General features: G+C 52.8%; 75 protein-coding genes (1 of these 75 only partly in view). 64 read left to right on the top strand and 11 right to left on the bottom strand.

Going from position 1 to position 52,425, the window contains the following annotated elements; translation table 11 throughout:
• Positions 1–440: the 3' end of a toxic anion resistance protein gene (locus RTX30_RS10845; RefSeq protein ID WP_312689620.1), read on the top strand. It extends 685 nt beyond the left edge of the window; only the last 440 of its 1,125 coding nucleotides appear in the window; its start codon lies beyond the left edge, outside the window; the stop codon is at positions 438–440.
• Between the two features lie 13 nt (positions 441–453).
• Positions 454–1,434, top strand: coding sequence for a 5-bromo-4-chloroindolyl phosphate hydrolysis family protein (locus RTX30_RS10840; RefSeq protein WP_312689618.1), 981 nt, complete (start codon positions 454–456; stop codon positions 1,432–1,434).
• Positions 1,435–1,471: 37 nt separating this feature from the next.
• Here RTX30_RS10840 and RTX30_RS10835 read toward each other — a convergent pair whose 3' ends face one another.
• Entirely contained in the window at positions 1,472–2,194 is a 723-nt protein-coding gene (locus RTX30_RS10835; RefSeq protein ID WP_312689922.1) for an NUDIX domain-containing protein, read from the bottom strand.
• Positions 2,195–2,390: 196 nt separating this feature from the next.
• Here RTX30_RS10835 and prs point away from each other — a divergent pair, with 196 nt between their 5' ends.
• The 10 genes from prs to mdcH all read left to right on the top strand — a co-directional run bounded on the left by prs (position 2,391) and on the right by mdcH (position 12,123).
• Positions 2,391–3,251, top strand: coding sequence for a ribose-phosphate diphosphokinase (gene prs / locus RTX30_RS10830; RefSeq protein WP_312689616.1), 861 nt, complete (start codon positions 2,391–2,393; stop codon positions 3,249–3,251).
• Between the two features lie 13 nt (positions 3,252–3,264).
• Positions 3,265–4,755, top strand: coding sequence for a nicotinate phosphoribosyltransferase (locus RTX30_RS10825; protein WP_312689614.1), 1,491 nt, complete (start codon positions 3,265–3,267; stop codon positions 4,753–4,755).
• A 205-nt stretch (positions 4,756–4,960) separates the two neighbouring features.
• The gene (gene mdcA, locus RTX30_RS10820; RefSeq protein WP_312689611.1) at positions 4,961–6,616 is read left to right on the top strand and encodes a malonate decarboxylase subunit alpha; all 1,656 of its coding nucleotides are present in this window, start codon (positions 4,961–4,963) and stop codon (positions 6,614–6,616) included.
• Positions 6,616–7,473, top strand: a complete 858-nt coding sequence (locus tag RTX30_RS10815) for a triphosphoribosyl-dephospho-CoA synthase (RefSeq protein WP_312689609.1) — start codon at positions 6,616–6,618, stop codon at positions 7,471–7,473. The genes mdcA and RTX30_RS10815 overlap by 1 nt, the downstream gene beginning before the upstream one ends.
• Before the next feature lie 9 nt (positions 7,474–7,482).
• Positions 7,483–7,782: a malonate decarboxylase acyl carrier protein gene (gene mdcC, locus RTX30_RS10810; RefSeq protein ID WP_312689608.1), complete on the top strand. Its 300-nt coding sequence runs from the start codon at positions 7,483–7,485 to the stop codon at positions 7,780–7,782.
• The gene (locus tag RTX30_RS10805) at positions 7,775–8,611 is read left to right on the top strand and encodes a biotin-independent malonate decarboxylase subunit beta (RefSeq protein ID WP_312689607.1); all 837 of its coding nucleotides are present in this window, start codon (positions 7,775–7,777) and stop codon (positions 8,609–8,611) included. Before mdcC ends, RTX30_RS10805 begins: the two co-directional genes overlap by 8 nt.
• The gene (gene mdcE / locus RTX30_RS10800) at positions 8,608–9,408 is read left to right on the top strand and encodes a biotin-independent malonate decarboxylase subunit gamma (RefSeq protein ID WP_312689605.1); all 801 of its coding nucleotides are present in this window, start codon (positions 8,608–8,610) and stop codon (positions 9,406–9,408) included. The genes RTX30_RS10805 and mdcE overlap by 4 nt, the downstream gene beginning before the upstream one ends.
• A 239-nt stretch (positions 9,409–9,647) precedes the next feature.
• Positions 9,648–10,607, top strand: coding sequence for an AEC family transporter (locus tag RTX30_RS10795; RefSeq protein WP_312689603.1), 960 nt, complete (start codon positions 9,648–9,650; stop codon positions 10,605–10,607).
• A 2-nt stretch (positions 10,608–10,609) separates the two neighbouring features.
• Positions 10,610–11,227 carry a malonate decarboxylase holo-ACP synthase gene (locus RTX30_RS10790; RefSeq protein ID WP_312689601.1) on the top strand — a complete coding sequence of 206 codons (618 nt, stop codon included), beginning with the start codon at positions 10,610–10,612 and terminating at the stop codon, positions 11,225–11,227.
• Positions 11,227–12,123, top strand: a complete 897-nt coding sequence (mdcH, locus tag RTX30_RS10785) for a malonate decarboxylase subunit epsilon (protein ID WP_312689599.1) — start codon at positions 11,227–11,229, stop codon at positions 12,121–12,123. The genes RTX30_RS10790 and mdcH overlap by 1 nt, the downstream gene beginning before the upstream one ends.
• A 51-nt stretch (positions 12,124–12,174) precedes the next feature.
• Here the strand turns inward: mdcH and RTX30_RS10780 are convergent, their stop codons facing one another.
• Complete coding sequence (locus RTX30_RS10780; protein ID WP_312689920.1) at positions 12,175–13,110, bottom strand: LysR family transcriptional regulator; 936 nt, start codon at positions 13,108–13,110, stop codon at positions 12,175–12,177.
• Positions 13,111–13,140: 30 nt separating this feature from the next.
• On the bottom strand, positions 13,141–15,048 hold the full coding sequence (locus tag RTX30_RS10775; RefSeq protein ID WP_312689598.1) for an ABC transporter ATP-binding protein: 1,908 nt from the start codon (positions 15,046–15,048) through the stop codon (positions 13,141–13,143).
• Positions 15,049–15,228: 180 nt separating this feature from the next.
• Between RTX30_RS10775 and kefG the strand changes: the two genes are divergently transcribed.
• The 4 genes from kefG to slyD all read left to right on the top strand — a co-directional run bounded on the left by kefG (position 15,229) and on the right by slyD (position 18,472).
• Positions 15,229–15,780, top strand: a complete 552-nt coding sequence (gene kefG, locus RTX30_RS10770; RefSeq protein ID WP_312689597.1) for a glutathione-regulated potassium-efflux system ancillary protein KefG — start codon at positions 15,229–15,231, stop codon at positions 15,778–15,780.
• Positions 15,780–17,585, top strand: coding sequence for a glutathione-regulated potassium-efflux system protein KefB (gene kefB / locus RTX30_RS10765; protein WP_312689596.1), 1,806 nt, complete (start codon positions 15,780–15,782; stop codon positions 17,583–17,585). Before kefG ends, kefB begins: the two co-directional genes overlap by 1 nt.
• A 10-nt stretch (positions 17,586–17,595) precedes the next feature.
• Positions 17,596–17,796: a YheV family putative zinc ribbon protein gene (locus RTX30_RS10760; protein WP_312689595.1), complete on the top strand. Its 201-nt coding sequence runs from the start codon at positions 17,596–17,598 to the stop codon at positions 17,794–17,796.
• 94 nt (positions 17,797–17,890) lie between these two features.
• On the top strand, positions 17,891–18,472 hold the full coding sequence (gene slyD, locus RTX30_RS10755) for a peptidylprolyl isomerase (protein ID WP_312689593.1): 582 nt from the start codon (positions 17,891–17,893) through the stop codon (positions 18,470–18,472).
• A gap of 74 nt (positions 18,473–18,546) precedes the next feature.
• Here slyD and RTX30_RS10750 read toward each other — a convergent pair whose 3' ends face one another.
• Positions 18,547–18,765 (bottom strand): SlyX family protein, encoded by a 219-nt coding sequence (locus tag RTX30_RS10750; protein WP_312689591.1) that lies wholly within the window; start codon positions 18,763–18,765, stop codon positions 18,547–18,549.
• Between the two features lie 241 nt (positions 18,766–19,006).
• Here RTX30_RS10750 and fkpA point away from each other — a divergent pair, with 241 nt between their 5' ends.
• The 11 genes from fkpA (at position 19,007) to bfr (ending at position 27,235) form a co-directional block, all read left to right on the top strand.
• Positions 19,007–19,855, top strand: a complete 849-nt coding sequence (fkpA, locus tag RTX30_RS10745) for an FKBP-type peptidyl-prolyl cis-trans isomerase (RefSeq protein ID WP_312689589.1) — start codon at positions 19,007–19,009, stop codon at positions 19,853–19,855.
• A 159-nt stretch (positions 19,856–20,014) separates the two neighbouring features.
• Entirely contained in the window at positions 20,015–20,737 is a 723-nt protein-coding gene (locus RTX30_RS10740) for a transcriptional regulator (RefSeq protein WP_312689587.1), read from the top strand.
• On the top strand, positions 20,737–21,123 hold the full coding sequence (gene tusD / locus RTX30_RS10735; protein WP_312689585.1) for a sulfurtransferase complex subunit TusD: 387 nt from the start codon (positions 20,737–20,739) through the stop codon (positions 21,121–21,123). The genes RTX30_RS10740 and tusD overlap by 1 nt, the downstream gene beginning before the upstream one ends.
• Positions 21,123–21,482, top strand: coding sequence for a sulfurtransferase complex subunit TusC (tusC, locus tag RTX30_RS10730; protein ID WP_312689583.1), 360 nt, complete (start codon positions 21,123–21,125; stop codon positions 21,480–21,482). The genes tusD and tusC overlap by 1 nt, the downstream gene beginning before the upstream one ends.
• A gap of 7 nt (positions 21,483–21,489) precedes the next feature.
• Positions 21,490–21,777, top strand: coding sequence for a sulfurtransferase complex subunit TusB (gene tusB, locus RTX30_RS10725; protein WP_312689581.1), 288 nt, complete (start codon positions 21,490–21,492; stop codon positions 21,775–21,777).
• Between the two features lie 124 nt (positions 21,778–21,901).
• Positions 21,902–22,276, top strand: coding sequence for a 30S ribosomal protein S12 (gene rpsL / locus RTX30_RS10720; protein ID WP_003023654.1), 375 nt, complete (start codon positions 21,902–21,904; stop codon positions 22,274–22,276).
• A gap of 96 nt (positions 22,277–22,372) precedes the next feature.
• Positions 22,373–22,843, top strand: a complete 471-nt coding sequence (rpsG, locus tag RTX30_RS10715; protein WP_035894363.1) for a 30S ribosomal protein S7 — start codon at positions 22,373–22,375, stop codon at positions 22,841–22,843.
• A gap of 100 nt (positions 22,844–22,943) precedes the next feature.
• Positions 22,944–25,058, top strand: a complete 2,115-nt coding sequence (fusA, locus tag RTX30_RS10710) for an elongation factor G (protein WP_312689579.1) — start codon at positions 22,944–22,946, stop codon at positions 25,056–25,058.
• A 70-nt stretch (positions 25,059–25,128) separates the two neighbouring features.
• Positions 25,129–26,313, top strand: coding sequence for an elongation factor Tu (tuf, locus tag RTX30_RS10705; protein ID WP_312689577.1), 1,185 nt, complete (start codon positions 25,129–25,131; stop codon positions 26,311–26,313).
• 178 nt (positions 26,314–26,491) lie between these two features.
• Entirely contained in the window at positions 26,492–26,686 is a 195-nt protein-coding gene (bfd, locus tag RTX30_RS10700) for a bacterioferritin-associated ferredoxin (RefSeq protein ID WP_061706976.1), read from the top strand.
• Between the two features lie 72 nt (positions 26,687–26,758).
• Positions 26,759–27,235, top strand: a complete 477-nt coding sequence (gene bfr / locus RTX30_RS10695; protein WP_312689572.1) for a bacterioferritin — start codon at positions 26,759–26,761, stop codon at positions 27,233–27,235.
• On the opposite strand, the gene RTX30_RS10690 is transcribed toward bfr, so the two are convergent.
• Entirely contained in the window at positions 27,232–27,690 is a 459-nt protein-coding gene (locus tag RTX30_RS10690; protein ID WP_312689570.1) for an A24 family peptidase, read from the bottom strand. The genes bfr and RTX30_RS10690 overlap by 4 nt on opposite strands.
• 380 nt (positions 27,691–28,070) lie before the next feature.
• On the opposite strand from RTX30_RS10690, the gene rpsJ reads away from it, so the two are divergent.
• The 31 genes from rpsJ (at position 28,071) to RTX30_RS10535 (ending at position 42,909) form a co-directional block, all read left to right on the top strand.
• Positions 28,071–28,382 carry a 30S ribosomal protein S10 gene (gene rpsJ, locus RTX30_RS10685; RefSeq protein ID WP_001181005.1) on the top strand — a complete coding sequence of 104 codons (312 nt, stop codon included), beginning with the start codon at positions 28,071–28,073 and terminating at the stop codon, positions 28,380–28,382.
• Between the two features lie 32 nt (positions 28,383–28,414).
• Positions 28,415–29,044: a 50S ribosomal protein L3 gene (rplC, locus tag RTX30_RS10680; protein WP_017460069.1), complete on the top strand. Its 630-nt coding sequence runs from the start codon at positions 28,415–28,417 to the stop codon at positions 29,042–29,044.
• Between the two features lie 10 nt (positions 29,045–29,054).
• Positions 29,055–29,660 carry a 50S ribosomal protein L4 gene (gene rplD / locus RTX30_RS10675; RefSeq protein WP_007369811.1) on the top strand — a complete coding sequence of 202 codons (606 nt, stop codon included), beginning with the start codon at positions 29,055–29,057 and terminating at the stop codon, positions 29,658–29,660.
• Positions 29,657–29,959, top strand: a complete 303-nt coding sequence (gene rplW, locus RTX30_RS10670; protein WP_000617546.1) for a 50S ribosomal protein L23 — start codon at positions 29,657–29,659, stop codon at positions 29,957–29,959. The genes rplD and rplW overlap by 4 nt, the downstream gene beginning before the upstream one ends.
• 17 nt (positions 29,960–29,976) lie before the next feature.
• A complete protein-coding gene (rplB, locus tag RTX30_RS10665) occupies positions 29,977–30,798 on the top strand; it encodes a 50S ribosomal protein L2 (protein ID WP_002919786.1) in 822 nt (273 codons plus the stop codon).
• A 16-nt stretch (positions 30,799–30,814) separates the two neighbouring features.
• Entirely contained in the window at positions 30,815–31,093 is a 279-nt protein-coding gene (gene rpsS / locus RTX30_RS10660; protein WP_001138115.1) for a 30S ribosomal protein S19, read from the top strand.
• Positions 31,094–31,107: 14 nt separating this feature from the next.
• On the top strand, positions 31,108–31,440 hold the full coding sequence (gene rplV / locus RTX30_RS10655) for a 50S ribosomal protein L22 (RefSeq protein ID WP_007369813.1): 333 nt from the start codon (positions 31,108–31,110) through the stop codon (positions 31,438–31,440).
• Between the two features lie 17 nt (positions 31,441–31,457).
• On the top strand, positions 31,458–32,159 hold the full coding sequence (gene rpsC, locus RTX30_RS10650; RefSeq protein WP_004846598.1) for a 30S ribosomal protein S3: 702 nt from the start codon (positions 31,458–31,460) through the stop codon (positions 32,157–32,159).
• A 12-nt stretch (positions 32,160–32,171) separates the two neighbouring features.
• Positions 32,172–32,582 (top strand): 50S ribosomal protein L16, encoded by a 411-nt coding sequence (rplP, locus tag RTX30_RS10645; RefSeq protein WP_007369814.1) that lies wholly within the window; start codon positions 32,172–32,174, stop codon positions 32,580–32,582.
• Positions 32,582–32,773 (top strand): 50S ribosomal protein L29, encoded by a 192-nt coding sequence (rpmC, locus tag RTX30_RS10640; RefSeq protein WP_004388609.1) that lies wholly within the window; start codon positions 32,582–32,584, stop codon positions 32,771–32,773. The genes rplP and rpmC overlap by 1 nt, the downstream gene beginning before the upstream one ends.
• Positions 32,773–33,027, top strand: coding sequence for a 30S ribosomal protein S17 (rpsQ, locus tag RTX30_RS10635; protein ID WP_003031120.1), 255 nt, complete (start codon positions 32,773–32,775; stop codon positions 33,025–33,027). Before rpmC ends, rpsQ begins: the two co-directional genes overlap by 1 nt.
• A 165-nt stretch (positions 33,028–33,192) precedes the next feature.
• Complete coding sequence (gene rplN / locus RTX30_RS10630) at positions 33,193–33,564, top strand: 50S ribosomal protein L14 (RefSeq protein ID WP_004388611.1); 372 nt, start codon at positions 33,193–33,195, stop codon at positions 33,562–33,564.
• Between the two features lie 10 nt (positions 33,565–33,574).
• Positions 33,575–33,889, top strand: a complete 315-nt coding sequence (gene rplX / locus RTX30_RS10625; RefSeq protein ID WP_007369816.1) for a 50S ribosomal protein L24 — start codon at positions 33,575–33,577, stop codon at positions 33,887–33,889.
• Between the two features lie 14 nt (positions 33,890–33,903).
• Positions 33,904–34,443, top strand: coding sequence for a 50S ribosomal protein L5 (rplE, locus tag RTX30_RS10620; protein WP_001096200.1), 540 nt, complete (start codon positions 33,904–33,906; stop codon positions 34,441–34,443).
• 14 nt (positions 34,444–34,457) lie between these two features.
• Positions 34,458–34,763, top strand: coding sequence for a 30S ribosomal protein S14 (gene rpsN, locus RTX30_RS10615; protein WP_007369817.1), 306 nt, complete (start codon positions 34,458–34,460; stop codon positions 34,761–34,763).
• A gap of 33 nt (positions 34,764–34,796) precedes the next feature.
• The gene (gene rpsH, locus RTX30_RS10610) at positions 34,797–35,189 is read left to right on the top strand and encodes a 30S ribosomal protein S8 (protein WP_017460071.1); all 393 of its coding nucleotides are present in this window, start codon (positions 34,797–34,799) and stop codon (positions 35,187–35,189) included.
• A gap of 12 nt (positions 35,190–35,201) precedes the next feature.
• A complete protein-coding gene (gene rplF / locus RTX30_RS10605) occupies positions 35,202–35,735 on the top strand; it encodes a 50S ribosomal protein L6 (protein ID WP_312689545.1) in 534 nt (177 codons plus the stop codon).
• Between the two features lie 9 nt (positions 35,736–35,744).
• Positions 35,745–36,098 (top strand): 50S ribosomal protein L18, encoded by a 354-nt coding sequence (gene rplR, locus RTX30_RS10600; RefSeq protein ID WP_007369820.1) that lies wholly within the window; start codon positions 35,745–35,747, stop codon positions 36,096–36,098.
• A gap of 14 nt (positions 36,099–36,112) precedes the next feature.
• Positions 36,113–36,613: a 30S ribosomal protein S5 gene (gene rpsE, locus RTX30_RS10595; protein WP_007369821.1), complete on the top strand. Its 501-nt coding sequence runs from the start codon at positions 36,113–36,115 to the stop codon at positions 36,611–36,613.
• Positions 36,614–36,619: 6 nt separating this feature from the next.
• Positions 36,620–36,799 carry a 50S ribosomal protein L30 gene (gene rpmD / locus RTX30_RS10590; RefSeq protein WP_001140434.1) on the top strand — a complete coding sequence of 60 codons (180 nt, stop codon included), beginning with the start codon at positions 36,620–36,622 and terminating at the stop codon, positions 36,797–36,799.
• A gap of 3 nt (positions 36,800–36,802) precedes the next feature.
• Positions 36,803–37,237, top strand: a complete 435-nt coding sequence (rplO, locus tag RTX30_RS10585) for a 50S ribosomal protein L15 (protein ID WP_007369822.1) — start codon at positions 36,803–36,805, stop codon at positions 37,235–37,237.
• Between the two features lie 8 nt (positions 37,238–37,245).
• Positions 37,246–38,577: a preprotein translocase subunit SecY gene (gene secY, locus RTX30_RS10580; protein WP_007369823.1), complete on the top strand. Its 1,332-nt coding sequence runs from the start codon at positions 37,246–37,248 to the stop codon at positions 38,575–38,577.
• 30 nt (positions 38,578–38,607) lie between these two features.
• Positions 38,608–38,724 (top strand): 50S ribosomal protein L36, encoded by a 117-nt coding sequence (gene rpmJ, locus RTX30_RS10575; protein WP_000868187.1) that lies wholly within the window; start codon positions 38,608–38,610, stop codon positions 38,722–38,724.
• Positions 38,725–38,870: 146 nt separating this feature from the next.
• Complete coding sequence (rpsM, locus tag RTX30_RS10570) at positions 38,871–39,227, top strand: 30S ribosomal protein S13 (RefSeq protein ID WP_023479435.1); 357 nt, start codon at positions 38,871–38,873, stop codon at positions 39,225–39,227.
• Positions 39,228–39,243: 16 nt separating this feature from the next.
• Positions 39,244–39,633 carry a 30S ribosomal protein S11 gene (rpsK, locus tag RTX30_RS10565; RefSeq protein WP_002919257.1) on the top strand — a complete coding sequence of 130 codons (390 nt, stop codon included), beginning with the start codon at positions 39,244–39,246 and terminating at the stop codon, positions 39,631–39,633.
• A gap of 34 nt (positions 39,634–39,667) precedes the next feature.
• Positions 39,668–40,288 carry a 30S ribosomal protein S4 gene (gene rpsD, locus RTX30_RS10560; protein WP_003031138.1) on the top strand — a complete coding sequence of 207 codons (621 nt, stop codon included), beginning with the start codon at positions 39,668–39,670 and terminating at the stop codon, positions 40,286–40,288.
• Positions 40,289–40,313: 25 nt separating this feature from the next.
• Positions 40,314–41,303, top strand: a complete 990-nt coding sequence (locus RTX30_RS10555; RefSeq protein ID WP_034461761.1) for a DNA-directed RNA polymerase subunit alpha — start codon at positions 40,314–40,316, stop codon at positions 41,301–41,303.
• Positions 41,304–41,343: 40 nt separating this feature from the next.
• Complete coding sequence (gene rplQ / locus RTX30_RS10550; RefSeq protein ID WP_002919206.1) at positions 41,344–41,730, top strand: 50S ribosomal protein L17; 387 nt, start codon at positions 41,344–41,346, stop codon at positions 41,728–41,730.
• Between the two features lie 106 nt (positions 41,731–41,836).
• Positions 41,837–42,205 carry a DUF1992 domain-containing protein gene (locus tag RTX30_RS10545; protein WP_312689535.1) on the top strand — a complete coding sequence of 123 codons (369 nt, stop codon included), beginning with the start codon at positions 41,837–41,839 and terminating at the stop codon, positions 42,203–42,205.
• 2 nt (positions 42,206–42,207) lie between these two features.
• Complete coding sequence (zntR, locus tag RTX30_RS10540) at positions 42,208–42,639, top strand: Zn(2+)-responsive transcriptional regulator (protein ID WP_312689533.1); 432 nt, start codon at positions 42,208–42,210, stop codon at positions 42,637–42,639.
• A 57-nt stretch (positions 42,640–42,696) separates the two neighbouring features.
• Positions 42,697–42,909: a ribosome alternative rescue factor ArfA gene (locus tag RTX30_RS10535; RefSeq protein ID WP_312689531.1), complete on the top strand. Its 213-nt coding sequence runs from the start codon at positions 42,697–42,699 to the stop codon at positions 42,907–42,909.
• Here the strand turns inward: RTX30_RS10535 and mscL are convergent.
• The 5 genes from mscL to def all read right to left on the bottom strand — a co-directional run bounded on the left by mscL (position 42,906) and on the right by def (position 47,677).
• Positions 42,906–43,319, bottom strand: coding sequence for a large-conductance mechanosensitive channel protein MscL (gene mscL / locus RTX30_RS10530; protein WP_312689530.1), 414 nt, complete (start codon positions 43,317–43,319; stop codon positions 42,906–42,908). The genes RTX30_RS10535 and mscL overlap by 4 nt on opposite strands.
• A gap of 142 nt (positions 43,320–43,461) precedes the next feature.
• A complete protein-coding gene (gene trkA, locus RTX30_RS10525; protein ID WP_312689529.1) occupies positions 43,462–44,838 on the bottom strand; it encodes a Trk system potassium transporter TrkA in 1,377 nt (458 codons plus the stop codon).
• Positions 44,839–44,860: 22 nt separating this feature from the next.
• Entirely contained in the window at positions 44,861–46,150 is a 1,290-nt protein-coding gene (gene rsmB, locus RTX30_RS10520) for a 16S rRNA (cytosine(967)-C(5))-methyltransferase RsmB (protein WP_312689528.1), read from the bottom strand.
• Between the two features lie 48 nt (positions 46,151–46,198).
• A complete protein-coding gene (gene fmt / locus RTX30_RS10515) occupies positions 46,199–47,146 on the bottom strand; it encodes a methionyl-tRNA formyltransferase (RefSeq protein ID WP_312689527.1) in 948 nt (315 codons plus the stop codon).
• Between the two features lie 21 nt (positions 47,147–47,167).
• Complete coding sequence (gene def / locus RTX30_RS10510) at positions 47,168–47,677, bottom strand: peptide deformylase (RefSeq protein WP_312689525.1); 510 nt, start codon at positions 47,675–47,677, stop codon at positions 47,168–47,170.
• A 129-nt stretch (positions 47,678–47,806) separates the two neighbouring features.
• Between def and dprA the strand changes: the two genes are divergently transcribed.
• Genes dprA through RTX30_RS10480 form a run of 6 tightly spaced genes read left to right on the top strand, consistent with a single transcriptional unit; the run spans position 47,807 to position 51,599 of the window.
• On the top strand, positions 47,807–48,931 hold the full coding sequence (gene dprA, locus RTX30_RS10505) for a DNA-protecting protein DprA (RefSeq protein WP_312689523.1): 1,125 nt from the start codon (positions 47,807–47,809) through the stop codon (positions 48,929–48,931).
• Positions 48,903–49,376: a DUF494 family protein Smg gene (gene smg / locus RTX30_RS10500; protein WP_312689521.1), complete on the top strand. Its 474-nt coding sequence runs from the start codon at positions 48,903–48,905 to the stop codon at positions 49,374–49,376. Before dprA ends, smg begins: the two co-directional genes overlap by 29 nt.
• A gap of 26 nt (positions 49,377–49,402) precedes the next feature.
• A complete protein-coding gene (locus tag RTX30_RS10495) occupies positions 49,403–49,960 on the top strand; it encodes a topoisomerase DNA-binding C4 zinc finger domain-containing protein (protein WP_312689519.1) in 558 nt (185 codons plus the stop codon).
• Complete coding sequence (gene tsaC, locus RTX30_RS10490; protein ID WP_312689518.1) at positions 49,950–50,522, top strand: L-threonylcarbamoyladenylate synthase type 1 TsaC; 573 nt, start codon at positions 49,950–49,952, stop codon at positions 50,520–50,522. Before RTX30_RS10495 ends, tsaC begins: the two co-directional genes overlap by 11 nt.
• A gap of 4 nt (positions 50,523–50,526) precedes the next feature.
• Entirely contained in the window at positions 50,527–51,345 is an 819-nt protein-coding gene (gene aroE / locus RTX30_RS10485) for a shikimate dehydrogenase (protein WP_312689516.1), read from the top strand.
• A complete protein-coding gene (locus tag RTX30_RS10480) occupies positions 51,342–51,599 on the top strand; it encodes a DUF1488 domain-containing protein (protein WP_312689515.1) in 258 nt (85 codons plus the stop codon). The genes aroE and RTX30_RS10480 overlap by 4 nt, the downstream gene beginning before the upstream one ends.
• Here RTX30_RS10480 and RTX30_RS10475 read toward each other — a convergent pair.
• A complete protein-coding gene (locus RTX30_RS10475; protein ID WP_312689514.1) occupies positions 51,575–52,129 on the bottom strand; it encodes a gamma carbonic anhydrase family protein in 555 nt (184 codons plus the stop codon). The two genes, RTX30_RS10480 and RTX30_RS10475, sit on opposite strands and share 25 nt — an antisense overlap.
• Between the last annotated feature and the right edge of the window lie 296 nt (positions 52,130–52,425).

The raw sequence follows: 52,425 nt of genomic DNA, 5'->3' as shown, positions 1-52,425 counted from the left end.
CGATGCACTCCGCCCCGCAAATTCGCCTGATGCAGAGCAACAGCCAGTCACTGGCAGAAAAGATCCAAAGCAGCATTCTTTCCACCATTCCGGTGTGGAAAAGCCAGATAGCGCTGGCCATGTCACTGCAAACCCAGCGTCAGGCGGCAAAACTGCAAAAAGAGGTGGCGGATACCACCAATGATTTACTGCGCCGCAATGCGGAAATGTTGCAAACCGGCACGCTGGAAACGGCGCGTGAGGTGGAGCGGTCAGTGGTGGATATCGACACCCTGCGCGATGTGCAGTCGCGGTTGTTGAGTACCATTGAAGAGTCGGTGAAAATTGCTACTGACGCACGTCAACGCAGGGCTGAAGTAGAAAAAGAGCTACTCACAATGGAAAACGATCTGCGTATCCGTCTGGCCTCCATCGCCAGCGGAACGGCGGGACAGCAGTAAGCAGGAAGAGACCATGTCCGAGAGAATCACACACTGGCTGGATGCCTATTACAGCAACCGTTTGAACCGTATCTCCGCCCGGTTATTCACGTTTATCGCGGGCCTCTTATATTCCGCCTATTCAGCCCGTTTCGCTACGCAGGTGGATAGCGAATTGGGGAAAGATGTGGGGGGACTCGCAACCTGCTTCGCGGTGGTGAACTGGTTTGGTTTTATTCTGCTGGGCCGCACGCTGTTCTTTGATCGCATAGCGCTGGTTGTGGGGGCGTTGGCAGGCTTTTTCTGGTTTTTTGTGGGAGATGCCATTGCGCTGCCATTTTGGGCGGGAATGATGGCGATGCTCGTGCATCTCTATCGGGACTGGCGACGGCTTAGCACCATCCATGTGCTGTATCTGTTATTAATGATTCTGTCTGTATCGTTATACCGGCAGATCTATGATTACAGCGCGCACCCCGTCTACCTTGGATTCTTTGCGTTGCTCTTTGTCGGCTATCTCCTGTATGCATGGTCACTGAAGATGGCCGCACGTAAACATGACGCCCAGCTGGCGATTCTTGCTGCAGCCGAAAAAGCGCAACAAACGGCCGCCGAAGCGGATCAGTTGTTAGCGCAGCGTATTGCACGCCTGGAAAAAAAGAGAGGGCTGCCTGCTCCGCTGCTGGCTGAACTGGCTCAGATTACTGCGTCAGCGCGCCAGATCCTGCAATGCATGAGTACAGACAAAAGGGATGAAGTACCGGGGCGGCGCTTTTTAGACCGTTATCTGCCTGGCGTTGAAATGATTGTTACCCAGGGGCAGACCCTTTCGGAACAACTGCTTGACGCTCAACAACGGCAAAAATCGGTAGAAGATCAACTGGAGATGATGCGACGTTTAAAAAGCGCCTTTCATCAGCAACATCAGGCCTTGCTGGAAAACGATACGGATGATCTCAATTCTGAACTTAAAACCTTAGACAAGCTGCTCAAAACAGACGGCTATGTGAAATGATTGGGTATCTGCACTTGCGCGATTGCCGGTGCAGATATTAGCCATCCGTCAGTAAATTTCGCGAAAAAAGATGAATGTCGACGCCCGGTTTGCGCCGCCATAACCGCGCTTTTCGCGCGCCGGTCGGTACACTTTCGCCCGTCTCTTCAAACATGCCGGAAGCTTCAAAACGGCGGATCAGGCTCTTACGCTGGATAGGCTGACCGAGAATGATCTCTGTCGCTTCCTGAAGCTGTGTTTGTGTAAACGTCTCTGGCAGGCAATAAACGGGCAGGAGCGAGTACATCGTTTTTTGCCGCAGCCGGTGCAGTGCGGCCTGAATAATATCCGCATGATCAAACGCCAGCGCATAGTGCGGCAACTCGCTGACCGGCACCCATTTGGCATCGCTTACACTCTCGATATGCGGGGCGCAAGAAACCCAGGAAATCAGCGCGAACCAGGCCACCGTCAGGCTCCAGCCGCGTGGATCGCGCTGCGGGCCTGAAAAGGTATCCAGCTGTTCGAGCCACGATGGCGAAACACCGGTTTTTTCGGTCAGCTTACGCAACGCCGTCGCGCGGGTTGAATCATCTTTGTCCAGATCGATAAAGCCGCCGGGCAGCCCCCAGCGCCCCTGCTGCGGCTGGCTTGCGCGTTCTACTAATAATACGCAAAGCACCTGCTGATGCAGGGTGAATAGCACATTATCCACCGTCACCAGCGGTGAGGGGAAACGGCTGGCATCGTAGGCGTTCAGATATTCGGCTTCGCTGATCATCGTTAACTCGTCTTTTTGCACACGCCACAAGTTTATCAGCCTGCGAAAGGGCAGCAAGTTAACTTTTATCCTAATATTTTTCAGCAGCTTAGCGCTTATTAAAAGCCTGATGGAAAAAAGAACTTGCATTAATAGTGTCTCATCGACAATATTACAAGTGTCCAAGGGACATTAATTGAGCTCAGTGAGGTGTGTGATGGCAAACAGAATCGCGTTGTTTCTCGATAATCAGCAAGTTGAACTTAATCACGGTATTTTCCCGGATGGTGCAGTGTGGCTGAAAGTGACCGGCGAGTTGCCCACCTTCGCCCACCTCATGCGTATTCGTGTCGCGGCGATGCGGGACATGAATGACTTTATGTTATTGGCGCAACTGGTTGATGCCGTGCGTCACGTTACCGATATCGCCATCAGCCACCTTGAACTGGCCTGGCTGCCATGGGCGCGTCAGGATCGTCATATGGTCGCAGGCGATAGCTTTGCGCTAAAAGTCTTCGCTAATCAACTGAACACGCTGAATTTTAATAAAGTTTTTGTTCTCGACCCACACAGCGACGCCGCAGCGGCAGCCATCGATAACTGCGTTGCCATTGCTCAGGAAACCTGCCTGTTGCAGAGTGAAACGCTGCGTTGTGCCATTCGTGAGGGGGAACTGATGCTGGTCGCGCCGGATGCAGGTGCACTGAAAAAAATTCACAACGTGGCAAAAGCCAGCGGCGCTCAGGAATACGCCATCCTCACCAAAGAGCGTGATGTGGCAAGCGGCAATCTGACCGGGTTTGCGCTGGTTTCCGGCCATGTTGCCGGGAAAGACGTGTTGATTGTTGATGACTTATGCGATGCCGGCGGCACCTTTATCGGCTCTGCGCAGGTACTGCGCGATGCTGGCGCACGTAGCGTGAGCCTGTATGTGACACACGGCGTCTTCTCCAGGGGGGTGGAGAACCTGCTTAACAACGGTATCGACGCTATTTATACCACCACGTCTTACACCTCGCCTGAGCTCGCTGAGCCGCGAGTTGAATTGATCGACATTGATACCATTTTTCGCGCTTAAGGGAGAGAACACCATGAATATCAACCCAATCCTCGCTATCGACGGTTACAAAGTGTCGCACCGCGTGCAGTACCCGCAGGGTACGACGCAGGTCTATTCCAACTTCACACCGCGCAGCGACCGTTTTTTCCAGTCGCCGGTGGCAGATGGCAAACTGGTGTTCTTCGGTCTGCAGGGGTTTCTGCAATGGTTTATGGTCGATCTGTTTAACGACAGCTTCTTTGCCCGCCCGGAAGAGGAAGTGGTGAATGAATACAAGCAAGTGATGGATAGCTATCTCGGCAGGGATGCCGTGGCGGTCGATCACATTCGTGCGCTGCACCGTCTGGGTTATCTGCCGTTGCACATTAAATCTCTGGATGAAGGCAGCAAAGTTCCGATGAAGGTGCCGGTCCTGACCATCACGAACACCCGCGAGGAGTTTTTCTGGCTGGTGAACTACCTGGAGACGGTGCTCTCTGCTGAACTGTGGAAAGCCTCCACCAACGCGACCATTGCGCACCACTACCGTAAAATCTGTGAACAGTGGGCGGCAAAAACCTGTACGGATTTATCGCACCTGGATTTCCAGTGCCACGACTTCTCGTTCCGTGGTATGGCGGGCCTGCACGACACCGCCCAGGCGGGGGCAGGTCACCTGTTGAGTTTTAAAGGCACTGACAGCATTCCCTCGCTGCTGTATGCCCGCGATCACTATACCGGCGGTGAAGAGTACTTCATTGGCGCCAGCATTCCGGCTACCGAGCACAGCGTAATGTGCATGGGCGAACACGAGCATGAAATAGAAACTTTCCGTCGCCTGATTGCCGACATTTATCCGCAGGGCTTTGTCTCTATCGTTTCCGATACCTGGGATTACTGGCGTGTGCTGACGGAGTACACCCGAGAACTGAAACAGCTTATCCTGGGCCGCGAAGGGCGCGTGGTATTTCGCCCGGACAGCGGCGACCCGGTAGAGATCCTTTGCGGTACCGGTGCGGATGACGACACGCGTCCCGAGCGCAGCCCGGAAGAGAAAGGCTCTGTTGAAGTGCTGTGGGAGATCTTCGGTGGCACCCTTAACGACAAAGGTTACAAAGTGCTGGATCCCCATGTCGGCCTGATTTATGGCGATTCCATTACCCTGGCGCGTGCAAATGAGATCCTGCGCCGCCTGGAAGCGAAAGGGTTTGCCAGCTCAAACGTGGTGTTCGGCGTAGGTTCGTTTACCTATCAGTACAACACCCGCGATACGTTTGGTTTTGCCATGAAAGCGACCTGGGGCGCGGTAAATGGCGAAGGGCGGATGATTTTTAAAGAGCCGAAAACTGACAACGGTCTGAAACGGTCTGCTCGCGGGTTGTTGCGGGTTGAGCGCGATGCGCAGGGCGAACTGCAACTGCATGACGAACAAAGCTGGGAGCAGGAAAAAGGCGGCGAGCTGAAAACCCGCTTCCTTGATGGCAAGCTCTACCAGTCCGAGCATTTCGAGCAAATCCGCCAGCGTCTGGCCAGCCAGCGCTAACGGCTCTCCCCTGGCGGCACATTCTGTGCCGCCATAGATCCTTTTCTTCCGGCGGAAACTGATCCACATCACAGATTGTTTCTTTGATTATTACTCTCAGGCTAATGATTTAGCGACCTCCTTAATTGATGCCTTTCTCACCAAAGCGCACACTGAATTCAGTGTTAAGCAAGTCAAAATGATGAGCTGAATCAGGAGGTTAATAATGTTATCTGGGCAAACGCCAGCACGGGTATGGAACACGCGGCGCAGCGAGAAACAGCGCCGCCTGGCGTCCATTCCCGTGCAGGGGAAAGTACTGCCGACTGGCGATCTTGTCGCCATGCTGGAAAAACTGATCGCACCGGGCGACCGCGTCGTACTGGAAGGGAACAACCAAAAGCAGGCGGATTTCCTCTCCCGCTCTCTGGCCGAAGTGAACCCGCAGAAAGTGCACGACCTGCATATGATTATGCCCAGCGTCGGTCGCAGCGAACATCTTGATATCTTTGAAAAAGGTATCGCGCGGAAGCTCGATTTCTCCTTCTCCGGCACGCAGAGTCTGCGCATTTCGCAACTGCTGGAAGACGGTTTACTGGAAATCGGCGCGATCCACACTTACATCGAACTCTATTCCCGCCTGTACGTTGACCTTTGCCCAAATGTGGCGCTGATCGCCGGTTATAAAGCCGACCGCAAAGGCAATCTTTATACCGGCCCGAGTACGGAAGATACTCCGGCGCTGGTAGAAGCAGCCGCATTCCGTGACGGGATTGTTATTGCTCAGGTTAATGAGCTGGTCGACGACGAGTGTGACCTTCCTCGCGTGGATATTCCCGGTTCGTGGATCGATTACGTCGTGGTTGCCGACAAACCGTTCTTTATCGAACCGCTGTTTACCCGCGATCCGCGTCTGATTAAGCAAGAACATATCCTGATGGCGATGATGGCCATTAAAGGCATCTATGCTGAGCATCAGGTGCAGTCGCTCAACCACGGTATCGGTTTTAATACCGCGGCTATCGAACTGCTGCTGCCGACCTACGGCGAACAACTCGGCCTGAAGGGCAAAATCTGTAAACACTGGACGTTGAACCCGCACCCGACACTGATCCCGGCGATTGAAAGCGGCTGGGTTGAAAGCGTGCACTGTTTCGGCGGCGAGCTCGGCATGGAAGAGTACATCCGCGCGCGTCCGGACGTGTTCTTTACCGGTGCCGATGGCTCTATGCGTTCCAATCGTGCGTTCTGCCAGCTAGCCGGCCAATACGCGGTGGATATGTTTATCGGATCCACCTTACAGATCGATGGCCTGGCCAACTCCTCTACCGTGACTCGCGGTCGCCTTTCCGGTTTTGGTGGCGCACCGAATATGGGCCATGACCCGCATGGTCGCCGCCACGCCACCCCAGCATGGCTGAACATGATCACCGAGCCGGACCCAATGCAGCGCGGTAAAAAGCTGGTCGTGCAGATGGTGGAAACCTTCCAGGCGGGTGCGAAACCCACATTTGTGGAAAGCCTCGATGCCGTGGATGTGGCGAAATCCTCCGGTATGCCGCTGGCACCCGTGATGATTTATGGCGATGACGTTACCCACGTGCTGACCGAAGAGGGGATCGCTTACCTCTACCGCGCAGAGAGTATTGAAGAGCGCCGTGCGATGGTCGCTGCGGTTGCCGGCATTACCGACATTGGTCTCGGGGTAGACGCAAAACGCGTCGCCGCACTGCGCCAGAGCGGCAAAGTGGTCTACCCGGAAGATATGGGCATCCGCCGCACGGAGGCGACCCGTTCGTTGCTGGCTGCAAGCAGCGTGGCTGATCTCGTTGAATGGTCCGGCGGTCTTTACAACCCACCTGCGAAATTCCGGAGCTGGTAATGAAACTTCTGCCACAGATTGCGGCTGAGGGTGGTGCCTTTCGTCTGGCGCATACCGCCACTCAATGTCTGATTGACGAAGCACGTTTAAGCCCGAAACCCGGTCTGGTGGACAGTCGGGGGAATGGCGCGCATCACGATCTCACACTCGAACTGATGGAGCATTCCGCGCACAGCCTGACCCCTACGTTTCAGGCGCTGGCGCAACAAAGCTGGTTGCAACCGGCAAACGTTGCGCTCCGGCAAACCATAGGGCGGCTTGGTCGGGAAGGCGAACAGCAAATGATGGTGGCGACCCATGGCGTGAACACCCATCGTGGCGCGATTTGGGCGCTGGGGCTGCTGGTAAGCGCGGTTGCCATGCTCGGCGGAGAAGGATCGCCGCTGGTGATAGCCCGCACCGCTGCACAACTGGCGAAATTACCCGACGACGCGGCACCAAAAGTCTTCAGCAAAGGGCTGCGTGCGACCCATCGCTACCGCGTTCCCGGTGCGCGCGAAGAAGCGCAGCAGGCGTTTCCGCACATTGTGCAACTGGCCTTGCCGCAACTGCATCTCAGCCGTCAACGCGGCAGCACTGAAGAGCAGGCAAGACTGGATGCCCTGATGGCGATTATGACCTCGCTGAGTGATACCTGCGTGCTGTCTCGTGCAGGCCTGGAAGGGCTACAGGCCATGCGTCAGGGGGCAACGGCAGTATTGCAGGCCGGCGGCGTTGCACACCCTGACGGGCAGTGCGCGCTGGCGAAGCTGGATGCGCACATGCTGATGCTGAACGCGTCACCGGGTGGAGCAGCCGATTTACTGGCCGCCACGCTGTTTCTTGACCGTATAACGTCGCCTTACTTAGCGAATTAAGAGGAAGTTATGGAACACATTACGATCACCGTGCCTGCGGGCCGCGTCTTACGCGGTAAAGCACTGGCAGGCGTTGTGGGCTCCGGGGATATGGAGGTGTTATTCACCGCCGACCAGGGGCAAACACTGACTATCGACATCACCACCTCCGTGGATAACAGCCGTGGACGCTGGGAAGCCTTGTTCAACCGTCTTGGTCTGGTCAGCACGCTGCCAGCAGGCACACTGGCGATTCACGATTTCGGCGCGACGCCCGGTGTGGCGCGTATCCGTATCGAACAGGTTTTCGAAGAGGTGAGCTATGCGTGACGATCGCAGTTTTATCGAACTCAAAGCGCGTCAGCGCGCACAGGCGCTGCTGGATCAGGGCAGCTATCGTGAATTGCTCGATCCGTTCGAAGGCATTATCTCGCCGTGGTTAGGACCACAGGGGATCGTGCCGCAGGCGGATGACGGCATGGTTGTCGCCAAAGGCACTATCAATGGTCAGCCAGCCGTTGTTGTTGCAATTGAAGGGGCTTTCCAGGGCGGGAGCATGGGCGAAGTCTCCGGCGCAAAAATGGCGGCGGCGCTGGAACTGGCAGCGGAAGATAACCGCAACGGCATTCCGACACAGGCCGTGCTGTGCCTGGAAACCGGCGGCGTGCGTTTGCAGGAGGCCAACCTCGGCCTGGCGGCGATTGCCGATATCCATGCTGCGATTGTCGACCTGCGCCGTTACACCCCGGTCGTTGGCATTGTTGCCGGGACGGTGGGCTGCTTTGGCGGGATGTCGATTGCCGCTGCATTGTGCAGTTACCTGATTGTCACCCGTGAAGCACGCCTTGGCCTCAATGGCCCACAAGTCATCGAACAGGAAGCCGGTATCGAAGAGTACGACTCTCGCGACCGCCCGTTTATCTGGAGCATGACCGGCGGCGAGGTGCGCTATCACAGCGGGCTGGTGGATGCGCTGGTAGGTGATGGTGTGAATGCGGTGAAACAGGCAATGAATTCGGCAATCGCCAGGGGCGTGCCTGTGAAGCATCGCACCGATAAATACGATGACTATCTGCAACGTCTGAGCCAGTTCGACACCCGCAAACAGGCGGATGCAGAACAGATCAGCGCGTTGTTTGCCGGGGAGGGGAAAGCATGAGTACGACAATGAGTCGCGGCGCAGTATGGCTGGAAAAACTGGCGCCGAATGCCCATCGCCTGAGCGGGTTGTGCCCGTCGGTGCAGGCGGCTGACGGTGAAATCAACGGCGAAGCGGTGCGTTTTATCGCCGTGGTGCCGGATGCCAACAACCATTACCCACGTGCTGCAAAAGGGGAAGTCGGCCTGTTGGAAGGCTGGACGCTGGCGAAAGTGGTGAGCGAGACCGTGATGGCAGATGCCAACAGCAGCGTGAAGCGCCCGATCATCGCGGTGATTGATGTACCGAGCCAGGCCTATGGCCGTCGTGAAGAAGCGTTTGGTATCCACCAGGCGTTGGCGGGGGCAGCCGCTGCTTATGCTAATGCGCGTCTGGCGGGGCACCCGGTTATCGGTTTGATCGTCGGTAAAGCGATGTCCGGCGCCTTTCTGGCGCACGGCTACCAGGCTAACCGCCTGATTGCCTTGAACGATACTGGTGTTCTGATCCATGCAATGGGTAAAGCGTCGGCGGCACGCATTACGCTGCGTACCGTTGAGGCGCTGGAAAAACTGGCCGCCACCATTCCGCCAATGGCGTATGACATCAGCAACTATGCCACGCTGGGGCTGTTATCGGATCTGCTGAACATCAGCAACCCGGATGCACCCTCAGCCAGCGATCTGGCGCAGGTAAAGGCCACACTGCAACAGGCCATTCAAGACGCTCGTCAGGACACCTCGTTGAAAAATCGTCTGGGTGCTGACAACCGCCGTAGCTCCGCTCTTGTGCGCGAACGCATGAGAGCCAGCTGGTAAGTAAAAAAAAGAAACCTGCCAGATAGCAATGCATGGGCGCGAACCCGCGCTCATGCGCTACTGAAAATAAAAAAATCGCATACAAGACCCAAGCACAAAATCATTCGTTTTGCATCGAGACGGCAACTGAGCGAATCCCTGGGCGCTTACTGAAGTCAGTGACCAGCGTGAACAAAGGCGGCCAGCAAAGAGGCAGGGCGAAGGATGAAGTGATTTCTTTTTTATTACAGGTGATTTCTATGACTTATGTAATTGTTCATGCCCTCGCACCGATCTTTGTCATCATGCTGCTGGGTTTCTGGGCGGGAAAGGCCAAAATGGTCGACAACAAAAATGTTTCCCTGCTCAATATCTTTGTGATGGACTTCGCGCTACCTGCCGCGTTGTTTAGCGCGACCGTGCAGACACCCTGGACGGGCATTATCGCGCAATCGCCGCTGATCCTCGTGCTCACGCTCTCCATGTGGATCACCTACGCCGCCATTTACTTCCTGGCGACCTCCGTTTTCAAAAAATCGCCGCAGGATGCCGCTGTGCTGACGCTGACCGTTGCACTGCCTAACTATGCGGCGCTGGGACTGCCCATTCTGGGTAGCGTGCTGGGCGAAGGCCCCTCCACATCGTTGTCTGTGGCGGTTTCTATCGCGTGTGGTTCCGTACTGATGACACCGTTCTGCTTGCTGATCCTTGAACGTGAAAAAGCGCGTGCGGCGGGTGGGAATACCGGTTCCACGCTGGCAATGCTGCCGGTGCTGATGTGGCGTTCGGTGAAAAAACCGATTGTCTGGGGGCCGTTGCTTGGGGTCGTGCTGTCCGCGATCGGCATTAAAATGCCGGAGCTGGTACTGGCCTCTATTAAACCGCTGGGCCTGTCGGCTACGGCTGCGGCACTGTTCCTGACCGGGGTTATTCTCTCTGCTCGCAAACTGGCCATCAATACCATGGTTATCTCGGCAACCATCACGAAGTTGTTGATCCAACCGGCTATCGCCTGGGGGATTGTGCTGGTGTTCGGCCTGCATGGCTCGGTGGCGATCACCGCGATCCTGATGATCGCGCTGGCGGCGGGTTTCTTCGGGGTGGTATTCGGTAACCGCTTTGGCGTGCAATCGCCGGATGCTGAAGCCGTACTGCTGCTAAGTTCTGTTCTGTGTATCCTGTCGCTGCCGCTGTTTATCTCACTGACTTCAGGAATGTAATCATGACCTCAACATTACGCCCGCACGATCTTCTCTGGCTGACCACACCTGAAGCGCTGGAAGGCGTCACTGAACCCTGGGTCACAGAGACGTGGCATGTCGGTTTGCCGGTCGTGGTGCGGCGTGATGTTGATACACGTGGGCGGATTCCCGTGGGCGTGCGTGGCTTGCGCCGCGATCAGCGCGCTGCGGGATGGGTGAAGCCGGAAAACGTTAACCGTGTGATCCCGCCGGAACAACTTATCGAACCGCAGGCACTGCTGCGTTCGCCTTTTGTCTCTCAACCGCCTGTGCAACTGGCGCTGCAACTGGCGCAGCTGAACTGGTCGTGGCAATGGGGCGTTACCGGTAGCACCGGGTATGCGCTGGCCACTGGCATTCCGGTTATTCATGCGACCAGCGATCTCGACTTGCTGATCCGTGCCCCACAGCCGCTTGTCGCAGCGGAACTGCAACGCTGGCAACAGCATATCAGCGGTGGGTTGTGCCGGGCGGATACGCAAGTCGACACGCCCTGTGGCGGTTTTGCGCTGGCGGAGTGGCTGCGCGACGGTCGGGTAATGCTGAAAACGAACCACGGGCCGCGTCTGGTGAGCGACCCCTGGCGCAGGGAGGAGTAATGAAAATTTTGTTCACGTTTCCGGGGCAGGGGACACAGCGTCCCGGTATGTTACAGGCGCTTCCTGGCAATGAAATTGACGAAGCCCGTGCGGTGCTGGGTGACGAAGTTGATACGCTGGACAGCTCTGAAGCATTAACACATACGCGTGCCGTACAGCTCTCTTTGTTGATTGCCGGGGTTGCCTGGGCGCGGGAGTTACAGCGCCGCGGCGTGCAGGTGGATATCACCAGCGGGTTGTCGATTGGCGCTTATCCGGCAGCGGTGATTGCGGGCGCACTCGACTTCCGCGACGCGTTACGGCTGGTGGCACTGCGAGGCGATTTGATGGAACAGGCATATCCGCAGGGTTACGGGCTGACAGCGATTATGGGACTGACCCTTTCTCAGGTGGAAAGAGTGGTGGAAGGCAGCGGGGCGTATATCGCTAACCTGAATGCCGAAACACAGATTGTTATTGCCGGGCGCGATGAAGCGATGGCAGAAGTGGCGCAGCGTGCGCTGGCAAAAGGTGCCAGCAAAGCGCAACGGCTGGCGGTCAGCGTACCCTCTCACTGTGCGTTGCTGGAGGCGCCTGCAAAAAAACTGGCGCAGGCCTTTGCTGGCATTACGTTACACCGACCGCAATGCGCCTATTTAAGCGGCAGCACCGGGCGCGTGCTATGGCAGCCGGAGAAGATTGCCGACGATTTAGCGTGGAACATGGCGCGTACCGTGCGCTGGCAGGAGGCGGTGATTTCCGCTAATGAACGTGACGCGCGACTGGCGATAGAGATGCCGCCTGGCGGGATCCTGACGTGCCTCACCCGACAGGCATCGTGGGAAGGTGAAAGTATTTCGCTGGAGCGTAGCGGCGTTGAGGTGGCGTTACATCTGGCGAAGCGGCTCAGGCGTTAACGTTTTGCCCTGGTGAGCCGCTGCTCAGCATCATCGCGCCAGCCGCAAACATCAGGCGCTATTCTCACCCAGGCTACGGGCATACATCCTCCCTTCAGCCGCCAGCGCCAGCAGGTTCGGATCGTGCTCGCGGTTGCGAGCAAAGACAATGGCAATTAACTGCTGCATTTGATAGGGCTCGGCCAGGCGCAACAATTGCACCGAACTTTCATAGACCTTTTTCATTCTTCCTGGCATCAGTGAAAAGCCAACGCCTGCCTGCACCAGGCTGAGCATTGAGAAGATGTCATTGACGCGGGTGACGATTTCCGGCTCAAAACCGGCAATATGAAACGCCTCCTGGAACCCGGCGTAGGTGGCGAAACCTTCTGCCAGAGAAACAAACTTTTGCGTCCGGTAATCACGCAGATCGGCCAGTGTGTCGGTTTTTAACGTCGCACTGGCGGGGGCGGCAAGAAAGATGTCGTCATGGAACAACGGCAGGACTTCCAGGCTGTTACGGTCGATCTCGCTTTCGGAAATCGAAATCAGGATCGCATCCAGCGATCCTTCCTCCAGCATATGCAGCAGTGTTTCGTTCGACCCCATAGTAAGGTCCATTTCCAGATCCGGGCGACGCAGCTTCATGCCCATAATTAAGCGCGGTACCGTTTCCAGCGTCAGCGAGTAAAGGGTACCGACGCGTAATCTGCCCTGGCCGACGCCAGCAGTTTTACGCGCTTCATTCAGACCGCGCTCCATCAGTTGCGTCACTTCCTGGCAATATTCCAGTAATGTCCATGCGGCCGGGAGCGGAATCAGATTGCGGCCTTTGTGCACGAACAGCGGACAGCGGACATTCTCCTCCAACGTATGCAGCGCACGGTGGACGCTGACCCCGCTGAGATTGAGTGCTTCGGCGGCGCGGGCGATATTTCCTTTGTCCATAAAGGTCATAAAAATGCCCAGCTTGCGAAACGTGATGTCGTTGGTGATCTCCAGCTTCATAAAACCCTCTCGCCCGCTGCACGGCTGCATTTAGTCCCCTTGCAGCATGGCTTCCAGTTGTTCGTGCGCTTCCAGCCATGCCATTTCGCACTCTTCAAGCCCGGCTTTTGCCGCCGCTTGTTGTTGCAGGCAGGTGGTCAGTTCCGCTTTACGGCTTTGATCGTATAAACCGCTGTCGCCGAGTTTCTCTTCCGCCTGCGCCAGTTGGGCATTGAGCTTTTCCATCTCCTTTTCCAGACGGGTTATCTCTTTACGCAGCGGCTGGGTTTGCGTGCGCAGTTCCGCTTCGCGACGTTTCTGGTCTTTCCGCGCCTGGGCGCTGTTGCCGCTGTCTTTGGCGGCGGCGTCTGCGGGCTGGCTCTCCTGCTTTTGCACATCGCTCAGCCACTGCTGATAATCCTCCAGGTCGCCGGCGAACGGCTCGACTTTGCCGTCATGCACCAGGTAGAGATCATCGGTGGTGGAGCGGATCAGATGACGATCGTGCGAAACCACCACCAGCGCGCCTTCAAACTCGATTAGCGCTTCGGTCAGCGCCTGACGCATGTCCAGATCAAGATGGTTGGTCGGCTCATCAAGCAGCAGCAGGTTTGGACGCTGCCAGACAATCAGCGCCAGTACCAGACGGGCCTTTTCGCCGCCGGAAAAGCGTTCTGTCACTTCGGTGACTTTATCGCCCTGGAAACCAAAACCGCCAAGGTAATCGCGCAGCTTTTGCTCCAGCTCCTGCGGTGCAAGGCGTGCAAGGTGCTGCAATGGCGACTCGTCAGCGCGTAAAAATTCCAGCTGGTGCTGAGCGAAGTAGCCGAGCTTGATGCCTTTCGCCAGCCCAATTTCACCCCGTTGTGCTGACAGTTCCCCGGCCAGCAATTTAATCAGCGTCGATTTCCCCGCGCCGTTACGCCCCAACAGGCCAATACGCGAGCCTGGCACCAGGTTGAGCTTGATGGCATCGAGAATGGTGCGTTCGCCGTAACCCGCGCTGACTTTCTCCATTTTTAATAAGGGATTGGGCAGGCTTTCTGGCGCACGGAAGCTGAAGTGGAACGGGTTGTCGACGTGCGCCGGGGCGATCAGCTCCATGCGCTCAAGCATTTTGATTCGGCTCTGCGCTTGTTTCGCTTTACTGGCCTTGGCTTTGAAGCGATCGATAAAGCTCTGCAGATGCGCCACGCGCTGTTGCTGGCTTTCGTAGGTGGCCTGCTGCTGGGCCAGTCGTGTGGCGCGCTGACGCTCAAAGGAGCTGTAGTTGCCGGTATATTCGAACAGGCTTTGCTGCTCAATATGCAAAATTTTGTCCACGACGGGGTCGAGGAAGTCACGGTCATGGGAAATGAGGATCAACGTACCCTGATAACTTTTTAGCCACCTTTCCAGCCAGATCACGGCATCCAGATCGAGATGGTTGGTCGGTTCATCAAGCAGCAGTAAATCGGAACGGCAAATCAGCGCCTGGGCGAGGTTCAAGCGCATCCGCCAGCCGCCGGAGAAGTCGCTCACCGGACGCTCAAGTTGTTCATTGCTGAAGCCCAGACCGTGCAGCAGACTTGAAGCGCGTGAGCGAATGGTCCACGCATCGATAGCGTCGAGTTTACCGTGCACGGTAGCAATGGCGTGACCGTCGTTACGCTCGTTGGCGGCATTCAACTGTGCTTCCAACTGGCGATATTCGCGATCGCCGTCTATCACATACTCTATTGCCGCTGCGCTGAGCGCCGGCGTTTCCTGGTTGACCCATGCCAGTTGCCAGGTGCCCGGAAAGCTGAAGCTGCCGCCGTCGGCGCCAATCTCGTTTTTCAGCAGCGACAGCAGTGTCGATTTACCGCAGCCGTTTTTGCCCACCAGACCGACTTTCTGGCCCGGATTAATGGTGGCTGTGGCGTTGTCCAACAGGACACGCACGCCGCGACGAATTTGTAACGAGGAGAAAACAATCATAAGGCGCCGTATGTTCAGACTATGTTAATTTGTCATTATGATAATGTAAGGTTACGGCCAAACGCCGTACCGGGGCCGCAATGGTAGCCCAAAATGAAGACGATAGACAAAAGCATTCTGGCCGCGCCATCAGGCTGCTAACCAGAAGCATGACAAGTACGACACCCGGGAGGGAAATAGATGTCGCAGACAGCGAAAGTGTTGCTGCTGTATGCCCATCCGGAATCACAGGACTCGGTTGCAAACCGGGTTTTGCTTAAGCCGGCAACGCAACTGCAAAACGTAACGGTGCATGATCTGTATGCCCGTTATCCCGATTTTTTTATTGATATTCCTTACGAGCAGGCGTTACTGCGCGAGCATGACGTTATCGTGTTCCAGCATCCGCTTTATACCTACAGCTGCCCGGCGCTGCTCAAAGAGTGGCTGGATCGGGTGTTAAGCCGGGGTTTTGCCAGTGGCACCGGCGGGAATCAACTGGCCGGAAAGTACTGGCGCAGCGTGATCACCACCGGGGAGCCGGAAACGGCGTATCGGCACGATGGCCTGAACCGCTATCCGATGAGTGATATTCTGCGCCCTTTTGAGTTAACGGCGGCTATGTGCCGCATGCACTGGCTGAGTCCGATCATTATTTATTGGGCGCGCAGGCAGCCACCGCAGGAGCTGGCAAACCACGCCAAAGCCTACGGCGACTGGCTGGTGTCACCCCTGCCCGTCGGAGGTCGTTGATGGAAGGTTCCGATCTGTTACTGGCGGGAGTGCTGTTTCTGTTTGCAGCGGTGGTCGCCGTACCGCTTGCCGCGCGCTTAGGGATTGGCGCAGTGCTGGGATATTTGCTGGCCGGGATTGCCATTGGCCCGTGGGGGCTGGGCTTCATCAGCGATGTGGATGAGATCCTCCACTTTTCCGAGCTGGGCGTCGTGTTTCTGATGTTTATCATCGGACTGGAGCTGAATCCGAGCAAGCTTTGGGAGTTGCGGCGCTCTATTTTTGGCGTCGGCGCTGCTCAGGTATTGTTGAGTGCGGCGATACTGGCCGGTTTATTGATGTTGACGCAGTTCTCCTGGCAGGCGGCAGTCATTGGCGGTATTGGTCTGGCGATGTCCTCAACGGCCATGGCGCTGCAACTGATGCGCGACAAAGGGATGAATCGCAGCGAGTCCGGGCAACTGGGATTTTCGGTGTTGTTGTTCCAGGATCTGGCGGTGATTCCAGCGCTTGCGCTGGTGCCGCTGCTGGCCGGTAACGGCGATGAGCATCTGGACTGGATGAAAGTGGGCATGAAGGTGCTGGCGTTTGCCGGCATGTTATTGGGTGGCCGCTATCTGCTACGCCCGGTGTTCCGCTTTATTGCCAGTTCTGGCGTGCGGGAGGTCTTTACCGCTGCGACGTTGTTACTGGTGCTCGGCTCGGCATTATTTATGGATGCGTTGGGACTGTCGATGGCGCTCGGTACTTTTATCGCCGGGGTTTTACTGGCGGAAAGTGAATACCGGCACGAGCTGGAGATCGCCATTGAGCCGTTTAAAGGCTTGCTGCTCGGGCTGTTCTTTATCTCGGTGGGTATGGCGTTAAATCTGGGCGTGCTCTATACCCATTTATTATGGGTGGTGCTGAGCGTTGCGGTGCTGGTGGCGGTAAAAACGCTGGTGCTCTATATGCTGGCACGCCTGTATGGTTTGCGCAGTTCAGAGCGTATGCAGTTTGCCGGTGTGTTAAGTCAGGGCGGGGAGTTTGCTTTCGTGCTCTTCTCTTCGGCTTCCTCTCAGCGACTGTTTCAGAATGATCAAATGGCGCTGTTGCTGGTCACCGTAACACTTTCAATGATGACCACACCGCTGTTGATGCGCGGCATTGATAAGGCTCTTTCGCGGCGGTTTAACGCGCCCGAAGATGAAGACGAAGCGCCCTGGGTAGACGACGATAAACCGCAGGTTATTGTGGTGGGATTTGGTCGTTTTGGTCAGGTCATTGGTCGCCTGTTAATGGCGAACAAAATGCGCATCACGGTGCTGGAACGTGATATCAGCGCCGTTAACCTGATGCGTAAATACGGCTACAAGGTCTACTACGGCGACGCGACGCAGGTGGAACTGCTGCGTTCGGCAGGGGCGGAAGCGGCGCAATCCATAGTGATCACCTGTAACGACCCGCTGGACACGATGAAACTGGTCGAGATTTGCCAGCAGCACTTTCCCCATCTTGCGATTCTGGCGCGGGCGCGCGGACGTGTCGAAGCGCATGAACTGTTACAAGCTGGCGTGACACAGTTTTCCCGTGAAACCTTCTCCAGTGCGCTGGAATTGGGTCGTAAGGCCCTAATTTCCTTGGGTATGCACCCACATCAGGCGCAACGTGCGCAGCTGCACTTTAAGCGTCTTGATATGCGGATGCTGCGGGAGTTAATGCCGGTGCATACTGATACGGTGCAAATTTCCCGCGTGCGCGAGGCGCGACGCGAGCTGGAGGAGATTTTCCAGCGTGAAATGCAGCAAGAGCGTCGTCAGCTGGATGGCTGGGACGAGTTTGAATAAGGGGATCCGAATGGCTGTACGTAAACGTTTTATCGCCGGGGCTGTTTGCCCGGCATGCCAGGCGAAGGATTCGATGGCAATGTGGCGCGAAAATAATGTCGATATTGTTGAGTGTGTTAAGTGTGGTCATCACATGCGCGAAGCAGATAAAGAAGCAAAAGAACATGTGCGCAAAGATGAGCAAGTGATCGGGATTTTTCATCCGGACTAGCGATATCAGGCAGGTTTTTTTAAGCTAAAGGGTACACGGGTGCAGAATTCCGCTACAATCTGCGCCAGTAATTTTCCCACGCTCAGGAGATATCATGAAAGTAGCAAAAGACCTGGTGGTCAGCCTGGCCTATCAGGTACGTACAGAAGACGGTGTATTGGTTGATGAGTCTCCGGTGAGTGCACCGCTGGACTATCTGCACGGTCACGGTTCCCTGATCTCTGGTCTGGAAAACGCGCTGGACGGTCACGAAGTCGGCGACAAATTCGATGTGGCTGTTGGCGCGAATGACGCTTACGGTCAGTACGACGAAAACCTGGTACAGCGCGTACCGAAAGACGTCTTTATGGGCGTTGACGAACTGCAGGTTGGCATGCGCTTCCTGGCGGAAACCGACCAGGGTCCGGTGCCGGTAGAAATCACCGAAGTGGAAGATGACCACGTGGTGGTTGACGGTAACCACATGCTGGCTGGCCAGAACCTGAAGTTCAACGTGGAAGTTGTCGCTATCCGCGAAGCAACCGAAGAAGAACTGGCGCATGGTCATGTTCACGGTGCGCATGGTCACGATCATGACCACGATCACGATGGCTGCTGTGGCGGTCACGGCCACGATCATGATCACGACCACGGTAAAGGTGGTTGCGGTGGTCACGGCGGTTGCGGTTGCCACTAACAGGCGTTGTCTTTCGCACTTCAGGTGTGTTGATAGCGTATTAAAAAAGCGGGGAAACCCGCTTTTTTTACGCCTTAATAGTGAGGCGGAGGCGTCTCTTCTGACGGCGAGGCCATTTGCGAAGGCTGGCTGGCTTTCAGTTTTTCCACCATCAAGCGAATGTGGTCACGCAGCTTCGCCATTTCCAGCTCATGCGCAGTGACTGTCTTATTCAGCTCTTCAATGGTTATCTCCTGAAAGGCCAGTCGGCTTTCCAGTTCCGCCAGTCGCGCTTCTGTCGTTCGTTCTTGCATTTTTCACCTCGGGTTAGCGTCCAGACGGGTTTTTATTCATCGGGCGGGATTTTACTGAACTTTGCCGCGCGATCCAGCGTCGGGACAGAAAAGCAGAAACTTATTTAAACAAAAATAGTCTCAAAACAGGTGAATTCGGGCGGCGTCCTTATGTTGATTTCCCCCGCAACGCTTTATAGTACGTTCCTTACTTACTTATGTTTAACCCTGGGGCGAGATGCCCCGGCCCCTGGAGAGATGGATGAAATCACTGTTTAAAGTCACGCTGCTGGCGACCACCATGGCCGTAGCACTTCATGCACCGATTTCTTTCGCTGCGGATGCCGCAAAGAAAGACACTGCTGCAGCAGCTGACAGCAAAGCGGCATTCAAAAATGATGACCAGAAATCCGCCTATGCACTGGGCGCGTCGCTGGGCCGCTACATGGAGAATTCCCTGAAAGAGCAGGAAAAACTGGGTATCAAACTGGACAAAGACCTGCTGATTAAAGGCGTCCAGGATGCGTTTGCTGATAAGAGCAAACTGACTGACCAGGAAATCGAGCAGACTCTACAGGCGTTTGAGACGCGCGTGAAAACCGCTGCCCAGGATCGTATGGAAAAAGACGCAGCCGATAACGAAGCAAAAGGCAAAGCCTTCCGCGATACCTTTGCAAAAGAGAAGGGTGTGAAAACGTCTGACACCGGCCTGCTGTACAAAGTTGAGAAAGAAGGTACTGGCGATGCGCCGAAAGACAGCGATACCGTGGTGGTGAACTACAAAGGTACGCTGATTGACGGTAAAGAGTTTGATAACTCTTATACCCGTGGCGAGCCGCTCTCCTTCCGCCTGGATGGCGTGATCCCTGGCTGGACCGAAGGCCTGAAAAATATCAAGAAAGGCGGCAAGATCAAGCTGGTTATCCCACCAGCACTGGCTTACGGCAAAACAGGCGTTCCGGGTATTCCGGCTAACTCTACGCTGGTCTTTGACGTAGAGCTGCTGGATATCAAAGCGGCACCAAAAGCGGATGCTGCGGCGCCAGCAGCAGCACCAGCCGCAGGCGATAAAGCCGCGGACGCGAAAGCGGAAGACACCAGTAAGAAATAAATCTGTGAGCAACGCCGCCTTCGGGCGGCGTTTTTTTTTGCAGTGAAGATATAATTCTGGCAAGCCTAACCTACGATGTATTAATTTAGATCCCCATGTAATTACTGAGCCTGCCCTGAAAACATAACGACAGGCTCCTGAAAAGGAGTGTTTTTTTTCATGTCCAGGTCGCTCTTAACCAACGAAACCAGTGAGCTAGACTTATTGGATCAACGTCCTTTCGACCAAACCGACTTCGATATCCTCAAATCCTATGAAGCGGTAGTGGACGGGTTAGCGATGCTCATTGGGTCCCACTGCGAAATCGTTTTGCACTCCCTGCAGGATCTGAAATGTTCCGCCATCCGCATTGCGAACGGTGAACACACAGGGCGTAAAATTGGCTCACCTATCACCGATCTTGCCTTGCGCATGCTGCACGATATGACCGGCGCGGACAGCAGCGTGTCTAAGTGCTACTTCACGCGCGCGAAAAGCGGCGTGCTGATGAAATCGGAAACGATCGCGATCCGCAATCGCGACCACCGGGTGATTGGTCTGTTGTGCATTAACATGAACCTCGATGTACCGTTCTCGCAAATCATGAGCACGTTTATTCCGCCGGAAACCCCGGATGTCGGCTCCTCCGTTAACTTTGCCTCCTCTGTGGAAGATCTGGTAATGCAAACGCTGGAATTCACGATTGAAGAGGTCAATGCCGATCGTAACGTTTCCAACAATGCCAAAAACCGGCAGATTGTGTTGAATTTGTATGAGAAAGGTATCTTTGACATCAAAGACGCCATTAACCAGGTAGCTGACCGTCTGAACATCTCCAAGCACACGGTGTATCTCTATATTCGTCAGTTCAAAAGCGGCGATTTTTCCGGGCCTGACCGTTAATGCGTTTTGCCCTTATGGTCACCGGCCCGGCGTATGGTACGCAGCAGGCCAGCAGCGCGTATCAATTTGCACTGGCGCTGTTGGCGGCTGGTCATACGCTGGTTAGTGTGTTTTTCTACCGCGAAGGGGTGAGCAATGCGAATGCGCTCACCGCGCCCGCCAGCGATGAATATGATCTGGTTCGTGCGTGGCAACGGTTGCATGACGAACAGCAGGTTGAGCTGCATATCTGTGTCGCCGCCGCGCTGCGCCGCGGCGTTGTCGACGACATGGAAGCACAACGACTGACGTTGCCGGGCGCTAATCTTCAAGCCGGGTTTTCGCTGACCGGACTGGGCGCGCTGGCAGAAGCGGCGCTTTCCTGCGATCGGGTGGTGCAGTTCTGATGAAACGTATTGCCTTTGTTTTTACCTCTGCGCCGCATGGCTCTTCTGCCGGGCGCGAAGGGCTGGATGCCCTGCTGGCAACCTCTGCATTGACGGATGACATTGGCGTGTTCTTCGTTGGCGATGGCGTTTTTCAACTGCTGGCGAACCAGCAGCCGGATCGGATCCTGGCACGGGACTACATTGCGACATTTAAAGTTCTGCCTCTTTATGACATTGAGCAGTGCTGGCTATGTGCGGCTTCGCTACGTGAGCGAGGACTGGGCGAGGAGACGGCATTTGTGTTGCCGATTCAGCGGCTGGAGCCGGATGCGCTGCGTGAGCGACTTAATGAATACACCGTCGTGATGACTTTTTGAGGCTCCTATGCTGCATACGTTATCTCAATCGCCCTGGCAGTGTGATATGGCTGCGCTGTTGCGCCTGGTACGCCCGGGCGACGATCTTTTGTTGCTGTCCGATGGCGTGACGGCGGCGCTGGAAGGCGGGCGTTTCATTGACTTATTGCGTAATGCCCCCATATCGCTACACGTGCTGAGTGAAGACGTTGATGCACGTGGTCTTTCTGGTCAAATTTCGAGCAGTGTCGCCAGGGTTGGCTATACTGATTTCGTGAGTCTGGCGATAAAACATGACGCTCAGATGCGTTGGTAATGTGTGATCGCTGTATATTTCTTGACACCTTTTCAGCACAGCCATAAAATTCTGCGTCCTCATATTATATGAGGTCGTTTTATTACGTGTTTACGAAGCAAAAGCTAAAACCAGGAGCTATTTAATGGCAACAGTTAACCAGCTGGTACGCAAACCACGCGCACGCAAAGTTGCAAAAAGCAACGTTCCGGCGCTGGAAGCATGCCCGCAAAAACGTGGTGTATGTACTCGCGTATATACTACCACCCCGAAAAAACCGAACTCCGCGCTGCGTAAAGTATGCCGTGTTCGTCTGACTAACGGTTTCGAAGTGACTTCCTACATCGGTGGTGAAGGTCACAACCTGCAGGAGCACTCCGTGATCCTGATCCGTGGCGGTCGTGTAAAAGACCTCCCGGGTGTTCGTTACCACACTGTACGTGGCGCGCTTGACTGCTCCGGTGTTAAAGACCGTAAGCAATCTCGTTCCAAATACGGCGTGAAACGTCCTAAGGCTTAATGGTTCTCCGTTAAGTAAGGCCAAACTGTTTTAACTTAATGTCAAACTAAACTCTTAGAGTTTTGGACAATCCTGAATTAACAACGGAGTATTTCCATGCCACGTCGTCGTGTTATTGGTCAGCGTAAAATTCTGCCGGATCCGAAGTTCGGATCAGAACTGCTGGCTAAATTTGTAAATATCCTGATGGTAGACGGTAAAAAATCTACTGCAGAATCAATCGTATACAGCGCGCTGGAGACCCTGGCTCAGCGTTCTGGTAAAAATGAACTGGAAGCTTTCGAAGTCGCTCTCGAAAACGTGCGCCCGACTGTCGAAGTTAAGTCTCGCCGCGTTGGTGGTTCTACTTATCAGGTTCCGGTTGAAGTACGTCCGGTTCGCCGCAATGCCCTGGCAATGCGTTGGATCGTTGAAGCTGCTCGTAAACGCGGTGATAAATCCATGGCTCTGCGCCTGGCGAACGAACTTTCTGATGCTGCAGACAACAAAGGTACTGCAGTTAAGAAACGTGAAGACGTTCACCGTATGGCCGAAGCCAACAAGGCGTTCGCACACTACCGTTGGTAATCCCTTCGGAGTTTTAGTCAACTGGCGGGCGCTTCAAGTAAGTCGCCCGCCGTTTGGCAACTTAATTCTGAACGCCTAAAAGACACAAACGAGGAATCAAATGGCTCGTACAACACCCATCGCACGCTACCGTAACATCGGTATCAGTGCGCACATCGACGCCGGTAAAACCACGACTACCGAACGTATTCTGTTCTACACCGGTGTAAACCACAAAATCGGTGAAGTTCATGACGGCGCCGCAACCATGGACTGGATGGAGCAGGAGCAGGAGCGTGGTATTACCATTACCTCCGCAGCGACTACTGCATTCTGGTCTGGTATGGCGAAGCAGTATGAACCGCATCGCGTAAACATCATCGACACCCCGGGGCACGTTGACTTCACCATCGAAGTAGAACGTTCCATGCGTGTTCTTGACGGTGCGGTAATGGTTTACTGCGCAGTTGGTGGTGTTCAGCCGCAGTCTGAAACCGTATGGCGTCAGGCTAACAAATATAAAGTTCCGCGCATTGCGTTCGTTAATAAAATGGACCGCATGGGCGCTAACTTCCTGAAAGTTGTTGGTCAGATCAAATCCCGTCTGGGCGCGAACCCGGTTCCGCTGCAGCTGGCAATTGGTGCTGAAGAAGGTTTCACCGGTGTTGTTGACCTGGTGAAAATGAAAGCCATCAACTGGAACGACGCAGATCAGGGCGTAACCTTCGAATACGAAGATATCCCGGCTGAGATGCAGGACCTGGCTGACGAATGGCACCAGAACCTGATCGAATCCGCTGCGGAAGCTTCCGAAGAGCTGATGGAAAAATACCTGGGTGGCGAAGAACTGACTGAAGAAGAGATCAAAAAAGCTCTGCGTCAGCGTGTTCTGAACAACGAAATCATCCTGGTAACCTGTGGTTCTGCGTTTAAGAACAAAGGTGTTCAGGCGATGCTGGATGCGGTAGTTGACTACCTGCCGTCCCCGACTGACGTACCTGCGATCAACGGTATCCTGGACGACGGTAAAGATACGCCGGCTGAGCGTCACGCAAGCGACGAAGAGCCGTTCTCCGCTCTGGCGTTCAAAATCGCTACCGACCCGTTTGTAGGTAACCTGACCTTCTTCCGCGTTTACTCTGGTGTGGTGAACTCTGGCGATACCATCCTGAACTCCGTGAAAAGTGCACGTGAGCGTTTCGGTCGTATCGTACAGATGCACGCTAACAAACGTGAAGAGATCAAAGAAGTTCGCGCGGGCGACATCGCTGCTGCGATCGGTCTGAAAGACGTAACGACTGGTGATACCCTGTGTGATCCGGATCATCCGATCATTCTGGAACGTATGGAATTCCCGGAACCGGTAATCTCCATCGCTGTAGAACCGAAAACCAAAGCTGACCAGGAAAAAATGGGTCTGGCTCTGGGCCGTCTGGCGAAAGAGGACCCGTCATTCCGCGTATGGACTGACGAAGAATCTAACCAGACCATTATCGCCGGTATGGGTGAGCTGCACCTCGACATCATCGTTGACCGTATGAAACGTGAATTCAACGTTGAAGCGAACGTCGGTAAACCTCAGGTTGCTTACCGCGAAGCGATTCGCGCGAAAGTTACCGATATCGAAGGTAAACACGCTAAACAGTCTGGTGGTCGCGGTCAGTACGGTCATGTTGTTATCGACATGTACCCGCTGGAGCCGGGCTCTAACCCGAAAGGTTACGAGTTCATCAACGACATCAAAGGTGGTGTAATTCCTGGCGAATACATCCCGGCCGTTGATAAAGGCATCCAGGAGCAGCTGAAATCTGGCCCGCTGGCTGGTTACCCGGTAGTAGACCTGGGCGTGCGTCTGCACTTCGGTTCTTACCACGACGTTGACTCCTCTGAACTGGCGTTTAAACTGGCTGCGTCTATTGCCTTTAAAGATGGCTTTAAGAAAGCGAAACCAGTTCTGCTTGAGCCGATCATGAAGGTTGAAGTAGAGACTCCGGAAGAGAACACTGGTGACGTTATCGGTGACTTGAGCCGTCGTCGCGGTATGCTGCGCGGTCAGGAATCTGAAGTCACTGGCGTTAAGATTCACGCTGAAGTGCCGCTGTCTGAAATGTTCGGATACGCGACTCAGCTGCGTTCTCTGACCAAAGGTCGTGCATCATACACTATGGAATTCCTGAAGTATGATGATGCACCGAACAACGTTGCTCAGGCCGTAATCGAAGCCCGTGGTAAATAAGCCTCAGGGTTAAAACCAAAGTCCCGTGCTCTCTCCAGAAGGGGAGAGCACTATAGTAAGGAATAAAGCCGTGTCTAAAGAAAAATTTGAACGTACAAAACCGCACGTCAACGTCGGCACAATCGGCCACGTTGACCATGGTAAAACTACTCTGACCGCTGCAATCACTACCGTTCTGGCTAAAACCTACGGTGGTTCTGCTCGCGCATTCGACCAGATCGATAACGCGCCGGAAGAAAAAGCGCGTGGTATCACCATCAACACTTCTCACGTTGAGTATGACACCCCGACTCGCCACTACGCACACGTAGACTGCCCGGGCCACGCCGACTATGTTAAAAACATGATCACCGGTGCTGCTCAGATGGATGGCGCGATCCTGGTTGTTGCTGCGACTGACGGCCCGATGCCGCAGACCCGTGAGCACATCCTGCTGGGTCGTCAGGTAGGCGTTCCGTACATCATCGTGTTCCTGAACAAATGTGACATGGTTGATGACGAAGAGCTGCTGGAACTGGTAGAGATGGAAGTTCGTGAACTGCTGTCTCAGTACGATTTCCCGGGCGACGACACCCCGATCGTTCGTGGTTCTGCTCTGAAAGCGCTGGAAGGCGACGCAGAGTGGGAAGCGAAAATCATCGAACTGGCTGGCCACCTGGATTCTTACATCCCGGAACCAGAGCGTGCGATTGACAAGCCGTTCCTGCTGCCGATCGAAGACGTATTCTCCATCTCCGGTCGTGGTACCGTTGTTACCGGTCGTGTAGAGCGCGGTATCATCAAAGTGGGTGAAGAAGTTGAAATCGTGGGTATCAAAGACACCGCGAAATCCACCTGTACTGGCGTAGAAATGTTCCGCAAACTGCTGGACGAAGGCCGTGCTGGTGAGAACGTTGGTGTTCTGCTGCGTGGTATCAAACGTGAAGAAATCGAACGTGGTCAGGTACTGGCTAAGCCGGGTTCCATCAAGCCGCACACCAAATTCGAATCTGAAGTTTATATCCTGTCCAAAGACGAAGGCGGCCGTCATACTCCGTTCTTCAAAGGCTACCGTCCGCAGTTCTACTTCCGTACAACTGACGTGACTGGCACCATCGAACTGCCGGAAGGCGTAGAGATGGTAATGCCGGGCGACAACATCAAAATGGTTGTTACCCTGATTCACCCGATTGCGATGGACGATGGTCTGCGTTTCGCAATCCGTGAAGGCGGCCGTACCGTTGGCGCGGGCGTTGTTGCTAAAGTTCTGAGCTAATTATTTAGCTTTGAATTAAAAAGGGCGCTCCGGCGCCCTTTTTGCTGCCTGTGAATCATTGGCAGAAATAATTGTTCGCGATTTTGTGCGCCCTTACATCGCAGCTTTACAGTCTGTGCTATTGTAATCATAACCATTCTCATTTACACTTTTGCGCATAAATTGAACGGGAGTGATCATGTACGTTTGTTTGTGTAATGGTGTAAGTGATAAAAAAATTCGCCAGGCTGTACGCCAGTTTCACCCTCAATCCTTTCAACAGCTTCGCAAGTTTGTTCCGGTCGGAAATCAGTGTGGAAAATGCATTCGTGCCGCACGTGAAATCATGCAGGACGAGTTAACCCAGATCCCGGAATATAAAGAGATTGCCTGAGGCGTTATCTTTTTTTTGACATCCCTGTAGCCCCATCTACGCTTCAATGAGTGGAAGCGGAGGGACTACATAATGAAAGGTGATGTTAAAATCATAAATTATCTCAATAAATTATTGGGAAATGAGCTTGTCGCAATAAACCAGTACTTTCTCCATGCGAGAATGTTCAAAAACTGGGGCCTGACGCGCCTCAACGATGTCGAATACCATGAATCCATTGATGAGATGAAACACGCCGATCGTTATATCGAGCGTATTCTATTTCTGGAAGGGATCCCCAATCTGCAGGATTTAGGCAAACTCGGCATTGGTGAAGATGTTGAAGAGATGCTGCAATCCGATCTCAGGCTGGAGCTGGAAGGGGCTAAGGATCTGCGTGAAGCCATTGCCTATGCGGACAGTGTCCACGACTACGTTAGCCGCGACATGATGATCAATATTCTCGCTGAAGAAGAGCATCACATCGACTGGCTGGAAACGGAACTTGATCTGATCAGCAAAATCGGACTACAGAACTATCTGCAGTCGCAAATCAAAGTGGAAGATTAAGTCTGCAACAAAGTATGAATTCCTACCAGTAAGCCCGCTGCCGCCAGACATGGTCCAAAAGGCAGCGGGTTTTTTATTGTCTGCAAACTGCGTAAGACAATCCCCCGGAGCAGTACCAGTCCGCAGGCTAGCGTGGCGGCAATACACACCAGTGCGGGTAAACTTTCCCAGCCATGCCAGGCGCCCAGCGCGGAAAGATATTTAACATCACCATATCCAAGCCCTTCATAGCCATAAAGCCAACGAAAACCCCAATAAATAGCAGCAAAACTGACGTAACCAGCAATAGCACCCAGCACGGCCTCGGGGAGTAACATTGTACGTGAGGTACAGTGCCAGAGGAGACCCAGCCATAAAAGCGGACAGGTTAACCGGTCCGGCAACAAACCACAGCGAATATCCCATCTGACAAGAAGCAGGTTTAGCCACAAATAAACTGAGACAAAGAACAGCATAACGATTACGCCTGATTAGGTTTACGAATCTTGAGAGGGCAGGGTGCCAGATAGGGAACACAGTGCTAAATGCGCTTTTTATCAAAATGGATATTACCGCGAGCGTTTTTTTGCGGGACGATTACAGTTGCATTCGCTTTGCGAACCAGCCCGCAGGTTGTTTAATTTCTAAACTGGACTTGCGCCAGACGCATATTTGCGTATAATGCGCGGGCCTGTCGTAAATGACGGGTGGTTCAATCTGAACCATAGCGGTGCTTTTCGCCGCTAACAATGCCCCCGATTGGGGGGCTACGTAAGAACGATTACACTCCCCCATCAATCGTAATGGGTGTGAGGAGTAATTATTTTCGTCTATAAATAATTGGAGCTCTGGTCTCATGCAGAACCAAAGAATCCGTATCCGCTTGAAAGCGTTTGATCATCGTCTGATCGATCAATCAACCGCCGAAATCGTCGAGACTGCTAAGCGCACTGGTGCGCAAGTACGTGGTCCGATCCCGCTGCCGACCCGCAAAGAGCGCTTTACCGTTCTGATCTCCCCGCACGTCAACAAAGACGCGCGTGATCAGTACGAAATCCGCACTCACAAGCGTCTGGTTGACATCGTTGAGCCAACCGAGAAAACCGTTGATGCTCTGATGCGTCTGGATCTGGCTGCCGGTGTAGACGTGCAGATCAGCCTGGGTTGATCAGGTCATCGAGCGATTGAGAGGTTGAAACAATGATTGGTTTAGTCGGTAAAAAAGTGGGCATGACCCGCATCTTCACTGAAGATGGCGTATCTATCCCAGTAACCGTTATCGAAGTTGAAGCAAACCGCGTTACTCAGGTTAAAGATCTGGCTAACGATGGCTACCGTGCTATCCAGGTTACCACCGGTGCTAAAAAAGCTAACCGCGTAACCAAGCCGGAAGCGGGTCACTTCGCTAAAGCTGGCGTTGAAGCTGGCCGTGGTCTGTGGGAATTCCGTCTGGCTGACGGCGAAGAATTCACCGTGGGTCAGGACATTAGCGTTGAGCTGTTTGCTGAAGTTAAAAAAGTTGACGTAACTGGCACCTCTAAAGGTAAAGGTTTCGCAGGTACCGTTAAGCGCTGGAACTTCCGTACCCAGGACGCTACTCACGGTAACTCCCTGTCTCACCGCGTTCCGGGTTCTATCGGTCAGAACCAGACTCCGGGCAAAGTGTTCAAGGGCAAGAAAATGGCAGGTCAGCTGGGTAATGAGCGCGTAACCGTTCAGAGCCTGGACGTAGTACGTGTTGACGCTGAGCGCAACCTGCTGCTGGTTAAAGGTGCTGTCCCGGGTGCAACCGGTAGCGACCTGATCGTTAAACCAGCTGTGAAGGCGTGAGGAGATAGCAATGGAATTAGTATTGAAAGACGCGCAGAGCGCGCTGACTGTTTCCGAAACTACCTTCGGTCGTGACTTTAACGAAGCGCTGGTACACCAGGTTGTTGTAGCTTATGCAGCTGGTGCTCGTCAGGGTACTCGTGCTCAGAAGACCCGTGCTGAAGTAACTGGTTCCGGTAAAAAACCGTGGCGCCAGAAAGGCACTGGCCGCGCTCGTTCTGGTTCTATCAAGAGCCCGATCTGGCGTTCTGGTGGCGTGACCTTCGCTGCGCGTCCGCAGGACCACAGTCAAAAAGTTAACAAAAAGATGTACCGCGGCGCGCTGAAAAGCATCCTGTCCGAACTGGTACGTCAGGATCGTCTGATCGTTGTCGAGCAGTTCTCTGTAGAAGCACCGAAAACCAAGCTGCTGGCTCAGAAACTGAAAGACATGGCTCTGGAAGATGTGCTGATCATCACCGGTGAGCTGGACGAGAACCTGTTCCTGGCCGCGCGCAACCTGCACAAGGTTGACGTTCGCGACGCGACTGGTATCGACCCGGTTAGCCTGATCGCCTTCGACAAAGTCGTAATGACTGCTGATGCTGTTAAGCAAGTTGAGGAGATGCTGGCATGATTCGTGAAGAACGTCTGCTGAAGGTGCTGCGCGCACCGCACGTTTCTGAAAAAGCGTCTACTGCGATGGAAAAAACAAACACCATCGTTCTCAAAGTTGCTAAAGACGCGACCAAAGCAGAAATCAAAGCTGCTGTGCAGAAACTGTTTGAAGTCGAAGTCGAAGTCGTTAACACCCTGGTAGTTAAAGGGAAAGTTAAACGTCACGGACAGCGTATCGGTCGTCGTAGCGACTGGAAAAAAGCTTACGTCACCCTGAAAGAAGGCCAGAATCTGGACTTCGTTGGCGGCGCTGAGTAAGTCGGAGGAGTAATACAATGGCAGTTGTTAAATGTAAACCGACATCTCCGGGTCGTCGCCACGTAGTTAAAGTGGTTAACCCTGAGCTGCACAAGGGCAAACCGTTTGCTCCGTTGCTGGAAAAAAACAGCAAATCCGGTGGTCGTAACAACAATGGCCGTATCACCACTCGTCATATCGGTGGTGGCCACAAGCAGGCTTACCGTATTGTTGACTTCAAACGCAACAAAGATGGTATCCCGGCAGTTGTTGAACGTCTTGAGTACGATCCGAACCGTTCCGCGAACATCGCGCTGGTTCTGTACAAAGACGGCGAGCGCCGTTACATCCTGGCCCCGAAAGGCCTGAAAGCTGGCGACCAGATTCAGTCTGGCGTTGATGCTGCAATCAAAGCAGGCAACACCCTGCCGATGCGCAATATCCCGGTTGGTTCTACCGTTCATAACGTAGAAATGAAACCAGGTAAAGGCGGTCAGCTGGCGCGTTCCGCTGGTACTTACGTTCAGATCGTTGCGCGCGATGGTGCTTATGTCACCCTGCGTCTGCGTTCTGGTGAAATGCGTAAAGTCGAAGCAGATTGCCGCGCTACTCTGGGCGAAGTTGGCAATGCTGAGCATATGCTGCGCGTTCTGGGTAAAGCAGGTGCTGCACGCTGGCGTGGTGTTCGTCCGACCGTTCGCGGTACCGCGATGAACCCAGTCGATCACCCACATGGTGGTGGTGAAGGTCGTAACTTTGGTAAGCACCCGGTATCCCCGTGGGGCCTGCAAACCAAAGGTAAGAAGACCCGCAGCAACAAGCGTACTGATAAATTCATCGTACGTCGCCGTAGCAAATAATATTAGAGGATAAGCCATGCCACGTTCTCTCAAGAAAGGTCCTTTTATTGACCTGCACTTGCTGAAGAAGGTAGAGAAAGCGGTGGAAAGCGGAGACAAGAAGCCCCTGCGCACTTGGTCCCGTCGTTCAACGATCTTTCCTAACATGATCGGTTTGACCATCGCTGTCCATAATGGTCGTCAGCACGTTCCGGTATTTGTTTCCGACGAAATGGTCGGCCACAAACTGGGTGAATTCGCACCGACTCGTACTTATCGCGGCCACGCTGCTGATAAAAAAGCGAAGAAGAAATAAGGTAGGAGGAAGAGATGGAAACTTTAGCTCAACATCGCCATGCTCGTTCTTCTGCTCAGAAGGTTCGCCTTGTTGCTGACCTGATTCGCGGTAAGAAAGTGTCGCAGGCCCTGGATATTCTGACCTACACCAATAAGAAAGCGGCTGTACTGGTCAAGAAGGTTCTGGAATCTGCCATTGCTAACGCTGAACACAACGATGGCGCTGACATTGACGATCTGAAAGTTGCGAAAATTTTCGTAGACGAAGGCCCGAGCATGAAGCGCGTTATGCCGCGTGCGAAAGGTCGTGCAGATCGCATCCTGAAGCGCACCAGCCACATTACTGTGGTTGTGTCCGATCGCTGAGACTCTGGAGACTAGCAATGGGTCAGAAAGTACATCCTAATGGTATTCGCCTGGGTATTGTAAAACCATGGAATTCAACCTGGTTTGCGAACACCAAAGAATTCGCTGACAACCTGGACAGCGACTTTAAAGTACGTCAGTTCCTGACTAAAGAACTGGCTAAAGCGTCTGTATCTCGTATCGTTATCGAGCGTCCGGCTAAGAGCATCCGTGTGACCATTCACACCGCTCGTCCGGGTATCGTTATCGGTAAAAAAGGTGAAGACGTTGAAAAACTGCGCAAGGTCGTAGCGGATATCGCTGGCGTTCCTGCTCAGATCAATATCGCCGAAGTTCGTAAACCTGAACTGGACGCAAAATTGGTTGCTGACAGCATCACTTCTCAGCTGGAACGTCGTGTTATGTTCCGTCGTGCTATGAAGCGTGCTGTACAGAACGCAATGCGTCTGGGCGCTAAAGGTATCAAAGTTGAAGTTAGCGGCCGTCTGGGCGGCGCTGAGATCGCACGTACCGAATGGTATCGTGAAGGTCGCGTTCCGCTGCACACTCTGCGCGCTGACATCGACTACAACACCTCCGAAGCGCACACCACTTATGGTGTAATCGGCGTAAAAGTGTGGATCTTCAAAGGTGAGATCCTTGGTGGTATGGCTGCAGTTGAACAACCGGAAAAACCGGCTGCTCAACCTAAAAAGCAGCAGCGTAAAGGCCGTAAATAAGGAGCGTCGCTGATGTTACAACCAAAGCGTACAAAATTCCGTAAAGTGCACAAAGGCCGCAACCGTGGTCTCGCGCAGGGCACGGATGTGAGCTTCGGCACTTACGGTCTGAAAGCTGTTGGCCGTGGTCGTCTGACCGCTCGTCAGATCGAAGCAGCACGTCGTGCTATGACTCGTGCTGTTAAGCGTCAGGGTAAGATCTGGATCCGTGTATTCCCGGACAAACCGATCACCGAGAAGCCGCTGGAAGTTCGTATGGGTAAAGGTAAAGGTAACGTGGAGTATTGGGTTGCCTTGATTCAGCCGGGTAAAGTCCTGTACGAAATGGACGGTGTTCCGGAAGAGCTGGCCCGTGAAGCCTTCGAGCTGGCAGCAGCAAAACTGCCGATTAAAACCACCTTTGTAACTAAGACGGTGATGTAATGAAAGCAAAAGAGCTGCGTGAAAAGAGCGTTGAAGAGCTGAACACCGAGCTGCTTAACCTGCTGCGCGAGCAGTTCAACCTGCGTATGCAGGCTGCAAGTGGCCAGCTGCAACAGACTCACCTGTTGAAGCAAGTGCGTCGTGATGTCGCACGCGTTAAGACTTTACTGACTGAGAAGGCGGGTGCGTAATGACCGATAAAATCCGTACTCTGCAAGGTCGTGTTGTTAGCGACAAAATGGAGAAATCCATTGTTGTAGCTATCGAACGTTTCGTGAAACACCCGATCTACGGTAAATTCATCAAACGTACGACCAAACTGCACGTACATGACGAGAACAACGAATGCGGTACCGGTGACGTGGTTGAAATCCGCGAATGCCGTCCGCTGTCCAAGACTAAGTCCTGGACGCTGGTTCGCGTTGTAGAGAAAGCGGTTCTGTAATACAGTACGCGTTCTCTAACGAATAAACGGCTCAGCGATGAGCCGTTTATTTTTTCTACCCATATCCGAGAACCGGTGTTATAATGCCGCGCCCTCAATATGGGGCTTTTTATCGACCCTGATTCTGGGGTCTTCAGTAGTAGTTGACATTAGCGGAGCACTGAAATGATCCAAGAACAGACTATGCTGAACGTCGCCGACAACTCCGGTGCACGTCGCGTAATGTGTATCAAGGTTCTGGGTGGCTCGCACCGTCGCTACGCAGGCGTAGGCGACATCATCAAGATCACCATCAAGGAAGCAATTCCGCGTGGTAAGGTCAAAAAAGGTGATGTGCTGAAGGCGGTAGTGGTGCGCACCAAGAAGGGTGTTCGTCGCCCTGACGGTTCTGTCGTTCGCTTCGATGGCAATGCTTGTGTTCTTCTGAACAACAACAGCGAGCAGCCAATCGGTACGCGTATTTTTGGGCCGGTTACTCGTGAACTTCGTTCTGAGAAGTTTATGAAAATCATCTCTCTGGCACCAGAAGTACTCTAAGGAGCGAATCATGGCAGCTAAAATCCGTCGTGATGACGAAGTTATCGTGTTAACCGGTAAAGATAAAGGTAAGCGCGGTAAAGTAAAAAATGTCCTGTCTTCCGGCAAGATCATTGTTGAAGGTATTAACCTGGTTAAGAAACATCAGAAGCCGGTTCCGGCCCTGAACCAACCAGGCGGCATCGTTGAAAAAGAAGCTGCAATTCAGGTTTCTAACGTTGCAATCTTCAATGCGGCAACCGGCAAGGCCGACCGTGTAGGCTTTAGATTCGAAGACGGCAAAAAAGTCCGTTTCTTCAAGTCTAACAGCGAAACTATCAAGTAATTTGGAGTAGTACGATGGCGAAACTGCATGATTACTACAAAGACGAAGTAGTTAAGAAACTCATGACTGAGTTTAACTACAATTCTGTCATGCAAGTCCCTCGGGTCGAGAAGATCACCCTGAATATGGGTGTTGGTGAAGCGATCGCTGACAAGAAACTGCTGGATAACGCAGCAGCTGACCTGGCAGCAATCTCCGGTCAAAAACCGTTGATCACCAAAGCGCGCAAATCTGTTGCGGGCTTCAAAATCCGTCAGGGCTATCCGATCGGCTGTAAAGTGACTCTGCGTGGCGAACGCATGTGGGAGTTCTTTGAGCGCCTGATCACTATTGCTGTACCGCGTATCCGTGACTTCCGTGGCTTGTCCGCTAAGTCTTTCGACGGTCGTGGTAACTACAGCATGGGTGTCCGTGAGCAGATCATCTTCCCAGAAATCGACTACGATAAAGTCGACCGCGTGCGTGGTTTGGATATTACCATTACCACTACTGCGAAATCTGACGAAGAAGGCCGTGCTCTGCTGGCTGCCTTTGACTTCCCGTTCCGCAAGTAAGGTAGGGTTACTTCATGGCTAAGCAATCTATGAAAGCACGCGAAGTTAAACGCGTAGCTTTAGCTGAAAAATACTTCGCGAAACGCGCTGAACTGAAAGCGATCATTTCTGATGTGAACGCTTCCGACGAAGATCGTTGGAACGCTGTTCTCAAGCTGCAGAGTCTGCCGCGTGATTCCAGCCCGTCTCGTCAGCGTAACCGCTGCCGCCAAACTGGTCGTCCGCATGGTTTCCTGCGGAAGTTCGGGTTGAGCCGTATCAAGGTCCGTGAATCCGCTATGCGCGGTGAAATCCCGGGTCTGAAAAAGGCTAGCTGGTAATTGTCACCAATTGAATCACGGGAGTAAAGACAGATGAGCATGCAAGATCCGATCGCGGATATGCTGACCCGTATCCGTAACGGTCAGGCCGCGAACAAAGCTGCGGTCACCATGCCTTCCTCCAGGCTGAAAGTGGCAATTGCCAACGTGCTGAAGGAAGAAGGTTTTATTGAAGATTTCAAAATCGAAGGCGACACCAAGCCGGAACTGGAAGTGACTCTTAAGTACTTCCAGGGCAAAGCTGTGGTAGAAAGCATTCAGCGTATCAGCCGCCCTGGTCTGCGCATCTATAAGAAAAAAGATGAGCTGCCGAAAGTTATGGGTGGTATGGGTATCGCAGTTGTTTCTACCTCTAAAGGTGTTATGACTGATCGTGCAGCGCGCCAGGCTGGTCTTGGTGGCGAAATTATCTGCTACGTAGCCTAATCGGAGGAAAAAATGTCTCGTGTTGCTAAAGCACCGGTCGTTATTCCTGCCGGCGTTGACGTAAAAATCAACGGTCAGGTTATCACGATCAAAGGTAAAAACGGCGAGCTGACTCGTACCCTCAACGATGCTGTTGAAGTTAACCATGCAGATAATGCTCTGACCTTCGGTCCGCGTGATGGTTACGTGGATGGTTGGGCTCAGGCTGGTACCGCGCGTGCCCTGCTGAACTCAATGGTTATCGGTGTTACCGAAGGCTTCACCAAGAAGCTGCAGCTGGTTGGTGTAGGTTATCGTGCAGCGGTTAAAGGGAATGTTGTAAACCTGGCTCTGGGTTTCTCTCATCCTGTTGACCATCAGCTGCCGGCGGGTATCACTGCTGAATGTCCGACTCAAACTGAAATCGTGCTGAAAGGCGCTGATAAACAGGTGATCGGCCAGGTTGCAGCTGATCTGCGCGCCTACCGTCGTCCTGAGCCTTATAAAGGCAAGGGTGTTCGTTACGCCGACGAAGTCGTGCGTACCAAAGAGGCTAAGAAGAAGTAAGGTAACACTATGGATAAGAAATCTGCTCGTATCCGTCGTGCGACCCGCGCACGCCGCAAGCTCAAAGAGCTTGGTGCGACCCGCCTGGTGGTACATCGTACCCCGCGTCATATTTACGCCCAGGTAATCGCATCGAATGGTTCTGAAGTTCTGGTAGCTGCTTCTACTGTAGAAAAAGCTATCGCTGAACAACTGAAGTATACCGGTAACAAAGACGCGGCCGCAGCTGTGGGTAAAGCTGTCGCTGAACGCGCTCTGGAAAAAGGCATTAAAGATGTGTCCTTTGACCGTTCCGGGTTCCAATATCATGGTCGCGTCCAGGCACTGGCAGATGCTGCCCGTGAAGCTGGCCTTCAGTTCTAAGGTAGAGGTGTAAGATGGCTCACATCGAAAAACAAGCTGGCGAACTGCAGGAAAAGCTGATCGCGGTAAACCGCGTATCGAAAACCGTTAAAGGTGGTCGTATTTTCTCCTTCACAGCTCTGACTGTTGTTGGCGATGGTAACGGTCGCGTTGGTTTTGGTTACGGTAAAGCCCGCGAAGTTCCGGCAGCGATCCAGAAAGCGATGGAAAAAGCCCGTCGCAATATGATTAACGTCGCGCTGAACCACGGCACCCTGCAGCACCCGGTTAAGGGTACTCACACGGGTTCTCGTGTATTCATGCAGCCGGCTTCCGAAGGTACCGGTATTATTGCCGGTGGTGCAATGCGCGCCGTTCTGGAAGTCGCTGGGGTTCATAACGTTCTGGCTAAAGCATATGGTTCCACCAACCCGATTAACGTGGTTCGTGCAACTATTGATGGCCTGGAAAATATGAAGTCCCCAGAAATGGTCGCTGCCAAGCGTGGTAAATCCGTTGAAGAAATTCTGGGGTAATTGACCATGGCAAAGACTATTAAAATCACTCAAACCCGCAGTGCAATCGGTCGTCTGCCGAAACACAAGGCAACGCTGCTTGGCCTGGGTCTGCGTCGTATTGGTCATACTGTTGAACGTGAGGATACTCCTGCGGTTCGTGGTATGGTCAACGCGGTTTCCTTCATGGTTAAAGTTGAGGAGTAAGAGATGCGTTTAAATACTCTGTCTCCGGCCGAAGGCTCTAAAAAGGCGGGTAAACGCCTGGGTCGTGGTATCGGTTCTGGCCTCGGTAAAACCGGTGGTCGTGGTCACAAAGGTCAGAAATCTCGTTCTGGCGGTGGCGTACGTCGCGGTTTCGAGGGCGGCCAGATGCCTCTGTATCGTCGTCTGCCGAAGTTCGGTTTCACTTCTCGCAAAGCAATGATCACGGCAGAGATTCGTCTGTCCGATCTGGCTAAAGTAGAAGGCGACGTAGTAGACCTGAACACGCTGAAAGCGGCTAACATTATCGGCATCCAGATCGAGTTCGCGAAAGTGATCCTGGCTGGTGAAGTAGCTCGTCCGGTAACTGTTCGTGGCCTGCGTGTGACGAAAGGCGCTCGTGCTGCTATCGAAGCTGCTGGCGGTAAAATTGAGGAATAAGTAGCAGAATGGCTAAACAACCGGGATTAGATTTTCAAAGTGCCAAGGGTGGAATTGGCGAACTGAAACGCAGACTGCTGTTTGTAATCGGTGCGTTAATTGTTTTCCGTATTGGCTCTTTTATTCCGATCCCTGGTATTGATGCCGCTGTACTTGCCAAACTGCTTGAGCAACAGCGTGGCACTATCATTGAAATGTTTAACATGTTCTCTGGTGGTGCCCTCAGCCGTGCTTCTATCTTTGCACTGGGTATTATGCCGTATATTTCGGCATCGATTATTATCCAACTGCTGACGGTCGTTCATCCGGCCCTGGCGGAGCTGAAGAAAGAAGGGGAGTCTGGTCGTCGTAAGATCAGCCAGTACACCCGTTACGGTACTCTGGTGTTGGCTATATTCCAGTCGATCGGTATTGCTACTGGTCTGCCGAATATGCCTGGTATGCAGGGCCTGGTAATGAATCCAGGCTTTGCATTCTACTTCACCGCTGTTGTGAGTCTGGTCACAGGGACAATGTTCCTGATGTGGCTCGGCGAACAGATTACTGAGCGTGGTATCGGTAACGGTATTTCGATCATTATCTTCGCCGGCATCGTGGCGGGTCTTCCGCCAGCCATTGCCCATACTATTGAGCAAGCGCGTCAAGGCGACCTGCACTTCCTCCTGTTGCTGTTGGTTGCAGTATTAGTATTTGCAGTGACGTTCTTTGTTGTATTCGTTGAGCGTGGCCAACGCCGCATTGTGGTAAACTACGCGAAACGTCAGCAAGGCCGTCGTGTCTATGCTGCTCAGAGCACACATTTACCGCTGAAAGTGAATATGGCGGGGGTAATCCCGGCAATTTTCGCTTCCAGTATTATTCTGTTCCCGGCGACCATCGCGTCATGGTTCGGGGGCGGGACTGGTTGGAACTGGCTGACAACAATTTCGCTGTATTTGCAGCCTGGGCAACCGCTTTATGTGTTACTCTATGCGTCTGCAATCATCTTCTTCTGTTTCTTCTACACGGCGTTGGTTTTCAACCCGCGTGAAACAGCAGATAACCTGAAGAAGTCCGGTGCATTTGTACCAGGAATTCGTCCGGGAGAGCAAACGGCGAAGTATATCGATAAAGTAATGACCCGCCTGACTCTGGTCGGTGCGCTCTACATTACTTTTATCTGCCTGATCCCGGAGTTCATGCGTGATGCGATGAAAGTACCGTTTTACTTTGGTGGGACGTCACTGCTTATCGTTGTCGTCGTGATTATGGACTTTATGGCTCAAGTGCAAACTCTGATGATGTCCAGTCAGTATGAGTCTGCATTGAAGAAGGCGAACCTGAAAGGCTACGGCCGTTAATGGTCGCCCGAGAAGTTACGGAGAGTAAAAATGAAAGTTCGTGCTTCCGTCAAGAAATTATGCCGTAACTGCAAAATCGTTAAACGTGATGGCGTCATCCGTGTGATTTGCAGTGCCGAGCCGAAACATAAACAGCGCCAAGGCTGATTATTTCGCATATTTTTCTTGCAAAGTTGGGTTGAGCTGGCTAGATTAGCCAGCCAATCTTTTGTATGTCTGTACGTTTCCATTTGAGTATCCTGAAAACGGGCTTTTCAGCATGGTGCGTGCAAGTAAAATTATAGGAGTGCATAGTGGCCCGTATAGCAGGCATTAACATTCCTGATCAAAAACATGCTGTGATCGCATTAACTTCGATCTACGGTGTTGGTAAAACCCGTTCACAGGCCATTCTGGCTGCTGCGGGCATCGCCGAAAATGTTAAGATCAGTGAGCTGTCTGAAGAACAAATCGACACGCTGCGTGACGAAGTTGCCAAATTTGTCGTTGAAGGTGATCTGCGCCGTGAAGTTAGCATGAGCATCAAGCGCCTGATGGATCTTGGTTGCTATCGCGGTTTGCGTCATCGTCGTGGTCTCCCGGTTCGCGGTCAGCGTACCAAGACCAACGCACGTACCCGTAAGGGTCCGCGCAAACCGATCAAGAAATAATCGGGGTGATTGAATAATGGCAAAGGCACCAATTCGTGCACGTAAACGTGTAAGAAAACAAGTCTCTGACGGCGTGGCTCATATCCATGCTTCTTTCAACAACACCATCGTTACTATTACTGATCGTCAGGGTAACGCGCTGGGTTGGGCAACAGCCGGTGGTTCCGGTTTCCGTGGTTCTCGCAAATCCACTCCGTTCGCAGCTCAGGTTGCGGCAGAGCGTTGCGCTGAAGCCGTAAAAGAATACGGCATCAAGAATCTGGAAGTTATGGTTAAGGGACCGGGTCCGGGTCGCGAATCTACTATTCGTGCACTGAACGCCGCTGGTTTCCGCATCACTAATATTACTGATGTGACTCCGATCCCTCACAACGGTTGTCGTCCGCCGAAAAAACGTCGCGTATAACGCGCTCGTTTTCTAGGATTGTTGGAGAAAGAAAATGGCAAGATATTTGGGTCCTAAGCTCAAGCTGAGCCGTCGTGAGGGCACAGACCTGTTCCTTAAGTCTGGCGTTCGCGCGATCGATACCAAGTGTAAAATTGAACAAGCTCCTGGCCAGCACGGTGCGCGTAAACCGCGTCTGTCTGACTATGGTGTGCAGTTGCGTGAAAAGCAAAAAGTTCGCCGTATCTACGGTGTGCTGGAGCGTCAGTTCCGTAACTACTATAAAGAAGCAGCACGTCTGAAAGGCAACACCGGTGAAAACCTGTTGGGTCTGCTGGAAGGTCGTCTGGACAACGTTGTATACCGTATGGGCTTCGGCGCCACTCGTGCAGAAGCACGTCAGCTGGTTAGTCATAAAGCAATCATGGTAAACGGTCGTGTTGTTAACATCGCTTCTTATCAGGTTAGTCCGAATGACGTGGTTAGCATTCGTGAGAAAGCGAAAAAGCAGTCTCGCGTGAAAGCCGCTCTGGAGCTGGCTGAGCAGCGTGAAAAGCCAACCTGGCTGGAAGTTGATGCTGGCAAGATGGAAGGTACGTTCAAGCGTAAGCCGGAGCGTTCTGATCTGTCTGCGGACATTAACGAACACCTGATCGTCGAGCTTTACTCCAAGTAAAGCTTAGTACCAAAGAGAGGACACAATGCAGGGTTCTGTGACAGAGTTTCTAAAACCGCGCCTGGTAGATATCGAGCAAGTGAGTTCGACGCACGCCAAGGTGACCCTTGAACCTTTAGAGCGTGGCTTTGGCCATACTCTTGGTAACGCACTGCGCCGTATTCTGCTCTCATCGATGCCGGGTTGCGCGGTGACAGAGGTTGAGATTGATGGTGTACTTCATGAGTACAGCACCAAAGAAGGCGTTCAGGAAGATATCCTTGAAATCCTGCTCAACCTGAAAGGGCTTGCGGTGAGAGTTCAGGGTAAAGATGATGTTATTCTTACTCTGAATAAATCTGGCATTGGCCCTGTGACCGCAGCCGATATCACCCACGACGGTGATGTCGAAATCGTCAAGCCGCAGCATGTGATCTGCCACCTGACCGATGAAAACGCATCTATTAGCATGCGTATCAAAGTTCAGCGCGGTCGTGGTTATGTGCCGGCGTCTGCCCGAATTCATTCGGAAGAAGATGAGCGCCCGATCGGCCGCCTGCTGGTCGATGCGTGCTACAGCCCTGTAGAGCGTATTGCCTACAATGTTGAAGCAGCACGTGTTGAACAGCGTACCGACCTGGACAAGCTGGTCATCGAAATGGAAACCAATGGCACAATCGATCCTGAAGAGGCGATTCGTCGTGCGGCAACCATTCTGGCTGAACAACTGGAAGCTTTCGTTGACTTACGTGATGTACGTCAGCCGGAAGTGAAAGAAGAGAAACCAGAATTCGATCCGATCCTGCTGCGCCCTGTTGACGATCTGGAATTGACTGTCCGCTCTGCTAACTGCCTCAAGGCAGAAGCTATCCACTATATCGGTGATCTGGTACAGCGTACCGAGGTTGAGTTGCTGAAAACGCCGAACCTGGGTAAAAAATCTCTTACTGAGATTAAAGACGTGCTGGCTTCGCGTGGTTTGTCTCTGGGCATGCGCCTGGAAAACTGGCCACCGGCAAGCATTGCTGACGAGTAACCGGATCACAGGTTAAGGTTTTACTGAGAAGGATAAGGTCATGCGCCATCGTAAGAGTGGTCGTCAACTGAACCGCAACAGCAGCCATCGCCAGGCCATGTTCCGTAACATGGCAGGTTCTTTGGTTCGTCATGAGATCATCAAGACGACTCTGCCGAAAGCCAAAGAGCTGCGTCGCGTAGTTGAGCCGCTGATTACTCTTGCCAAGACTGATAGCGTTGCTAATCGTCGTCTGGCATTCGCCCGTACTCGTGATAACGAGATCGTGGCAAAACTGTTTAACGAGCTGGGCCCGCGTTTCGCGAGCCGTGCCGGTGGTTACACTCGCATTCTGAAGTGTGGCTTCCGTGCTGGTGACAATGCTCCGATGGCTTACATCGAGCTGGTTGATCGCGCCGAGCCGAAAGCAGAAGCTGCTGCAGAGTAATCTGCAGTAACGTAAAGAAACCCGCCTCGGCGGGTTTTTTTATATCCCTCAAGCCTCCACTTTCCTACAATATCTCTGTCTTTTAGCTCTCCCCTGGAGGCCTTCAATGTGGTTGCTTGATCAGTGGGCAGAACGACACATTCTCGATGCCCAAAAAAAAGGTGAATTTGATAATCTTCCCGGGAGCGGCGAACCTGTCGTGCTGGATGATGACACGCATGTTCCTCCTGAGTTGCGCGCGGGTTATCGTTTGCTGAAGAACGCAGGCTGTCTTCCACCTGAACTCGAGTATCGCAAAGAAGCTATTGTGTTGACGGAGCTGCTTAATACGGTACATAACAATCACCCGCATCATCATGAATTACAACGGCGTCTCGCTCTTCTTGAACTCAAGTTAAAGCAGGCCGGGCTCAGCACTGATTTCCTGCGAGGCGATTATGCCGAAAAATTGCTGCACAAAGTGAACGAGGAGTAATCATGTATCGCATTGGTGAAATTGCTAAACTGGCTGACGTCACGCCGGACACCATCCGCTATTACGAAAAGCAGCAAATGATGGATCATGAGGTGCGTACCGAAGGGGGATTTCGACTCTATACGGAAAGCGATCTACAACGGCTCAGGTTTATCCGCCATGGCAGGCAGTTGGGTTTTACGCTTGAATCGATTCGTGAATTGCTTTCGATCCGTATCGATCCCGAACATCATACCTGTCAGGAATCGAAGGGGATCGTGCAGGCTCGCCTGAGCGAGGTAGAGGCCCGAATCGAAGAGTTGCAGGTGATGCGCAGATCGCTGCAAAAACTGAATGATGCCTGCTGCGGTACAGCGCATAGCAGTGTCTACTGTTCCATTCTGGAAGCACTGGAATTGGGTGCCAGTGGTAGCCCAGGTTCTTCCACAAGTTGATCTTCTGTTCTGACAGTTCTACACTTCGTCGGTTTTAATACACAACCTGGAGAAATTATGAGTCGCTATCAGCACACTAAAGGGCAGATTAACGATAACGCGATTGAAGCCCTGTTACATGACCCGTTGTTCAGGCAGCGTGTTGAGAAAAACAAGAAGGGGAAAGGAAGTTATCTGCGGAAAAACAAGCATCACAAAAAAGGTTTTCAGGAGGCCAGTGGCAAGCAAGCGAATCGCTTATTTACCACTGGCCTTCTTATTTTTGCTTAATGGCGATTATTCTGCTCTTTCAGCAGATCGCGGATTTCACCCAGCAGAACTTCTTCTTTGCTCGGCGCGGGCGGCGCTTTCGGTTCTTCTGCTTGTTTACGTTTCAGTTTGTTGATCAGCTTGATCGCAATGAAAATAGCGAAGGCAACGATAACAAAGTCAAAAATGTTCTGAATAAACACACCATAATGCATGACAACTGCAGGGACATCACCTTGCGCATCCCGTAATGTCCATGCGAATGATTTGAAATCTATCCCGCCGATCAACAATCCCAGAGGCGGCATGATGATATCGGCAACCAGGGACGATACTATTTTGCCGAAAGCTGCACCGATGATCACACCGACCGCTAAATCTACAACATTTCCGCGCATCGCAAATTCGCGGAACTCTTTTAAAATACTCATATCTCTCTCCATGTGCAGGCTATCACGGTAAGTCTAACAAATTACCGATCAATTTCCATTTAGAGGGAATAATTAGCATGATTTATTATCCCCTTATGAATACGGGGATTAAATAAGGGGCACATATAAATGCCCCTGAAGATCACAAGAAGAAGGGACTGGGCTGGAACAGCCGTTCCACGTCAGTAATATATTTTTTATCGGTTAAAAACATAATTACATGGTCGCCCTGTTCAATACGCAGATTATCATTAGCGATCATGACATCATTTCCCCGCACAACAGCACCAATAATGGTACCTGGCGGCAGCTTAATATCATCGATAACCCGGCCAACGACACGTGAGGTCGTTTCGTCGCCATGTGCGACGGCTTCAATCGCCTCGGCAACACCGCGACGCAGTGAAGAAACACCAACAATATCGGCTTTACGAACGTGACTGAGCAATGCAGAAATGGTTGCCTGTTGAGGAGAAATTGCGATATCAATAACGCTTCCCTGCACCAGGTCGACGTAGGCACGCCGCTGGATAAGCACCATGACCTTTTTAGCCCCCATACGTTTGGCCAGCATTGCAGACATAATATTGGCTTCGTCATCGTTAGTGACGGCAATAAACAGATCTACCTGATCGATATGTTCTTCAGCCAGCAATTCCTGATCCGACGCATCGCCATAAAACACGATAGTATTTTGGAGCTTTTCTGCCAGTTCTGACGCACGCTGCTGATCGCGCTCGATCAATTTAACGCTGTAATCTTTTTCAAGCTGCCTGGCGAGACCTGCACCGATATTACCGCCGCCAACCAACATGATGCGCTTATAAGGTTTCTCCAGCCGCTGCAATTCACTCATAACCGCGCGAATATGCTGTGATGCCGCAATAAAAAATACTTCATCACCAGCTTCAACAATCGTTGAGCCTTGCGGACGAATCGGGCGATCGTGGCGGAATATTGCCGCGACGCGCGTATCAATATGCGGCATATGCTCGCGCATGGTCGATAACGCATTGCCAACAAGCGGACCGCCATAATAGGCCTTCACTACCGCCAGGCTTACTTTGCCTTCTGCAAAGTTGACTACTTGCAACGCGCCTGGATATTCAATCAACCGATAAATGCTATCGATAACCAGTTGCTCGGGGGCAATCAAGTGATCAATGGGCACGGCTTCTGAATGAAAAAGTTTATCTGCATCACGGACATAGTCCGGTGAACGAATACGGGCAATGCGATTCGGTGTGTTAAACAGAGAATAGGCCACCTGACAGGCGACCATATTTGTTTCGTCCGAACTGGTTACAGCAACCAGCATATCGGCATCATCGGCTCCCGCCTCGCGCAAAACTCGTGGATGCGAGCCATGTCCCTGAACAACGCGCAGATCAAACTTATCCTGCAGGCTGCGTAAGCGATCGCCATTAGTATCGACAACGGTAATATCGTTATTCTCACCGACCAGGTTTTCCGCCAGCGTTCCGCCAACTTGACCTGCACCCAGAATAATTATCTTCATCAGTTGTGACCCGTTGCTCTCATCACTGTTTGATTATCTTAGCGTAGAAGAAGCCGTCACCTTCTTCAGCACCTGGCAGATTTTGTTGACCAGGTTGATCCGCTGTGCCCGTCTGGCTAAGTTTCGCGTTTGGTGTGCGTTTGAGGAAAGCATCAATTTGCTGGCTGTTCTCTTCCGGAAGGATTGAACAGGTTGCATAGACCAGGGTTCCGCCTGATTTCAGATGTGGCCAGATGGCATCCAGAATATCCGATTGTAACTTCGCGAGTTCCGGGATGTCCCGATCGCGGCGTAGCCATTTGATGTCCGGATGGCGGCGAATAACGCCAGTTGCGGAACACGGGGCATCCAGCAAAATACGATCGAATTTTTCATCACTGCACCATTGATCCGGGAAACGCCCGTCGCCCTGTTTTACCTCAGCCTTCATACCCAGGCGTTTGAGGTTGTCATAAACACGGGACAGACGCTGTTCATCCACATCAACTGCCAGAACGCTGGCATCTGGAGCAACTTCAAGGATATGTGTGGTCTTCCCGCCAGGTGCTGCACAGAGATCGAGAATACGTTCGCCGTTTTGTGGGGCGAGAAGAGTAATGCATCCCTGTGCGGATGCATCCTGCACAGTCACCCAGCCTTCAGCAAAACCTGGTAATGCGGTAACAGGCGCAGCAGTTGCCAGACGGACAGCATCGGGATAATCGGGATGAGTGACGCCCTGTAATCCTGTCTCTTCCAGTAGCGCCAACCAGCCGTCACGCGTATGGTGCTGACGATTCACACGTAACCACATAGGTGGGCGTTGGTTACTGGCCTCAATAATTTGCTGCCATTGCTGTGGGTACGCCTTTTGTAGCCGTTTTAACAGCCAGGCTGGGAAAAGATACTGATTATCGCTATCAGCAAATTCTGCCAATAATTCTTCTTGCTGACGCTGAAACTGGCGCAATACGCCATTGATCAGGCCCTTTAATTGTGGGCGTTTAATGACAACCGCGCCTTCGACTGTTTCCGCCAGTGCGGCATGAGCAGGAATACGCGTGTGCAGGAGTTGATACAGGCCAACCATGATCAGGTAGTGCACTGTACGTTGTTTACCCGTCATCGGACGCGACATCAGCTTGTTGATTAGCCAGTCCAGTTGCGGTAAAACGCGCAGCACACCGAAGCACAACTCCTGCAGCAATGCTTTATCTTTGTCAGATACTTTCTGTTGTAACGGCGGCAAAATATTGCTGAGCGATTGCCCTTGCTCCATTACCTGTTCAATAGCCTGTGCGGCCATACTGCGTAAATTTAATTGTTTTTTCATAACCACATAAATAAAAACGCCCGGCAGAACCGGGCTATAAATTCAATATCAGGCCAGCACGTTGCCGGGCACAAACCACTCCCGCCGTGAATTCAGCAGGTCCTGTGCACTCATCGCTTTTTTACCTGACGGTTGCAATGATTCCAGGTTCAATACTCCGTCGCCTGTGGCGACCTGGATCCCGTCTTTGGAGGCGGCAATAATCGTGCCGGGAGACGCTGTTGCAGAAGAGGGGAGCACCGACGCTTTCCACACTTTTACCGGTTGCCCGTCAAGTTCCAGCCAGCTCATTGGCCATGGATTGAATGCCCGGATACAACGTTCAAGTTGCTCCGCACTCAAAGACCAGTTAATACGGGCCTCTTCTTTACTCAACTTCTCGGCATAAGTGGCCAGTGTTTCGTCCTGTACCTGCGGCGCAGCGTGCCCTTTGGCCAGTTGTCGTAATGTATCGAGCAGCCCCTGTGGACCAAGTTGTGCCAGTTTATCGTAAAGCATGGCGCTGGTATCTTCGGTCGTGATTGGGCAGGCAAGCTTATACAGCATATCGCCTGTATCTAATCCGACATCCATCTGCATGATGGTTACGCCCGTTTCTCTATCGCCAGCCCATAATGCCCGCTGAATAGGTGCTGCTCCGCGCCAGCGCGGAAGTAATGAACCATGAACGTTGATGCAGCCGAGGCGAGGCATTCCCAGCACCGCTTTAGGCAAGATCAATCCATAGGCGACGACGACCATAACATCGGCATTCAGATCAGCAATCAGTTGCTGGTTATCCTGCACGCGTAACGAGGCCGGCTGAAACACAGGCAGACCTTTTTCTTCAGCCAGCACTTTAACCGGGCTGGGCATCAGTTTTTTACCGCGCCCGGCAGGGCGGTCGGGCTGAGTGAATACGCCGACGATCTGATGCTCAGAAGACAACAACGCGTCAAGATGACGCGCTGCAAAGTCTGGCGTGCCGGCGAAGATAATGCGTAGCGATTCTGACACGTTTATCCCTTTATACCCGCATTACGCACGGGCGTTCATGCGATCCAGTTTTTCAACTTTCTGACGAATACGTTGGCGTTTCATTGGTGACAGGTAATCGATGAACAATTTACCTACCAGATGATCCATCTCATGCTGGATACAAATTGCCAGCAAGCCGTCAGCTTCCAGCTCAAAAGTCTTTCCTTCACGATCCAACGCGCGGATTTTTACTCTCTCTGCGCGCGGTACGAGTGCACGCTGTTCCGGAATAGACAGGCAACCTTCTTCGATACCAGTTTCACCGCTTTTTTCCAGCAGTTCCGGGTTGATCAGCACCAGTTGTTCATCGCGATTTTCTGAAACATCAATAACGATAATGCGCTGATGAATATCGACCTGCGTTGCCGCGAGGCCAATACCTTCTTCCGCGTACATGGTTTCAAACATATCATCAACGATACGCTGAATTTCCGCATTTACTTCTTTTACCGGCGTTGCGACTTTGCGAAGGCGCTCGTCCGGAATATGTAACACATGTAAAACTGCCATAAATATCCAGAGTCGTGTTCAGGAGTTGGAGAGAATATCTTCTCTATTCTAGACAAATCCCCCTCTGATTGACAGCATCAGTGACCAATCGCAAGGATTGCCAGGACTGCTTGTGGCAGGGGGATAAGGATGACATCCACAGAAATTAGTTTGCGTTTGATGCAGGTGAGTGATCTATGTGGTGAACGCTGGCTTCATGCCCTACGTTGGCTGCAGAAAAATCAGGATATTACTCCCACAGCACTGCAACATTTGGGGTTGACGGGGGCGCAAATCCGACGTTTTTTCTCTCTCACTCAACGGGACATTGAGCTGATGTTCGGCTGGCTTGAGGATGCGAATCATCACTTTATTATTGCCAGCGATCTCGCTTACCCCACGCAGTTGCGGGCTATTGTCGATTACCCCGGAGGGCTCTTTGTGCAAGGGGAGCTTTCCTTGCTGAAAACGCCGCAACTGGCGGTGGTCGGTAGCCGGGCACATTCATGGTATGGCGAACGTTGGGGAAGGATCTTTTGCGAGTCGCTTGCCCGAAGCGGAATGACCATTACCAGTGGACTGGCATTAGGTATTGATAGTATTGCTCACCGCGCAGCCCTCAATGCGCGCGGCAAAAGTATAGCCGTGTTGGGGAATGGTTTATACCGCCTTCATCCACGCAGGCATGCCTCGTTAGCAGCGCAACTCATTGAAGATGGCGGCGCATTAGTGTCTGAGTTGCCGCTGCCTGCCATGCCGTTACCGGGGCACTTTCCGCGTCGTAACCGAATTATCAGTGGCCTGAGTCTTGGTGTGCTGGTCGTTGAAGCGGCAGTGCGTAGCGGTTCGCTGGTTACCGCGCGTACTGCGCTCGAACAAGGTCGGGAAGTGTTTGCATTACCCGGGCCTGTTGGGAGTCCTGGCAGCGAAGGCCCTCACTGGTTAATCAAACAGGGTGCTACGCCAGTAACAAACGCTGACGAGATCCTTGAAAATTTGCAATGTGGTCTGCATTGGCTACCTGAATCACACGAAAAAACGATTTATTCCCCAGATCCGGAAAGTGCGGCATTGCCATTTCCTGAGCTCCTGGCTAACGTAGGAGATGAGGTAACACCTGTTGACGTCGTCGCTGAACGTGCCGGCCAACCTGTGCCAGTCACAGCAGCTCAATTGCTTGAACTGGAGTTAGCAGGATGGATCGCAGCTGTACCCGGCGGCTATGTCCGATTGAGGAGGGCAAGCCATGTTCGACGTACTAATGTACTTGTTTGAGACTTACATCCATAACGAAGCTGAACTGCGTGTGGATCAGGACAAACTGGAACGGGATCTTACCGACGCCGGATTTGATCGTGAAGACATCTACAATGCACTTCTGTGGCTGGAAAAGTTAGCTGATTATCAGGAAGGCCTTGCCGAACCGATGCAGCTCGCTTCTGATCCGCTCTCTGTCCGTATTTATACTGCGGAAGAGTGCGAAAGGCTGGATGCCAGTTGCCGGGGATTTTTGTTATTCCTGGAGCAGATTCAGGTGCTCAACCTCGAAACGCGAGAAATGGTGATAGAACGTGTGCTGGCGCTGGATACGGCAGAGTTCGAATTAGAAGATCTGAAATGGGTCATTCTTATGGTTCTCTTCAATATTCCTGGCTGCGAGAACGCATACCAGCAAATGGAAGAATTACTCTTTGAAGTGAATGAAGGTATGCTTCACTAATCGTTTTTGCAGCTTCAAGAGTCATTATGGCCAAATCAGCACTGTTTTCGGTGCGTAACAATGAGCCCTGCCCACAATGCGGGGCTGAACTTGTTATACGTTCCGGGAAACACGGTCCGTTTCTCGGGTGTTCGCACTATCCAGAATGTGATTATGTACGTCCGTTAAAAAGTCAGGCGGATGGACATATCGTCAAGGTTCTGGAAGGCCAGCTCTGCCCACAATGCGGCGCCAACCTGGTACTGAGGCAGGGGCGGTTTGGTATGTTTATAGGATGCAGTCAGTATCCAGAATGTGAACATACAGAACTGATCGACAAGCCTGATGAAACAGCAATAACCTGCCCGCAATGTCAGAGTGGGCACCTTGTACAGCGCCGTTCCCGGTATGGCAAGACTTTCTACTCCTGCGATCGCTACCCTGATTGTCAGTTCGTTATCAATTTCAAACCGGTGGCGGGCGAATGTCCTCTGTGCCATTACCCGCTACTTATCGAGAAGAAAACCGCGCAAGGTATTAAATGCTATTGCGCCAGTAAACAATGTGGACAGCCGGTAACGGCGGAACAAACTCGTGAAGAATAACCTGCCTGCAGACTCTATCGCCGCGGCGGTAGAAGTTTTAAAGAAAGAGCACGTCATCGCATACCCAACAGAAGCTGTTTTTGGGGTTGGTTGTGACCCGGACAGTGAAATCGCAGTGCATCGCCTGCTTACGCTAAAACAACGCCCTGTTGAAAAAGGGTTGATTCTGATTGCGGCAAGTTTTGAACAACTGAAACCGTATATTGACGACAGCATGTTGACGGACGCACAGCGTCAGGCTGTGTTCGCATGTTGGCCCGGCCCGGTGACCTTTGTTTTCCCGGCGAAACCGACAACGCCACGCTGGCTGACGGGGCGTTTTGATTCACTGGCTGTGCGTGTGACTAATCACCCGCAGGTCATCGCGCTGTGTAAAGCCTATGGCAAGCCTCTGGTATCGACCAGTGCCAATCTGTCGGGTCTGCCACCGTGCAGAACCGCACAAGAAGTGGTTACTCAATTTGGCGCTGACTTTCCGGTAGTGGATGCGCAGACGGGCGGGCGACAGAACCCTTCTGAAATCCGCGACGCCCTTACCGGCGAACTTTTCCGTCAGGGATAATCGTATGGGATCCTACGCAGTCTTCGGTAATCCGATCGCACATAGCAAATCGCCGTTCATTCATCAGCAGTTTGCGGCACAGCTAGGTATTGAACACCCTTATGGGCGCGTACTCGCACCAGTGAATGACTTTGTGAACACGCTGGAAGCCTTTTTCGCCAGTGGTGGAAAAGGGGCCAATGTTACCGTGCCATTTAAAGAAGAGGCTTTTGCCCGGGCGGATGAATTAACCGAGCGCGCAGCGCTTGCCGGGGCGGTCAATACGCTCAAGCAGCTTGACGATGGCCGTTTACTGGGAGACAACACAGATGGCATCGGCCTGTTGAGCGATCTTGAACGGTTGGCCTTTATCCGTCCGGGGTTTCGCATTTTGCTGGTTGGTGCAGGAGGTGCGGCTCGCGGTGTGTTGCTCCCTCTGCTTTCGCTTGATTGCACAGTGACTATTACGAATCGTACTTTGGCTCGCGCCGAAGCGTTGGAAACGTTATTTGCCCATACTGGCAGCGTGAATGCCGTTGCCATGAGCGACTTGGCCGGTCATGAATTCGATCTGATTATCAACGCTACCTCCAGCGGCATTGGCGGCGATGTCCCGGCGCTGCCGGAAGCGATTGTTCATCGGCAGCTCTTTTGCTATGACATGTTTTATCAAAAAGGGAATACGCCATTCCTGAACTGGTGCGAAAAGCAGGGAGCGAAACAGTGTGCTGACGGTCTGGGTATGCTGGTGGGGCAAGCAGCTCATGCCGTTTTGCTTTGGCATGGTGTACTACCGCAAGTCGAACCGGTTATAAGCGTGTTAAAACAGGAACTGGCGCTATGAATCAGGCTATCCAGTTTCCCGATCGCGAAGAGTGGAATGCTGCCTTGCAGGCTATTTGCTTCCCGGCCCTGGTGAATGGGATGCAATTTATCTGCGCAATTGCGGGGACGACGTTGCTGCAACGCTTTGGTGGCGAAACGCCAGAGCAATATCTGGCGGTATTCCGTGAAAATCGCTGGGATTTGGAAGAGGAGGCGGAGCAACGGATCCGCTGTCAGGAAGAAGATGATCAGGGCATTGTCTGGTTGTACTGATCCAGGTATTCATCTTTCCATTTCACATAATTGTTTGCAGAGTACTTCAGGCCTTCTTTTTCCGCTTCGGTCAGGGGGCGGATCTGTTTTACCGGGCTGCCGAGGTACAGGTAGCCGCTTTCCAGACATTTATTTTGCGGTACCAGGCTGCCTGCACCGATCATAACGTCATCTTCTATTACCGCCCCATCCAGCAAAATAGACCCCATACCGACCAGCACGCGATTGCCAATGGTGCAGCCGTGCAGCATGACTTTATGCCCAACGGTAACGTCTTCACCAATAATGAGCGGATCACCTTCAGGTTTATAAGAAGATTTGTGTGTGACATGTAGAACACTGCCATCCTGAATATTACTGCGTGCGCCAATCTCGACATAATTCACGTCGCCACGAATAACCACCAGTGGCCAGATCCCGACATCATCTGCGATCCGGACATCACCAATCACTACGCTGGTGGCATCAACCATGACCCGTTGGCCCAGACCGGGGAAAAGATCTTTATAAGGACGTAAGACAGTAGACATACTTACCTCATCAAAACACGGCTGAAGGTATGACTTTGATCGCAACAGAAGGCTTCTGCAACCCTTTTACGCATCATTATTTGAGCAGATCGTATGGGATCGCAGCAAAAAGAATGAAAAACCAGCACTCAGAAAAAAAGATCGCAAAAAGACTTGTGCTTAAAATTGGGATCCCTATAATGCGCCTCCGTTGACACGACAACGTGAATCACTTCACGAGATGGTCGGGGAAACGAAAGAGAAAAATCCTGAAAATCAGGGTTGACTCTGAAAGAGGAAAGCGTAATATACGCCAC

Origin of the sequence: Kosakonia sp., from assembly GCF_032052965.1 — a bacterium.
Classification (GTDB): domain Bacteria; phylum Pseudomonadota; class Gammaproteobacteria; order Enterobacterales; family Enterobacteriaceae; genus Kosakonia.
This window is presented reverse-complemented; position numbering and strand designations above follow the sequence as displayed.

Bases quoted from the DNA above. Each gene is read 5' to 3' on its own strand.
- slyD (WP_312689593.1), top strand. From the start codon at position 17,891: ATGAAAGTAGCAAAAGACCTGGTGGTCAGCCTGGCCTATCAGGTACGT.
- rpsQ (WP_003031120.1), top strand. From the start codon at position 32,773: ATGACCGATAAAATCCGTACTCTGCAAGGTCGTGTTGTTAGCGACAAA.
- smg (WP_312689521.1), top strand. From the start codon at position 48,903: ATGTTCGACGTACTAATGTACTTGTTTGAGACTTACATCCATAACGAA.
- rplX (WP_007369816.1), top strand. From the start codon at position 33,575: ATGGCAGCTAAAATCCGTCGTGATGACGAAGTTATCGTGTTAACCGGT.
- RTX30_RS10545 (WP_312689535.1), top strand. From the start codon at position 41,837: ATGTGGTTGCTTGATCAGTGGGCAGAACGACACATTCTCGATGCCCAA.
- RTX30_RS10480 (WP_312689515.1), top strand. From the start codon at position 51,342: ATGAATCAGGCTATCCAGTTTCCCGATCGCGAAGAGTGGAATGCTGCC.
- rpsS (WP_001138115.1), top strand. From the start codon at position 30,815: ATGCCACGTTCTCTCAAGAAAGGTCCTTTTATTGACCTGCACTTGCTG.
- kefB (WP_312689596.1), top strand. From the start codon at position 15,780: ATGGAAGGTTCCGATCTGTTACTGGCGGGAGTGCTGTTTCTGTTTGCA.
- rpsN (WP_007369817.1), top strand. From the start codon at position 34,458: ATGGCTAAGCAATCTATGAAAGCACGCGAAGTTAAACGCGTAGCTTTA.
- RTX30_RS10805 (WP_312689607.1), top strand. From the start codon at position 7,775: ATGCGTGACGATCGCAGTTTTATCGAACTCAAAGCGCGTCAGCGCGCA.
- RTX30_RS10790 (WP_312689601.1), top strand. From the start codon at position 10,610: ATGACCTCAACATTACGCCCGCACGATCTTCTCTGGCTGACCACACCT.
- rplR (WP_007369820.1), top strand. From the start codon at position 35,745: ATGGATAAGAAATCTGCTCGTATCCGTCGTGCGACCCGCGCACGCCGC.
- def (WP_312689525.1), bottom strand. From the start codon at position 47,677: ATGGCAGTTTTACATGTGTTACATATTCCGGACGAGCGCCTTCGCAAA.
- dprA (WP_312689523.1), top strand. From the start codon at position 47,807: ATGACATCCACAGAAATTAGTTTGCGTTTGATGCAGGTGAGTGATCTA.
- rplO (WP_007369822.1), top strand. From the start codon at position 36,803: ATGCGTTTAAATACTCTGTCTCCGGCCGAAGGCTCTAAAAAGGCGGGT.
- mdcE (WP_312689605.1), top strand. From the start codon at position 8,608: ATGAGTACGACAATGAGTCGCGGCGCAGTATGGCTGGAAAAACTGGCG.
- kefG (WP_312689597.1), top strand. From the start codon at position 15,229: ATGTCGCAGACAGCGAAAGTGTTGCTGCTGTATGCCCATCCGGAATCA.
- RTX30_RS10760 (WP_312689595.1), top strand. From the start codon at position 17,596: ATGGCTGTACGTAAACGTTTTATCGCCGGGGCTGTTTGCCCGGCATGC.
- tusB (WP_312689581.1), top strand. From the start codon at position 21,490: ATGCTGCATACGTTATCTCAATCGCCCTGGCAGTGTGATATGGCTGCG.
- RTX30_RS10835 (WP_312689922.1), bottom strand. From the start codon at position 2,194: ATGATCAGCGAAGCCGAATATCTGAACGCCTACGATGCCAGCCGTTTC.
- tusC (WP_312689583.1), top strand. From the start codon at position 21,123: ATGAAACGTATTGCCTTTGTTTTTACCTCTGCGCCGCATGGCTCTTCT.
- RTX30_RS10555 (WP_034461761.1), top strand. From the start codon at position 40,314: ATGCAGGGTTCTGTGACAGAGTTTCTAAAACCGCGCCTGGTAGATATC.
- RTX30_RS10690 (WP_312689570.1), bottom strand. From the start codon at position 27,690: ATGCTGTTCTTTGTCTCAGTTTATTTGTGGCTAAACCTGCTTCTTGTC.
- rpmD (WP_001140434.1), top strand. From the start codon at position 36,620: ATGGCAAAGACTATTAAAATCACTCAAACCCGCAGTGCAATCGGTCGT.
- RTX30_RS10795 (WP_312689603.1), top strand. From the start codon at position 9,648: ATGACTTATGTAATTGTTCATGCCCTCGCACCGATCTTTGTCATCATG.
- rpsE (WP_007369821.1), top strand. From the start codon at position 36,113: ATGGCTCACATCGAAAAACAAGCTGGCGAACTGCAGGAAAAGCTGATC.
- prs (WP_312689616.1), top strand. From the start codon at position 2,391: ATGGCAAACAGAATCGCGTTGTTTCTCGATAATCAGCAAGTTGAACTT.
- fusA (WP_312689579.1), top strand. From the start codon at position 22,944: ATGGCTCGTACAACACCCATCGCACGCTACCGTAACATCGGTATCAGT.
- rpsD (WP_003031138.1), top strand. From the start codon at position 39,668: ATGGCAAGATATTTGGGTCCTAAGCTCAAGCTGAGCCGTCGTGAGGGC.
- rsmB (WP_312689528.1), bottom strand. From the start codon at position 46,150: ATGAAAAAACAATTAAATTTACGCAGTATGGCCGCACAGGCTATTGAA.
- RTX30_RS10815 (WP_312689609.1), top strand. From the start codon at position 6,616: ATGAAACTTCTGCCACAGATTGCGGCTGAGGGTGGTGCCTTTCGTCTG.
- bfd (WP_061706976.1), top strand. From the start codon at position 26,492: ATGTACGTTTGTTTGTGTAATGGTGTAAGTGATAAAAAAATTCGCCAG.
- zntR (WP_312689533.1), top strand. From the start codon at position 42,208: ATGTATCGCATTGGTGAAATTGCTAAACTGGCTGACGTCACGCCGGAC.
- rpsL (WP_003023654.1), top strand. From the start codon at position 21,902: ATGGCAACAGTTAACCAGCTGGTACGCAAACCACGCGCACGCAAAGTT.
- mdcC (WP_312689608.1), top strand. From the start codon at position 7,483: ATGGAACACATTACGATCACCGTGCCTGCGGGCCGCGTCTTACGCGGT.
- fkpA (WP_312689589.1), top strand. From the start codon at position 19,007: ATGAAATCACTGTTTAAAGTCACGCTGCTGGCGACCACCATGGCCGTA.
- RTX30_RS10825 (WP_312689614.1), top strand. From the start codon at position 3,265: ATGAATATCAACCCAATCCTCGCTATCGACGGTTACAAAGTGTCGCAC.
- rpmC (WP_004388609.1), top strand. From the start codon at position 32,582: ATGAAAGCAAAAGAGCTGCGTGAAAAGAGCGTTGAAGAGCTGAACACC.
- rplQ (WP_002919206.1), top strand. From the start codon at position 41,344: ATGCGCCATCGTAAGAGTGGTCGTCAACTGAACCGCAACAGCAGCCAT.
- rplC (WP_017460069.1), top strand. From the start codon at position 28,415: ATGATTGGTTTAGTCGGTAAAAAAGTGGGCATGACCCGCATCTTCACT.
- mdcH (WP_312689599.1), top strand. From the start codon at position 11,227: ATGAAAATTTTGTTCACGTTTCCGGGGCAGGGGACACAGCGTCCCGGT.
- RTX30_RS10535 (WP_312689531.1), top strand. From the start codon at position 42,697: ATGAGTCGCTATCAGCACACTAAAGGGCAGATTAACGATAACGCGATT.
- rplD (WP_007369811.1), top strand. From the start codon at position 29,055: ATGGAATTAGTATTGAAAGACGCGCAGAGCGCGCTGACTGTTTCCGAA.
- RTX30_RS10780 (WP_312689920.1), bottom strand. From the start codon at position 13,110: ATGAAGCTGGAGATCACCAACGACATCACGTTTCGCAAGCTGGGCATT.
- rpsC (WP_004846598.1), top strand. From the start codon at position 31,458: ATGGGTCAGAAAGTACATCCTAATGGTATTCGCCTGGGTATTGTAAAA.
- bfr (WP_312689572.1), top strand. From the start codon at position 26,759: ATGAAAGGTGATGTTAAAATCATAAATTATCTCAATAAATTATTGGGA.
- RTX30_RS10740 (WP_312689587.1), top strand. From the start codon at position 20,015: ATGTCCAGGTCGCTCTTAACCAACGAAACCAGTGAGCTAGACTTATTG.
- aroE (WP_312689516.1), top strand. From the start codon at position 50,527: ATGGGATCCTACGCAGTCTTCGGTAATCCGATCGCACATAGCAAATCG.
- RTX30_RS10475 (WP_312689514.1), bottom strand. From the start codon at position 52,129: ATGTCTACTGTCTTACGTCCTTATAAAGATCTTTTCCCCGGTCTGGGC.
- rpsJ (WP_001181005.1), top strand. From the start codon at position 28,071: ATGCAGAACCAAAGAATCCGTATCCGCTTGAAAGCGTTTGATCATCGT.
- RTX30_RS10840 (WP_312689618.1), top strand. From the start codon at position 454: ATGTCCGAGAGAATCACACACTGGCTGGATGCCTATTACAGCAACCGT.
- mscL (WP_312689530.1), bottom strand. From the start codon at position 43,319: ATGAGTATTTTAAAAGAGTTCCGCGAATTTGCGATGCGCGGAAATGTT.
- rplE (WP_001096200.1), top strand. From the start codon at position 33,904: ATGGCGAAACTGCATGATTACTACAAAGACGAAGTAGTTAAGAAACTC.
- rpsG (WP_035894363.1), top strand. From the start codon at position 22,373: ATGCCACGTCGTCGTGTTATTGGTCAGCGTAAAATTCTGCCGGATCCG.
- RTX30_RS10495 (WP_312689519.1), top strand. From the start codon at position 49,403: ATGGCCAAATCAGCACTGTTTTCGGTGCGTAACAATGAGCCCTGCCCA.
- trkA (WP_312689529.1), bottom strand. From the start codon at position 44,838: ATGAAGATAATTATTCTGGGTGCAGGTCAAGTTGGCGGAACGCTGGCG.
- tusD (WP_312689585.1), top strand. From the start codon at position 20,737: ATGCGTTTTGCCCTTATGGTCACCGGCCCGGCGTATGGTACGCAGCAG.
- secY (WP_007369823.1), top strand. From the start codon at position 37,246: ATGGCTAAACAACCGGGATTAGATTTTCAAAGTGCCAAGGGTGGAATT.
- rplN (WP_004388611.1), top strand. From the start codon at position 33,193: ATGATCCAAGAACAGACTATGCTGAACGTCGCCGACAACTCCGGTGCA.
- RTX30_RS10750 (WP_312689591.1), bottom strand. From the start codon at position 18,765: ATGCAAGAACGAACGACAGAAGCGCGACTGGCGGAACTGGAAAGCCGA.
- rplP (WP_007369814.1), top strand. From the start codon at position 32,172: ATGTTACAACCAAAGCGTACAAAATTCCGTAAAGTGCACAAAGGCCGC.
- rpsH (WP_017460071.1), top strand. From the start codon at position 34,797: ATGAGCATGCAAGATCCGATCGCGGATATGCTGACCCGTATCCGTAAC.
- rplV (WP_007369813.1), top strand. From the start codon at position 31,108: ATGGAAACTTTAGCTCAACATCGCCATGCTCGTTCTTCTGCTCAGAAG.
- RTX30_RS10775 (WP_312689598.1), bottom strand. From the start codon at position 15,048: ATGATTGTTTTCTCCTCGTTACAAATTCGTCGCGGCGTGCGTGTCCTG.
- rpmJ (WP_000868187.1), top strand. From the start codon at position 38,608: ATGAAAGTTCGTGCTTCCGTCAAGAAATTATGCCGTAACTGCAAAATC.
- rplF (WP_312689545.1), top strand. From the start codon at position 35,202: ATGTCTCGTGTTGCTAAAGCACCGGTCGTTATTCCTGCCGGCGTTGAC.
- mdcA (WP_312689611.1), top strand. From the start codon at position 4,961: ATGTTATCTGGGCAAACGCCAGCACGGGTATGGAACACGCGGCGCAGC.
- rplB (WP_002919786.1), top strand. From the start codon at position 29,977: ATGGCAGTTGTTAAATGTAAACCGACATCTCCGGGTCGTCGCCACGTA.
- rplW (WP_000617546.1), top strand. From the start codon at position 29,657: ATGATTCGTGAAGAACGTCTGCTGAAGGTGCTGCGCGCACCGCACGTT.
- rpsK (WP_002919257.1), top strand. From the start codon at position 39,244: ATGGCAAAGGCACCAATTCGTGCACGTAAACGTGTAAGAAAACAAGTC.